Below are 57,671 nucleotides of genomic sequence, written 5' to 3' on the forward strand. Positions count from 1 at the left end.
CTCGGCGAGTGGGGCGAAGGGGCCGCGCCGAGGCAGGGGCGGCTCCGCAGTGTCGGCAAGGATGACGGAACGCCTAAAGAGGTGCTCCCCGGGAGGGGCGGCTCAGCTGCCTGCCGGGCGAGAGCCAGGGGCCTGGCTGGCGTGCTGCTCGCGAATGTGCTCGTGGTGGCGAATTACTTCCTCCACAATGAACGCCAGGAACTTCTCGGCAAAGACGGGGTCGAGGCCCGCCTGCTCGGCCAGGGCCCGCAGCCGCGTGACCTGTTCGGCCTCCCGCGTGGGGTCGGAGGGGGGCAGACCGTGGCGGGCCTTTAGGTGCCCGACGTGCTGGGTGCAGCGGAAACGCTCAGCGAGAATGTGCACCAGGGCGGCGTCTATATTGTCGATGGTGGCGCGGGCAGCAGTCAGCTCGGCGGGCAGGTCAGGCAGGCTCACGCGCTCTTAACCCTTTTGACGTGCCGCACCAGGATCGGGTCTTCGCCCTGCTCGACCACGGCGCGGGTGACCAGCACCTGCTTGACGTCGGTGTGGCTTGGCACATCGAACATGGCAGGGGCGAGGGCCTTTTCCATTATGCTGGCCAGCCCGCGAGCCCCGGTGCCGCGGGCGGCGGCCTGCTCGGCTATCGCCCGGATGGCGTCGCGGTCGAACTTCAAATCTACCCCGTCGATTTCGAACATGTACTGGTACTGCTTGACGAGGGCGTTCTTCGGTTCGGTCAGCACCCGTACCAGGGCCGCCACATCCAGTTCCGAGACGGTGGCCAAAACGGGCAACCGCCCAATGAACTCCGGAATCAATCCAAATTTGTGGAGATCCTCGGTGGTGACCTGCGCAAAGAGGTCACCCATCTCGCTCTTGCTCTTCAAATCCGAACCAAATCCGGTGGAGCGGTGACCCAAGCGATGCTTAACAATCTCGTCTAGGCCCGCGAAAGCCCCCGCCGCAATAAACAGAATGTCGGAGGTGTCGATCTCCGTAAACTCCTGATGCGGGTGTTTGCGGCCCGCCGTGGGCGGAACCGAGGCCACCGTCCCCTCGATGATCTTCAAAAGTGCCTGCTGCACCCCCTCACCCGAGACGTCCCGGGTGATGGAGGGGTTGTCGGACTTCCGGGAGATCTTGTCGATCTCATCGATGTAGATGATGCCCCGCTGGGCCTTGGCGACATCGCCGTCGGCGGCGTTAATGAGCTTGAGCAGGATGTTCTCGACGTCTTCTCCCACGTACCCAGCCTCCGTGAGGGCGGTGGCGTCGACGATGACGAAGGGTACATCCAGCAGGCGCGCCAGCGACCGCGCCAGGTGGGTCTTGCCGGTGCCGGTCGGGCCGAGGAGCAGCACGTTGGACTTGCCAATCTCGACGGTCTCGGCGTCCTTGCCGAGCGCCTCCTTCACCTTGACCCGCTTGTAGTGGTTGTAGACCGCGATCGACAGGGCCCGCTTGGCTGATTCTTGGCCGATGACGTGCTGCTGCAGAAAATCAAAGATCTCCTGCGGCTTCGGCAGCGCCCGCTCCTCCTTTTGCGCCTTGGCCGAGAGTTCCTCCTCCATGATCTCGTTGCACAGTTCGATGCACTCGTCACAGATGTATACGCTCGGCCCCGCGATCAGCTTGATGACCTGCTTCTGGCTCTTGGAACAAAAAGAGCACTTGAGCAGGTCGACACTTTCAGGAGAAGGACACACAGGTGAGCCTTTCAAAGGAAGCAAAATCCAACTCAGTCACCTTAACCCGCGCGGCGAGAAAAATGGAGCGCTAGTGGGGCGCGCCTTGCCAAAGCAGCAACGCACCCCGCTCGGCCTCAGCCCTCCGCCGGGCCGGTGGTGACACCGGCGTACAGCTGCTCGATCTCGCTGGCGAACTGCTGGTGCACCAGGTGGCGGCGGACCTTCATCGACGGCGTCAGCAGGCCGTTGGCCTCAGTGAAGTCCGTGTCCAGCACTTGGATCTTGCGGATCGATTCGGCCCGCGAGACCGCTTGGTTGGTGCGCTCCACCGCCCGCTCAAGGGCGGCCAACACCTGCGGATGGTTGGCGGCCGCCGCCACCCCCATCTCGGGCAGGCCGTGGTTCTTCAACCAGCCGGGCAGCATCTCCCGGTCCAGGGTCACCAGTGCCGCGACGAACGGGCGATTGTCGCCCACCACCACGACTTGCGAGACCAGCGGGTGCCCCCGCAGGCGGTCCTCCAGCACCGTGGGGGCCACATTCTTCCCGCCAGCGGTGACGATCAGTTCCTTGGCGCGGCCCGTGATCCGGATGTAACCGTCGGCGTCCAGCGTGCCGATGTCGCCGGTGCGGAACCAGCCGTCGTCGAACGCGGCGGCGGTGGCCTCCGGGTCATTGTGATAGCGCGCAAAAACGGTGGGGCCCTTCAACTGGATTTCCCCCTCGGGGGAGATGCGCACCGCCGCCGAGGGAATCACCGGGCCAACCGTGCCAACCTTGTTGAGCGTTGGCGTGTTGACCGAGATGGGGGCCGTCGTCTCGGTTAGACCGTAGCCCTCCAGGATCTGCAAGCCCATGCCGCGATAAAAGTGGCCCAAACGCTCCCCGAGCGGGCCGCCGCCCGAGATTGCGTACTTGGCGCGCGGGCCCAGCAGCCGGGTGATCTTCTTCAACACCAAGACGGTGGCCAGCTTGTATTGCGCCCGCAGGGCCGCGCTCGGCCCACTCGGCTTGTCCAGCGCCCGCGAATAGGCGATGGCGGTCTTGGCCGCCCACCGGAACAGCTTCAGCTTCACCCCCGAGCCAGCCTTGGCGTCGGCGGAGTTGTAGATCTTCTCAAAGACGCGGGGCACGGCCAGCACATAGGACGGGCCGAAGCCCGCGAGGTCGTCCAGCAGGGTGGCCGGGCCGGGAGTGTGCCCCAACACACCCGGCCCCAGCAACGCCAGCACCTCCAAGAGCCGGGCGTAGACGTGGGCGAGCGGCAGGAACAACAGCAGACGCGAATCGCGGTGGTTGATGACGTCCGCCAGCCACGGCAACCCGTTTAGGCACAGCCAGGCAAAGTTTCCGTGCGTCAACTCCACGCCCTTGGGGCGCCCCGTGGTGCCCGAGGTGTGGATGATAGTCATCAGGCTGTCGGTGGTCAGGGCGGCGGTGCGCGCCGCCAAGTCCTCGTCCGTGACGGCCTGCCCGCGCTTGGTTACCGCCTCAATGGCGCCCTGCTGTAGCTCGAAGACCTCCCTGACCTGCGGGTTGTTGGCCCGCGCGAGTTCCACCACCGCTGCCGTATTGGCGTCCTCGACAAACACCAACCGGACCTGGGCGTTGGACAAGATCCACTCGACCTGTTCTGCGGAGGACGTCTCGTAGATCGGCACCACCACCAGGCCCGCATACCAGCAGGCCACATCGATGAGGGTCCAGTCGTAAGAGGTGTGCGCCATGATCGCCACCCGCTCGCCGGGACCTGCCCCGGCGGCCAGCAGGCCCTTGGCTAGCGCACGGGCCTGCCGCTGGTATTCCGAGGCGCGCACTTTCTGCCAGCCTCCCACCGTGGTTTTGCGTTCCACGATTACCCCATGCGGGTCGCGGGCGACGCGCGCGTCGAGCAGGTGCGGCAGTGTCTGGTCGGCACTGACCTCAACGAGGGCGGGGGAGGAGTGTTCCTGCAGGGTAGTCATGGGGCAATTGTGGCAGGCCCTGCGGACGTGTGGCCTCCGGGCCAGCCACGACCCCAACCGGCAGCGTTTGGAGGGTCGATACAAAGGCGCGGGGGCGAGTCAGCCGCGCTGCCCCGCCCCCGCCGTCGTTAGCCAACTAGCCTTTGGCCGGTGGCTCGTCCAGCTCGCTGTCGGTGACCGCGGCCCGCTCCAGTTCCGCCTGCTCGACGACAGTCAGCTCCCCGCGCACCTTCCCGGCGTCCCGCACGTCCGGCAGTGCCGCCTGCAACACGGCGGCGCTCCCCGTCGGCACGGCCAGCGTCACGTGCGCGAAGGACGTGCGTTGCGAGACCTTCGCCTCCGACTTGACTTTGCGCAGCGCGGCCAGGGCCGCGCCCGCCACCGTCAACAGTTCCGGGTCGCCCGCCAGGTCCAGTCCTTCGGCCTGCGGCCAGGCGGCCCGGTGCACCGAACCGGTGCGGTACCAGGACCACACTTCCTCCGTGGCGTAGGGCAGGAACGGTGCCAGCAGGCGCAGGATCGTGTCCACCGTCAGCGCCAGCGTCGTGCGCGCCGACTGGGCCAGGGCCGGGGAGTAGTCCCCGTCCTTGTTGTAGGCCCGCTCCTTGACCAGTTCCACGTAGTCGTCGCAGAACGTCCAGAAGAACGTCTCGGTGACCTCCAGGGCGCGCGTGTGGTCGTAGGTGGTAAACGCCGCCGTGGCCTGCTCCACCACCCGGGCCAGGCCCGCCAACACCGCCCGATCCAGCGGTTCGGACACGTGCCGGGGGTCCAGATCCAGGCCCGCCTCCCCGCCCATCGTGAGCGCGAACTTGGAAGCGTTGAGCAACTTGATGGCCAGGCGGCGCCCGATCTTCATCTGCCCTTCGTCGAACGCGGCGTCGGTGCCCAAGCGTGCCGAGGCTGCCCAGTAGCGCACCGCGTCGGAGCCATACTGCTCCAGCAACGCCATCGGGGTGACGACGTTGCCCTTGGACTTGCTCATCTTCTTGCGGTCCGGGTCCAGGATCCAGCCCGAGATGGCGGCGTTGCGCCACGGCGAGCAGTCGAACTCCAGGTGGGAGCGCACCATGGTGGAAAACAGCCAGGTGCGGATGATGTCTTGGCCCTGCGGCCGCACGTCCATCGGGAAGGTGCGGGCGAACAGGTCCGGGTCCGTGAGCCAGCCGCAGGCAATCTGCGGGGTGAGGGACGACGTCGCCCACGTGTCCATGATGTCGACCTCGCCCACGAAGCCTCCGGGCTCCCCGCGCTGGTCCGCGCGGTAGCCGGGCGGCACATCAAGCGACGGATCGACCGGCAGCGCGTCGGGAAGCGGGGTCAGCACCTGCTCGTAGTTGACCTCGCCGTCCGGCCCGACCTGGTACCACACCGGGATCGGCACCCCGAAGAACCGCTGGCGGGAAATCAGCCAGTCGGAGTTCAAGCCGCCCACCCAGTTTTCGTAACGCACCCGCATGAAGTCCGGGTGGAAAGCCAGCTCGTGGGCCCGCGCCAGCAGCTCCTGGCGCAGCTGCGGTCCGCCCGCCTGGCGGGTGAATTCGCGCCCTCCGTTGCGGATGTACCACTGGCGGGAGGTGACGATCTCCAGTGGCTTGTCACCCTTTTCGAAGAAGTTAGTATTCCGCACGGTCGCCACCGGCTCGCCCAGCATCTCACCACTGGCCCGCGCGGCCTCGACCACCTTCTTGCGGGCCGTAAAGGTGGTGGCGCCGGTGATGTCCGCCACCAGCTGGCGGCCCCGCTCGGAGGTGACCCACTCCTGCTCACCAGTGATGCGGCCGTCGTGCCCGATGATGGAACGGATGGGCAGGTCCAACTCGCGCCACCACTGCACGTCGGTGAGGTCCCCGAACGTGCAGCACATGGCAATACCGGCCCCCTTGTCCTGCTCGGCGGCCGGGTGGGCGAGCACCGGCACCTCGACGTCGAACAAGGGTGAGGTGACCGTGGTGCCGAACAGGTGCTGGTAGCGCTCGTCGTCCGGGTGCGCGATGAGGGCGACGCAGGCCCCCAGTAGCTCCGGGCGGGTCGTCTCGATGACGACATCGCGTTCGGCGGCCCCCGGTGCCATCCCCGTCCGGTGGAAGGTCAGCTTGTGGTAGTGCCCCGGGTACTCCCGGGCCTCCAACTCGGCCTGCGCCACGGCCGTGCGGAAGGTGACATCCCACAGGCCCGGGGCCTGAGCCTGGTAGGCCTCGCCGCGCGCCAGGTTCGCCAAGAATGCCGCCTGGGCCACCCGCTGCGCCTTCGGGCCGATCGTCTGGTAGTGCTGCTCCCAGTCCACCGACAGGCCCAAGAACCGCCACAGCGCCTCGAACTGTTTCTCGTCCTCCTCCGTCAGGCGTTCGCACAGCTCAATGAAGTTACGGCGCGAGATCGGCTGCTGGTCCGCCGCCTTGATCGACTTGCCGTCACCACCTTCGTGCGGAGGCACGAAGCCCTCCACATACGGCAGGGAAGGATCGCACCGGACCCCGAAGTAGTTTTGCACCCGGCGCTCGGTGGGCAGACCGTTGTCGTCCCAACCCATCGGGTAAAACACGGACTTGCCCTGCATGCGCTGGAAACGAGCCAGCACGTCCGTGTGGGTGTAGGAGAACACGTGACCCACGTGCAGCGAGCCTGAGACCGTCGGCGGGGGAGTGTCAATGGAAAACACGTCCGCGCGCTCCGCCGTCCGGTCGAAGGCGTAGACACGGTCCGTTTCCCACCGTTCCATCCAGCGGGCTTCCAACCCGTCGGTGCTCACCTTGGCGGGCGCCGACGGAGCGGGCAAAGAGGTCTCAGGGTTAGTCATGGCAGCGATTGTCCCACGAAACCCGGGCCCTGCCCTGTCCGCCTGCCGGGCGAGGGCGGCGTGACAAACGCAACGTGGGGCGGCACCCGGCGCCACCCCCACGTTGCGTGCCACCAGCTACTTGGTCAGTTGGCCGGTCTTAGCGTCGACGTAGTACACCTCGGCATCGTCGATGACGTCGATCTTCCACACCAGGGTGCCGTTGACCATCGCCAGATCGACGTCGTCAACCTGGCTGACACCGGAGGCACGCAGCGCATCGGCCAGCGTGACGGCGGCGGCCCGGAATTGACCGTCCTCGTGCTGGTCGAGCAGCTCGCTGTCATCCTCCGTGTGGGCCACGGTGCCGTTCAGGTCGACGTGCACGTCCTTGGTGGCCTTGTCCTGGTTGACGAGTGAGACCTCCCAGCGGCCGTCGTCGTAATCCAGCTCGTAGGCTTGGAAGCCACCGTGCGCCGTCTCCGCTGCCGTCAAGGCAGCCAGTGCGCTATCCAGCGGGCCGGAGTTACCGCTCGGTGCGGCGGACTGCGGGGCGGCCGACGTGGCCGCCGGGGCAGGGGCCTGGCTGGGGGCCGCGCTTTGCTCCGCCGGGGCAGAGGACTGCGGGGCGGGGGCGGTGGCCGCCTGTGAGGCCGGAGCGTTGTCCAACGGGGTCTCTAGTGCCGTGGGGGCACCACCGTCTGCCTGCTGGCTGCAGGCAGCAAACAACAGGGGCAGAGCAGCGGCCATGGCCAGCAGTTTGACAGTCTTCTTCATGCCCCCACCCTGGCAGGCCTACATTTGAAGAGCATTAAAAAGGTCTTAGCGATTACTCGACGAGCTGCCCGCTCTTGGCGTCCACGTGCACCGCGGTCGCCTCGTCCGCCGCGATGCGCCACACCTGCTGGTTGCGATACACCGTCAAGGAGGCCTCCACCAGGCTCTCGCCCCCCGCCGTGCGCAAAGCGTCGGCCAACGAGATGGGGGTATCGGCGAAGGTGGCGGCCGCGTGCGGGGGTGGCGGCAGCAACTCGGAGGCGATAATCTGCCCGGCCGCGTCCGTGCGGTACTCGCGGGCCGCGCCGTCAGCGTCGAGCAACTCCACCCGCCAGAAGGCCGTGGTGTGCTCCAGCGCCAACGCGATCGACCCGCCGTTGGCAGCCAGCACCCGCTCCAGCACCACCAACGCCTCGCTGGTGGGGCCCGGGGTGGGGGAGGCGGAAGGAGCGGCCGAGACGCCCGGGCCACCCCCAGTCTCGCCAGACAGAGCCAAGCTCGCCGACGGCGCCGCACTACTGCAGGCTGCCAGCAGTACGGCAGTGGACAGGGCGGCAAGGCAGAGAGACAAACGCTTCATGGCCGCAGACGCTAAAACGTGTCAGTGCGCCGGAGTGAGGCCCAAAGTCACGGTTTCGCTGGCGGCTAAGCAACCTATTAATTGGCCAAGAAAACCCTATGTGCTATTTGGCATTTAGCTCGGCATCTCGGGTCATGACCGCGCGGGCGGCGGCCAGAATTGCCGCCCGGAAACCGTGCGCGTCCAGGGCGGCCATGCCGGCCACGGTCGTCCCGCCCGGTGAGCACACCTGGTCCACCAGGGTGGCCGGGGAGCGGCCCGCGGCGTCGGCCTCGGCCAACACCAGCTGCGCCGCCCCCGCCAGGGCCTGCGCGGCAAAGACCACGGCCTGGTCCTTGGGTATTCCGGCAATCACTCCCGCCCGGGCCAGGGCATCCACGAACTCGAAGGCGAACGCCGGGGAAGACCCCGCCAACGCAGTGAAGGCCGCGAAGTGGGCCTCCGGGACCTGGGCGGTGCGGCCAACAGCCGCGAACAAGTCCTCCGCGGCCGCCACCTGCGCGGCGCTCGCATGCTGCCCCCCGGCCACCGCCGTCATGGCCTCGCCAAGCGTGGCCGCCAGGTTCGGCATCACCCGCACCACCGCCACACCCGGCCCCGCTGCCTCCTCCAACTGCGCCAGCGGCGTACCCGCCGCAATAGAGACCACCACCGGAGGACGCTCTGCCCACTGCGCCGCCAAGGAAGAGAGCACCGGCAAAATCACGTGCGGTTTGACCGCCAACACCAGCAGGTCACAGGCCCGCGCCACCGCGGCCGCGCTGGCCAGCGCCTGCGCCCCCACCGCGGCCGCCAGGCCCGCGGTCTTGGCTGGGGCGGTGTCGAACAGGAAAATATCGCCCGGCGCGTACCGCCCCGACTGCACGGCCCCGCGCACAATCGCCGTCGCCATCACCCCGGTACCCACAAAACCTATCCGCATACCCTCACCGTAGCGCCCCCGCCGGGGCAGGCGCTATACTCCGCCCAGGCGTTGATCCGGCCATCACCGGGGAGCTTCCGGAAGAACAGGCCCGCGGCCCCAGTAGAACCGGACGGGTGGGCCCGTAATCGCCCTCGATGAAGCGGCCCTCCGGGGCAAGCGAGGTGGTACCGCGGCTGGCAACAGTCGTCCTCGCAGCCGAACCAAGCAGCATCGAGGAGCAGCAATGACCCAAGGTCACTATCCCCTCCACCGCGCCGAGCCCGTCGTCAGCTCGCCGTCCTTCCCCGCCCTGGAGAAGGAAGTGCTGGCGTACTGGGAAAAAGACAAGACCTTCGAGGCCTCGGTCGAGCAGCGGCCCGCCGGGCCGGACGGCAGCAACGAGTTCGTCTTCTACGACGGCCCGCCCTTCGCCAACGGCCTACCCCACTACGGGCACCTGCTGACCGGCTACGCCAAAGACCTCGTCGCCCGGTTCCGCACCCAACGCGGCCAGCGGGTAGAGCGGCGCTTCGGGTGGGACACCCACGGCCTGCCCGCAGAACTGGAAGCCGAGCGAATCCTCGGCATCGAAGACAAGTCCCAGATCGACGGCGAGGGCGGCATCGGCATCGCCGCCTTCAACGACGCCTGCCGCTCCTCCGTGCTGCGGTACACCGACGAGTGGGAACGGTACGTCACCCGACAGGCCCGGTGGGTCGACTTCCCGGGCGGCTACCGCACCCTGGACCTGCCCTACATGGAATCGGTCATCTGGGCCTTTAAACAGCTCTACGACAAGGGCCTGGCTTACGAAGGCCACCGGGTGCTGCCCTACTGCTGGAACGACCAGACGCCGCTGTCCAATCACGAACTGAAGATGGACGACGACGTCTACCAGGACCGGCAAGACAACACCGTCACCGTGGGCTTGCGCCTGGAGAGCGGCGAACTGGCGCTCATCTGGACCACCACGCCGTGGACCTTGCCCTCCAACTCGGCGATCGCAGTGGGGCCGGAGATCGACTACGTCGTGGTGGTACCGCGCGCCGGGGCGCTCGCGGGCGAGCGGGTGCTGCTCGCCGAGGCCCTCGTGGGCGCCTACCAGCGGGAGCTGGGCGAGGACCCTGAGGTGGTCAAGCGGTTGACCGGGGCGCAGCTGGCCGGGCGGCGCTACGCCCCGATCTTCGACTACTTCGACACGCCGCAGGCGCGGGCGGCGGGCGCCGCCCCCGGGCCGGAGGCCTTCCAGATCATCACCGCCGACTTCGTCACCACCGAGGATGGGACCGGTCTGGTGCACCTGGCCCCCGCCTTCGGGGAAGACGACATGCAGGCCTGTTTCGGGGCCGACATCGGCACCGTCATCCCGGTGGACGATGCCGGGAAGTTCACCACCGAGGTGAGCGATTACGCCGGGCAGCACATCTTCGCCGCCAACAAGCACATCATCCGCGACCTGCGCGACGGCACCGGGCCGTTGGCGCGGCGCGCGGCAGGCGAGCGGGCGGTGCTGGTGCGGCAGGCGTCGTACGTCCACGCCTACCCGCACTGCTGGCGCTGCCGCCAGCCACTGATCTACCGGGCGGTCGGCTCGTGGTTCGTGGCCGTGACCAAGATCCGCGACCGCATGGTGGAGCTGAACCAGGAGATCAGTTGGGTGCCGAGCCACCTGCGCGACGGGCAGTTCGGCAAATGGCTGGAAAACGCCCGCGACTGGTCGATCTCCCGCAACCGATTCTGGGGGGCGCCCATCCCCGTGTGGGTGAGCGATAACCCGGACTATCCCCGGGTCGATGTCTACGGTTCGCTCGCCGAGCTGGAGGCGGACTTCGGAGTGGAGGTGCATGACCTGCACCGGCCGTTCATCGACACCTTGACGCGGCCCAACCCGGACGACCCGACCGGCCAGTCTACGATGCGCCGCATCCCGGACGTGTTGGACTGCTGGTTCGAGTCGGGCTCCATGCCGTTCGCGCAAGTGCACTACCCGTTCGAGAACCGCGACTGGTTCGAGGACCACTACCCGGGCGACTTCATCACGGAGTACATCGGGCAGACCCGCGGCTGGTTCTACACGCTGCACGTGCTGGCCACCGCCCTGTTTGACCGGCCCGCGTTTTGCACCTCCGTCTCGCACGGCATCGTGCTGGGCGACGACGGCCGCAAGATGAGTAAGTCGCTGCGTAACTACCCGGACGTGAACGAGGTTTTCGACCGCGACGGGGCTGACGCGATGCGCTGGTTCCTGATGTCGTCCAACATTCTGCGGGGCGGCAACCTGGTGGTGACGGCCGACGCGATCCGCGACGCGGTGCGGCGGGTGCTGTTGCCGCTGTGGAACACCTGGTACTTCTACTCGCTGTACGCCGGAACCGTCAATGGCGGGGCGGGCTACGTCTCGCCGGGCGTGCAGGAGGTCGAGGGACACCTGGTGGCCGCCGACGGTAGCGCCCTGCCGCGCGCCGACCGGTACGTGCTGGCCCGCACCCGGGACCTGGCGGACACGGTGGGGGCCCAGCTGGAGGCCTACGACATCATGGGCGCCACCCAGACTGTCGAGGCCTACCTGGACGTGCTGACGAACTGGTACGTGCGCACCTCCCGGCAACGCTTCTGGGACGAGGACCTGGCGGCGTTCGACACGCTGCGTACCTGCCTAGAGGTGCTGGTGAAGGTCATGGCGAGCCTGGCGCCGCTGGTCAGCGAGGAGATCTACCGAGGCCTGACCGGGGAGCGGTCGGTGCACCTGACGGACTGGCCGGTGCTGTCTTCCGCCTATGCCGACGACGCCCTCGTGGTGGCAATGGATGAGGTGCGAGATGTTGTCTCGGCGGCCCTGGCGTTGCGGAAGGCCGAGCAGGTGCGGGTGCGCCAGCCGCTGCGGCTGCTGGACGTTATCAGCCCGCACCCGGAGCGGCTGGCCCCGTTCACCGAGCTGATCGCCAGCGAGGTTAACGTCCGCCAGGTGCGGGTGCGGGACGTGGAAGGCTCCGGCATGGCCGTGGTACAGAACCTAACGGTCAATCCGCGGGAGCTCGATCCTGCCAAGCGGAAGCTCACCTCGCAGCTGTTCGCCGCCGTGCGCGCGGGGGAGTGGGAGCTGGTGGAGAGCGAAAGCGGGCCACTGGTGCGTTTCGGAGGCGTGCACGACGGTGGGGCCGCCATCACTCTGGCGCCCGGTGAGTACACGCTCACCACCGCGATCGATGCCCCCGAGGGGCAGGCCGCCACGGCGCTCGGCTCCGGGGCGTTCGTGCTGTTGGACACCTCCCTGGACGACGACCTGCGCGCCGAAGGCGCCGCCCGGGACCTCGTGCGGGCCATCCAGGACGCACGCAAGGCCGCCGACCTGCACGTGGCCGACCGCATTCGGCTTGAGCTGACGGTACCCGCCGACGTCTACGCGGCGGCGCAGCGCCACCAGGACATGCTCGCCAGCGAGTGCCTGGCCACCGAAGTGGAGATCACCGAGGGCGAGGACCTGGAAGTCAAGGTCGCGAAGCTGTAGGTGCGGAGGTGTGGGCGGGGCCGGGGGATTGTTCCCCGGCCCCGCCTCCTTGCATTCCGTAGCGCGGCTGCGGCCCCGTCGCCGCTCTGCGACGGGGCAGGTGTGGGCGTAGCTGGTCAGGAGAGGACGGGGACGTTGGGAGAGGGGGATTGTGTCCACTTGGCGGCGAGGATGGCGGCGCGTAGCTGTGGGGGGGATGGGGGTGGAGCGGGGAGAAATGATGGAGAACTCTCATAGGCCGTCAGAGCGCAGGACAAGGTAGCGTTCGCATCGTTGGCCCGTGGTTTGGTCGCCCACTTCGAAGTAGTAAGCGCGGGTGTCAGCATTGTCGATGCTTATGGTCTGCAGGTCGGTTAGTGTTACCCGTCCGCCTTTTTCGTCTCGTTTTCTGTAGTAATCCTCTACGAATTTTAAGGCCTGTTCCGACGTTAGGTCCTGTAGGTTAAAGAAGAATCTGGTCTGGCTGGGAAAGCCGATGTAGAGGGTGGCGCTGTCGCGTGGGCTGGCGTCGGTTTTTCGTACGGTGGCTACGTGCCAGTTTGAGTCGTCTTCGTCCCATTCAATGTGCCATCCAGCGGGTGGTGTCAGCTCAAGTTTGTCGCGGACGACCATCTTGCCGTCCGTGAGCACGCGGGGGAGGCTGAGACCGCAGGAGCCTGGGTCTTGGTGGGGCCGTCGCCGGTGCAGCCAGATGCCCCGAGGAGCGCGGTTAGTGCGAGGATGGCCAGGCGGCGCTTTAGTTTCATGGAATTGCTCCTAGGGCGCTGCGGATGTGCGAGTTGTCAGTTGCTAGTCGGAGACGCGGTACGGAATGGGGATGTTTGGTTCCGGGGCCTCGTTCCATGTGGCACTAAGCACCGCCTGGCGCAGCTCGGGCGGTATAGCCTCACCCTCAGGGGCATATATCGATAGCTCCCACACCCCATCGGAGCGCAGAATAAAATAACGTTCGCTTGTGAAGTAAGTTGAGGTTGACGAGTATGCGCGTGTCGGGTTGTTGTCGATTCGTAATGGGTTTCCATCTGCAGTGTTTTCGTTAAGCCTGATATTATCCTCTGCGTTTTCGATTCTGACCGCGAAATCAAGAGTTTTCGTCAGGTCGTGAGTCAGTGGCGAGCGATAGATTTCCTTCTGGCTCAAGAAGGTTACATCCAGCCAGCCTTTCTTCAGCTGGGGGTCGTCTTTTCTGGTTATCCTTACTGTTTCTTGAGGGTCGAAGAGAGTGGTTTTCTTTTTTTCCCAGCCTGGTGGAATGGCGATGTTTATATCGTCGCGTACTATCAGGCCCGCGGCCTCCGTGACGCGGAGGTCGGCCGCGCCGGGGGTGGGGGAGGTGCCGGGCACTATGTTCAACGGCTCTGCGGTGCATGCCGTGGTAACCAGGCAAGTGGCGATCAGGGTGATGGTGAGGAATTTGCGCTTCATGCTGGCTTTTGTTATGGATGGTCTAAGGGTGGCAGTCTGTAGCTGGTAGGACAAGGTTTGTTTTCGTATTTATAGTACGAGTTCTTCTTTGGGGCCAAAGTATGATACATTGGGTTCGGTCACCTCGGCCCACGTGGAATTGAACACGGCCTCATGGATTTCTGGGGCGATAGGTTCATCGATAGGCGAGTATAGGGAGAATAGCCAAATTCCGTCACTTCGGTATATGCAGTAATTCTCAAGGGTGTGGGTCAAATCGTTTCCCGATAGCGTGTAGTGGTGTCCGATTGCGGGATCGCCGTTTATTTCAGTAATGTCCAGTCTTTTGACGGGTATCCCTGGCGGTGGACCGGCTGCTTTAAGGGCCATTTCTAACAGTTCCGATGGTGGGACGACTGCTTGCTGCCTATACTTTGGGAGTTGGCTGAGAAAGTCAACTGTTAGAAAACCGTCGCCAAAGTTGTTTTTTCCTCTCCTGTGTGCCTTAGCGACTCTTCTGTTATCGGGATTGTTGACGTATTCAATTTCCCAGCCGGGTGGAAAGTTAAGATGTAGCTCGTCGCGGATGACCATGCCGTCGCGTGCGAGGAAGCGGGTGGGGACGGGGCTGGGCGCTATATTCAACGGCTCCGCGGCACAGGCCGTGGCAACCAGGCAAGTGGCGAAGGTAAAGGAGAGTAGAGTTTTGTTATTGGCCATGGGTTTTCCCGTTTACCTGCTCGTTCGCTTCGGTGGAGGCGACCTGATTTAGTAGGTGACCGTCGAAAAGCTCAACTAATGCGGGGCTGAGAGTGGTGTTTTCGAGAAGGAATTTCTGGAATACTGCCTTTTGTTCAGCGGTTTGCTGAATAAAAGGTATTAGTTTGCCGGTAGCAGGGTCTATCAATGTATCTTCGGGGGTGACGACATCGCCGTTATTGTTGATGAATACCTCTTCTTCGGCTGCCCGGCTTAGGAAGGCTAGGGTGAGGTCTTGCAGGCTGTCTTTGCCGGCCACTGGTAGTAACTTGGAGGCCTCGGTCATGGCGTCGGTGCTGGGTGGGGCGGCCAGGTAGCTGGAGGTGAACTGTTTGAGAAAAGGGATGGCGGCAGAAGCGAGCGGGTTTCCCGAGGTTAGTGGAGTGAGGCTGGCGATCTTGCCGTGTAACTTGCGGATTTTTAAATCCTGGCCGAAGTCTTCAACCGCATCGTTATAGACATTGGTTGCCGGGGCGCGGTAGATGGTTTCGTGTAGGCGCTGCCACTTGCTAATGGCGGTTTGCAGGTTGGTCGGTTGTTGCTGGTCAGTGGGCAGATCGAAAGCCGCTTCCATATCCCGGCGAAAACCGGTGATGGTGGCGTTTTGTAGCACCTCTAGTGGAGCGGGCGGATCGGTGGGGTCGGCAGTCACCGGTACCCGCGCCAGATCACTGAGGAAACCGCCGTGCACTACCAGGCGTGCAGCCTGATTGGGATGGAGCAGCGGGAGGGAATGCTGTCCCTCCTGCATCCTGGTGGGCAGTACATACTGGCCCTCTTCAGGATAGTGATCGGACATCAACGAGTACGCCAAGCCTTCCACCTGCGGGGCGGTGATGTGGGCGGCCCAGTGGCGGAGGGCTTGGTTTTGGTCGCCGAAGTTGTGTTTGGTGAGGTAGGCGGTTGCGTTGTGTTCGCTCAGGCCGGTGGAGTTGTCCATGCCGTCCATGTAGCCGACGAGGAATTCCCCGGCGACTTGGGCGCGGGTTTTGTCTACTTCTTCCCAGGCGGCGGCCTGGGCAGGGTTCATGCCCTCGGGTGGGGGCAGGGGTGCGGTGGCTTGGGCCAGCAGGCGACCAAAAGCGTCGCCGCCATCGCGAAAACCCATGGTCAGACCACTGTTGAGTTGTTCGACGCGGTGGCCGGTCAGGTAGCGGGTGGTGCTGATGTCGTGGCCGGTTTTGGGGTCGGTCAGGGGTGAGTCGGACAGGAGGAAGTCGCGCAGGGCCGCGCGGCGGTGGTATTCGTGCTGCACGCTGGGGTCGGCCTGGCCCAGGGCGGCATCGGCGTCCTGGTCGATGACGGCCTGTAGCGTGCTGTGCGGCCCGTCGGAGGCCAGGAAAAGGGCATGCAGCGGGTCATGCAGTCGAGGATCGGCAGACGAAATTAGTGGAACTAGCGTGTTGGAGAGCCCAATTTCGTGCTGAATGTTATTTCGCTCCCGGTGTTCCCACTCAATGAGGGCACTGGCGGTGGATTGTTGTCCGTCGCTCGGGCTGTAGAACTCTGGTCCGAGGGCCAGTTCGGGATTGTTGGTTGCCGCGTGGCCGACTAGTTGGGTAAAGATCTGGAAGTTAGTTATGCCCGTAAAAGCAGGGACAGGGCTGGTGTGGGTCTGCGCCCCGGTATCGCGTAGTCGGTCTAGGAAGTGGTCGGTGAGTTGGGCGGGGGTGTTGCCGTCTCGGTCATGTAAAGCACTGGAGGCCAGGTCGAAGAGGGACTGGGTTTGGGCATCGGTGAGGTTTTGCCCGCCGGTGGCCAGCACGAAGGTGGTGCCCAACAAGTCCAGCATTTCTTCTTTGCTGCGGCCCCAGCCGCCGGTGTGGCCCTCCACGGTGAGGTCTTCTTCGGCCAGGTCCAACGCGAAGCCAGCTAACTGCTGGGGCGTGATATACCGGGTCAGGGCGGTCACCACAAACGGGTCACGCAAACTCGCCCCATAGGTATCAAAAAACTCATTCAAATCCGTGTTGCTGTGGTGGCGACTACGCAGGAAGTCAGCAATCAGCGGGGCCTGCGCGTCGGCCTGCTCCCAACGGGCCTGGGCCGCCACCAGGGGAAAATCAGTGGCCGGGAACAAGTGCTGGGCCAGGGCCGCTCGCCCCCGCCCGGTCACACTGGCCGGGGCAATGGCCTCACACGCCCCGCCTATCTGCCCCGCGGCCTGACCGATAGCCTCATCCAGGCCCTCAAGCAGCCGCTCATACCGCCCAACAATGGCCTGCAACTGCCCATCACGCTGCTCCTCTAGCCGCCCGGCCTCTACCGCGGCCTCCATCACGGCCTGCGTGGGATTAGCGCTCAGCACTACCCGCTGGGCCACCTCGGTGTGCACCTGGTCAATCAAGCCCGCGTAATGCGTGACCACCTCCCGATACTCTTCCCACAAGTCCGGAATATCGGTGTCAACCGCCTGCTCATAAGCCGCCGCCACCGAATCAATAACCCCCGCCAAAGGCCCGATCTGGGCCGCCACCTCCCGCACCCGGACCCCCCCAACGCGGTAATCTGCCCCGTATACGCATCAGCTGCCTGCCCCACCCACCCCGGCACCCCACCACCCACATGCCCCCACACCTGCGTAGCCTGCAAACGCCCACGCAACCGATCCACATCCGCCACCAACTCCGCCAACGCCCCCCGCGGATCCTCCGGCAAAGGCATCAACACTACCGGGTCAGCCACCATCGCCCGCCCCTTCCCTTTACGGCCGCAGCCCGCCACAGCACGGGCCAAACACCGCCAGCCTAACAACCCCCACCCACCCCGGTCCCCAAAATGTAAACCGGATTTGCTAACCAAGTGGGCAGAGCGGGCTCGCGGGCGTCGCCAGCCTGGTGGTCGCTAGCCGATCCAGCCTTGGGTGCGCGCGATGTCTGCGGCCACGTGCCGGTTGGGGGCGCCCAGCTTGGTGGCGGCAGCCGACAGGTAGTTGCGCACGGTGCCGGGGGAGAGGTGGGCGCGGGCCGCGATCTCCTCGATGGGCGCGCCGTCAGCGGCCAGCTCTAGCACGTCGGCCTCCCGGGGAGTCAGCGGCGAGTCCCCGGCGGCGATGGCTTCGGCGGACAGGGCGGGATCGACGTACCGCTGCCCGCTGTGCAGGGTGCGGATGACGTCGCCGAGCACCCGCGCCGAGGTGGTCTTCGGTACGAAACCCCGCGCCCCGGCCTGCAGGGCGCGCTTCAAATGCCCGGGCCGGGCGTGCGAGGTGAGGATGAGACAACGGGTGGTCGGCACCCGCCGGGTGACGGTCTCGACGACCTCGACCCCGTCGGCGCCCGGCATCTGCAGATCCAGCAGCGCCACATCCGGCTGATGCTTCTCGATCGCGGCGATGGCTTCGGTGCCGTTGGCTGCCACGGCCACCACCTCTAGGTCCGCCTGCAGCCCCAACACCTCCGACAGGGCGTCACGCAGTAGCGTCTCGTCGTCCGCCACCAGGATCCGGATCATGGCGCCTCCACTCGTCGCACCTCAGCGGTCAACTGAAACTCGTGACCGGTGTGTTCCCACGTGACCTTACCGCCCAACCCCTGCAGGCGGGAGGCCAGGCTCGTCAGCCCCGAGCCGCGCGTGGTGCCGGGCGTGGGGGCGGCGGGCGCGTCGTTGGTCAGGGTCAACCGCACCACTTCCCCCACCTCGACGACGAACTTGGCCCAGCTAGCGTCGGAGTGCCGCACCAGATTCGTCGCCCCCTCCCGCACCGTAAGCGCCAACGGCTCGACGGCCCAGACGGGCACGGCAGCGGGGTCGCCAATGAGCCGAGCCTCCACCCCCGCAGACGCCAGCAGCGCCCGCGCGCCCGCCAGTTCAGTGCCTAGGTCGGGGCGACGATACTCAGCCAGCACGGCCCGCACCTCGCGCAGCGCGTTGTCGGCCACCGTCTTCACGGCCTGGGCCTCGGCGGCCGCCCGCGGCGCGCCCTCCAGGTCCGCTAACTCCGCCACCAGGTCGCTCTTGACGGCCACCGCCGTCAGGGTGCGGCCAAAGACATCGTGCAAGTCGCGGGCGATGCGCAACCGCTCCTCGGCCACCGCCAGCTGGGTGCGCACCGCATCCAGCTGCTCCTGCTCGACCACGGTGTCTAGCACCGACAGCGTCCACCTGTACGAACCGACCAGAATTAAACTGGCGACCGTGGCCGAGATGGTGGTCGGGACAATCACCGCCAGCGGGGAGGGCAGCGGGGAAATGTCTTGGGTGGTGGCGAAAACGGTCATCACTACGCTGGCGGAGACCGGGACGAAGACCGACAACAGGTTGCTTTGCCAGGTGCGCAAGCCCGGCAGCAGCGGCATCACCAGCAGCAGTCCCGCCCCGATGGCAACGAAGCCGGACACCTGCGGGCTCAGGCCCGCCGTCGGGATACTGCCCAGCGCCGCCAATGCGGAGGCCACCAGCGCGGTGATGAGGGGCAGACGGTAGCGGTGGGCCGAGCCGTGGCGCAGAGACAGGTGCCAGACCACGGCCCCCAGGGCACACAACACGAAGTACGCCGCCACCACTGTGATCAGGCTGGGACTCCAGCGCTCTGCGTCCGCGGCGGCCGCCAGCACTCCCAGCGGTGCGACCGCGAAGGACAGGTCTCCCGACAGCGCGGTGTAGCGGCGAAAGCGCACCGAGCCGGACAAACGTTGTGCCATACCAAGATTCTCCCCACAAAAAGCGGGCGGGGCCGACGGGCCCCACCCGCGAGTCGTCACCGGCGCGGCAAGAACCGCATGTAGCGCGGAGCGAGGTACCACACGAGGGCCGCCCAGAGCGCCAAACAAGCCACGTCCTGCCCGATGACCGAGAACGACTCCAGGAACGTCAGGGGCGCGCCGGTGGCCGGGTGCGTGCCCAGGGCCGCCGACAGCATGTCGTTGGTGGCGTGCAGCGGCGTCCAGGCCGCGACCCGCTGCACCGCCGCCGGGAACAGGTGAATCGGCAGCCCCATGCCCGACAGGAAGAAGCTCACCAGCAGGATCGGGGTGGAGGTGTATTGCGCCGAGTCCGTGGTGGCCGAGAACGCTGAGGTCAGCACCGCCAGGCCCGCGAAGACGACGGCCGCCCCGGCCAGCGCCAGCAACAGCAGCAGCGGGTTGCACAGCGGGAACCGGCCGTCAAGCACGGTGGCGATACCCAACCCGAGGGCCACCTGCAGCAAGACCACCACCATGCTGGGAATGGAGGCCGCGAACAGGGTCTCCCACTTGGTGGCCTCCCCGGTGTCCATCCGGTGGAAGACCCCGTCCTCGCGCCGGGTGACGTAGATGACGGTTAGGTTGTAGTAGACCGCGAAAACGAAGCCCCACGTGATCAGCATCTTCACCAGCAGCGTCGCGAACGAGACCGGGGAATCAGGCGTCTTGACCATCGGCGCGTAGGCCAGCGCCATGAGCGGGGCCATCAGCAGCCCGGTAATCATCACCGTGCGGTTGCGCAGAAACAGGCTCACTTCCGCCCGGGCGATGGACATGATGCGCTTGAACGGGCGCGAGGCGGCGCGCGGGGCCGGGACGTTTACGGTGGCGGTAGTCATTTTCTTTCTCCTTTACTTCAGCGACGACGCGGGGGACTAGCGGGCGGGCGCGCTCTGGCGGCGCGCCGGGTTGGCGGACGACGGTGGGGCGGCGGGGGAGGCGTCGTGCTCCGCGATGTTGGCCGACAGCTGCAAGAACGCCTGCTCCAGGGAGGCGGCCCGCGCGTCGAGCTGATCCAGGTGCAGCCCTTGCGCGTCCGCGGCGGCCAGTAGCGCCCGCAGTGTGGTGTGCAGGTCGACACTGCGCAACTTGGTGTGTCCGCGCTCGTGCACGATGTGGCCGGTGCGGGCCGGTAGGGCCGCCAGCACGTCGTCCGGCAGGGCGGTGTCCGCGAACTGGATGGTGGCCGGTTGACTGGCCACGATCTGCGACACCGTGCCCTCCGTGCGGATCTTGCCGCCCGCCATGATGAGCACCCGGTCGGCCAGCTCCTCGGCTTCCTCCAGGTAGTGCGTTGTCAACAGGATCGTCGCCCCGCGAGACAGCATGCCCCGGATCAGCTCCCACGTGCGGCGGCGCGAGGCCGGGTCCAGGCCCGTGGTTGGCTCGTCGAGGAACAACAGCTCGGGCCGCCCCAGGGTGGCCAACGCCAGATCGAGGCGGCGCTTCTCCCCACCGGACAGGCTCTTGATGCGCACGTGCGTGCGGTGGCTCAACTCCGTCAGCTCCAGGGCTTCGGCGACCGGTCGCGGCTGGGACAGCGTGCCCGCCCACATGCGCAGCGTCTCCCCGACCGTCAGCTCCTGGGCAAAGCCCGCCTCCTGCAGCATGATGCCGGAGCGGGGCCGGATGGCCTGCCGGTCCCGGATCGGGTCCTGGCCGAAGAGCTTGACCTGCCCCGCCGCGGCGGGCGCCGATCCTTGCAGCACCTCCACCAGGGACGTTTTGCCCGCCCCGTTGGTGCCGAGCAGGGCTACCAGCTCGCCCTTCGCCACCTGCAGCGAGACCCCGTCGACGGCCACGAACGCGGCCGCGCCCTTGCCGTAGACCCGGGAGACGTTTTCTGCCTCGATCGTGTACATCGTTTCTTCCTTCCCTCGGAGCAACTAACTGCCTCCAGTCTCCGGTGGGCGGCGAGGTGGCAACAGTGTCAAGGCGCATGAGCTTTTGTGGCAGGTGCCTGGGCGGGCCATGACATATGTCAGGGGCGGGTGGCAACAGCCACCCGCCCCCGGCACACCGAGACGGAACTACAGCACGGCCCGCACGCCGTCGAACACGGCCTGGTTCAGGGCACCCTGCCCGCCGGTCAGCCAGACGTTGGCAATGTCGCGGGCGGCCAGGAAGTCGGCGACACCGGGCGGCAGCGCCCCGGGTGGGGACAGCAGTACGACGCCGTCGGTGTGCGCGGCCAGCGCGCCCCCGGCCAGGGCGTCCGGGAACGAGACGCCCGAAGCCAAGACCACCGTCTGCGGGCTCTGCGGCTGGTGCAGCGCCGCCTGCAGCGCGGTGGCGTACCGGTTGGGACCGGCCAGCGGCGTTACCTGCACCTCGGCGTCGCCCGTGGACTGCGCGGCGCGCACCGCGCTACCGCCGATAGCGATGAAGTTCGGCGAGTACGACTTGGCGGCCGCCAGCGTCTGCGGGTCCAACTTGGGGCCGCTGGTCAGCAGGAGCACACCGTCGTGCTTGGTGGCGACGGGGCCGCCTGCTAGGGCGTCGGCGAAGTTCAGGCCGTCGACCAGGACGACGGTGCGCACCTGTTTGCCGTTTTCTGTTAGCACCTGGCGGGTGGTGTCGGCTACGGCGCGGGCGGTGGCGAAGCGGTTGGGGCCGGCCAGGCGTTCGACTTGGAAGCCGCGTTGGCGGAGTTCTGTCAGGATGTTGTCGCTGATGGCGGAGGTGCCGCCAACGGCGTAGATCTTGGTCACGCCGCGTTGTTTGGCCAGGTCCAGGCTGGCGCGGGTGGGGGCGGGCAGGGACTTGGCGGCGGTGAGCAGCACGGGGCTGCGTAGCGGGCCTGCTAGGGCGGTGGCGGCCAGGGCGTCGGCGAACTGCTCGCCGGAGGCCAGTACCAGGTTCGGGCCCCAGGTGGCGCGGCTGGCGTAGACGGCGTGCGATGTGGCGTAGCGGTTGGGGCCCGCCAGGCGGTCGGTGAGGCGCGCCGTGGTCTTCTGGGGCAGGAGCAGGGTGAGCGGGTCGAGCTCCACCCCGGTCGGGTAACGGTCATCGAAGGCCTTGTTGCCTTCCGCGCTCAGCCGCACCGTGGCGAACTGCACGCGCGTGTGAGTGCCCTGGTGCTGCACCATCGGCTCGCTGAGCGTCGCGATCGAGAAGCGCCGCAGCGGCGGCTTGGTGTCCGAATCGATCGGTTTGGAGGCGACCAGGGCCGTCAGCTGCCAGCCCGCGTCCGTGCGGATCACCTCCGGGTCGGCGATCGTCAGATCCAGCACCCCGTTGTGTCCAGTGAAGTCAACGCGCCCCTTGAACTGGGCGCCCGTGAACGGTTCCGTCTGCGGAGCCTTTCCGGCGGCCAGGGGGAAGGAGAACTCTCCGGTGGCGCCCTCGCTCAGCTGCCACGAGCCGTGCGCGATGGTCTTGATGTAGCGGCGGAAGGACGCCTTGACCCCCCAGTCGAGCCGGACCGAGGCGGCGGCCGCCTCCTGGGTGCCGTCCACTGGCGTCGACGTGGCCGCCGCGTCCTCCTCCAATTCACCGACCGGTTCGGTGGACTCCGGGGCTGACTCGGTGGTCTCCGGGGCCGACTCGGTGGTCTGCGGGGCTGACTCGGTGGTCTGCGGGCCGGGCGCGGCGGGGTCGGCTAGGGGCGGAATGCCCGGGGCCTGGCCGTCCGGCAGGGGCGCGGGGTCGGCCGGAGCGGGTGCCGGGGTGGCGTCCTGGTCCGGGCCGGGGAGGGCGTCGGTGGGCGCGCTGGGAGCCGCCGGAGTTTCGGTCGACGGCGTGTCATCGGTCGGCGGGGCCGCACTCGGTGCCGGGGCGGGCGCGGGATCGGCGGGCGCGGCGAGCGCGGCGGGCGCGAGCACCGCCGAGCTGAGGCTGAGGGCCGCGGCCACCAGCAGGGCGGCGCGGCGGCGACGGCCAGGAGAGCTGGTCATCTGCATCCTTTCGTCGGGTGGCACACCAGCCACCGGTTCAAGTAAGGGCAGCCTAACTAAAGAGGGGAGTGGGGCGGGGGAGGCGGAGCGTGACCACCGCCACGGGCCGGGCGTCGGCCGGCAACGCGCGGGAAATATGGCGCACTCAACCTGGTTATGCGACGTCTACCAGGCGTGGGCTGCCAACGCGCGGGAAATATGGCGTCCGGTGGCGGGGCGGTGGGGTAGCGTGACGGCAAGGAGGGGCCATGTTGGTGTCGATCACGGTTTTCACCGACCCGGTGTGCACCTGGTGCTGGGGGAGCGAGCCCATGCTGCGGGCGGTGGCCGAACGCTACGGGGCGCAGGTGGAAATCCGCCAGGTCATGGGCGGGCTGGTGCCGGACATCCGTAGCTTCCGTGACGACGCCAACGGGATCGGGGGAGACCCCGAGCAAGCCAACCTAGACGTCGCTGCGCACTACGCCGCCGCGGCGGGCCGCCACCAGATGCCCGTCACGCCCACCGGGCTGCGCCTATTCGACGCCGAGCACGTCTCCACACACCCCCAAGGCATCGCCTATCACGCCGCCCGCCAGCAGGGCGACGAGCTCGCCGAGCGGTTCCTGCGGCGGATGCGGGAAGCAGGCGCGGCGGAGGCCCGGCAGACCAACCGCCCCGAGGTGCTGGTGGAGTTGGCCGCCGAGGCGGGCCTGGACGTCGGCCGGTTCCTGGCGGCCCTGGAGGACGGCACGGCCGCCGACGCCTTCGCCACCGACCTGCGCCTGGTCGCCGAGACCGGGGTACGGGGCTTCCCCGCGTTCCTGTTCACGGTGCCGGGCAAGCACCCGGTGCTGCTGCCCGCGTGGCAGCCGTACGGCACGTTCCGGCAGGTAATCGGCTTCCTCACCGGCCAGCGGGCCGTGGAGGCGCAGCTGGAACCGACGGTGGAGCGGGTGGCCGAGTTCGTGCGGCGGTGGCGGTCCGTGGCTGACGTGGAGGTGCAGACCGCGTTCGAGCTGAGCGACGACGCCTGGTCCACCCTGGCCCCGCAAGTGCTCGCCGACCCGCGCATCGTCGAAATGCCCGCCGAGAGCGGGCGGTTCCTGCGTTGGCAGGAGCCGAGCGGGGCGTGCGCGGTAGCGGGCAGCGGGGTGTGTGGGGTGTGAGAGCGGTGGGGTGTGCAGTGGACGGCGGGGTGTGCGAGCTGTGGGGCGTGCGGCGGGCGGTGGGGCGTGAGACCGGCGGGCTGGCCGGAGGCTGGGGGCGGCGATGGCTGACTGCCTAGGGTCCGTGGTGCCTGAGCGCGCGGGGACTGTGAGCGTGGGGGAGGGCGCGCCGTGGCCGGGACTGGGGCCCGGCGGACTGGGTGAGCTGACGCTGTGGACGATGCAGCCGCCCGAGATCTGGGCGCAGCTGCGGGCCGGGCGGACCGTGCGGGCGGAGGTTGACCGGTGCCACGCGGCCGCCGGGCCGGAAGGGCTCGATGCGCGCCGGGTGGCCGCCTACGACTGGATCGCCGCCCAACTGGCGCGGCGTGACCCGCGGCCGGAGGGGGTGCGCTGGCCGCTGTGGGCGTGGTGGTGCATCGGCGAGGACGGGCCGGTGCGGCCCGACCTGCGGCGTTACCGCCAGAACGGGCCGGGCGTCATGCTGGAGCTGCGCGTGGCGGCCCGCCGCGTACTGCTGACCGACTTCGACGGCTGGCACAACGTGCTCAACGACGAGTTCAGCGGACGGGGACTTACGTGGTACTGGGCGGAGAAAGAAGCCGCCGCAGGCGACGTGGCGCGGTTGAGGTGGTTGGAACACCGCAAGCGGCACTCGTGGCGCCGCTGCCTAGCCGTCCATCCGGCACGGCCGACCCAGGCGGTGCTGTGGGAGATTCAGCCGGAGGATGTGAAACGGGGCTGGAATTTTCAGGGTTTTGTGCAGGAATGACGGTTATTTAACGGCCGCGCAGAAGAGCTAAAGTGTGTTGCGTCACGTGCTGTTTGGGTGAATCTGCTCAAGTTCTTAGCGGTTGAAGCCGGGTGCTGCGTTTCCCAGGTGAGGTTTGGAATTGCAGGCGCTAAAAGTGTCAGTAGCCACTGAGACCTTTCCTGTTGTCCGCCAACACGGGTGGATTGACTGAACGGAAGGAGTTTCCCATGGAGATTGAGATTGTAGGTGTTCGCTTCGAACAGTGGACGCGGTCGGAAGAAGCGATCACGCATTGAACAACCCGGTGAGCCTGCCGCTCTGTTGACGAGGTTGAAATGCCGAAAGGATCTTGCACAGGGGGCGCTGCGGCTTATATATTTGGTACACTTGGCTGGCATTGTCTGGTTTTACGAAAGGGGGTGAAGCATGGCTAAAAACAGCAAACAAACATCTGCAGCGGTAGCGAAGAAAGCGTCCGCTGTACTGCGTGATGGCAGATCGTCTGCGCGTACTAAGGCGGTGGCTGGCTCCGCTCTAGCGCAGGCCAAGCCGTCCAAGCGCGGAAAATAGCTAGCAGCTATCTTCCAATCCTGACGTTTGTCAAGCTAGCCAACCCGGCATGGTAAGTGTTACTTCCGCAGATTCATGTAAATTCTGCTGATGGTGATACATTGCCGCCGTAAGGCTTGTTGACTTAATGTCTACTGGGTTGCTCTGCCCGCTATTCTAGATGGGCAGAGCAGCTCAACACTGAAGGTCATTCAGGGAGCTTGTTTGAGTTTTGGTGTGTTGCGATAGAGTGACAGCTCGTTTCTTAGGACAATTTGTGAACCGTCCTGGGTTTGGTTCGGGTGGTCGGCCTGAAAGGATTGACCTATGCCGAAGCGTTTCTCCCCAGTGTTCAAGTCGCGTGCTGTTCGTCTTGTCAGCGACTGTCTGGCATCGGAACAGACAGTCTCCCTTACCAGTGTTCTACGCGAGGTGGCCGTCAATCTCGGGGTGCGGTATGAGAAAATGCGCCGCTGGTATCGCGATCCCAGATTGAGACAGGATCTTGAACAAGCACTGCTAGAAGCCGAGGTGGCCCGCCTGCGGCGGGAAAAGCTCAGCTCCGCCAGGCTGGCGAGATCCTGAAGGCAGCCTCGACTTTTTCGCCAAAGAACTCGACTCTCGGTACCCGAAATGATCGCTTTCATCGACGCCCACCGTGCTAGGTTCGGCGTTGAACGCATCTGCAAAGTTCTATCCGAACACCGCCAAGGCGGCCTCATCACTTGCCCAGGGGTATCACAAGGCCAAGAACCGTGCGCCCTCTCGGCGCTGCTTGCGAGATGCCGCTTTGATCCCCGTCATTGAGCACATCCACCGAGAGAACTACTCGGTGTACGGAGTGCGCAAGATGTGGCATGCCCTCAAACGCGAAGGCTAGGACGTGGGACGCAATCAAGTAGCCAGGCTGATGAGACTTGCAGGGCTCAGGGGCGTTGTGCGTGGACGCAAGGCAGTAACAACCAGGAGCGCTCCTGGGACCGATACACGCCCAGATCTGGTTGAACGCCACTTCGCGCACAGTGCCCCTAACCAGTTGTGGGTTGCGGACATCACTTACGTTCGCACCCGCAGCGGGTTCGTTTACACTGCCTTCGTAACAGATGCCTTCAGCCGCAAAATCGCTGGCTGGGCAGTGAGTAACACACTTAATGCCCAGGCTCTGCCCCTGCAGGCCCTGGAACAAGCTATCGCCACCGCCAAGGCAACTCTAAAGGGATTGGTCCACCATAGCGATCACGGCAGCCAGTACGTATGTGTCGCCTACCACGAACGCCTGGTCGAAGCAGAAATTGATGCCTCTGTCGGCACTGTGGGAGATTCCTACGACAACGCACTGGCCGAGACCGTCAACGGCTTGTACAAGAGCGAATTGATCTACTCCCAGCACTGGGCGGGACTAACCGAAGTTGAATGGGTGAACTGGTGGAACAACACCCGCCTGCACAGCGAACTGGGTTACACCACACCCCAAGAAACCGAAGACCGCTACTACCAACACCACACCCACCAAATGAACATCGCCTAGGAACCAAACCCGGGACAGTTCACTTGGGCATCGGCAGGATTGACGCCAATCATCAGGAGCTGTGGTAGGCTAGTCGAATGAGTGAAATCAGCCCTTTTCTGGTTCAAGCATCCGTTGCTGGACTCTTCGGTGAATATGATCATGAGATAAGTATTGATCCCCAGTATGGATACGTAATTATTTATGGTCCGAACGGCGTTGGAAAAACAAAATTTCTGGAAATAATACACTATGCAAGTAAGTTGAGTGGGGATAAACTAATGACGTTGCCGTTCAGGGGCGCATTTCTTCGCTATTCGGACGGCAGTGAACTTGCGGTTGAACGCGTCTTCGGGTCCGCAGATAACACCAAGGAAATAAGGTGTCGTGCAATTGTATTTACTTTGAGTCTTCCCGGAGGCAGGTCAGTTGAATGGAGATGCGGTCGAAATCTGGAAATAGATAGTGGTCGAGGTCCTGGCAGGCTGCTTGGCCGCGGATATGGCCCTATATATGCGGAAGATGGATGGGAGGATTTAGACGGCGACTTGATGTGTTTAGTGGACTCAGGTTTCTCCGACGTGATCTCAGGGGGACAGCGGGACCATCGGCGCGCACCAAAAGAAATGCGAGACTTCTTAGAGGCTGTCCCAAGTTACTTGATTGAAACGCAGAGGCTGAGGGCGAATGGAAGTATAAGAAGGCATCCGCGTCGTCCAAAGTCTGTGTCAGAGCGGTCGCGAATACGCGAACAATCAGAGCACATTCGGAGTCTTCTTCGTAAGGCGCAAACAGAGCACTCCCGGATTACTCAGGGTCTAGACCGAACCTTTCCAGATCGAGTTCTAAACAAGGCACGTAGTGAATCTGTCATTGATTCAGATCAGATCAGGGATCGCTATAGTAAGCAAAATGCCCTTCGGGAGCGGTTAAGTAGGGTGGTATCTGTAAAACTACAAGAAGAATTACCTCTGCCGGAAGAAGAGTTGGAGCCGTGGGCTCTCGCCTTGTTGAGTCTCTATCTTGATGATGCCGAGGAAAAACTGAAGCCTTTCGGGGACCTCCTGGAGAAGATTGAGCTCTTAGAAAAAATAGTCAACAAGCGTTTGATGAACAAAACTCTTACGGTGACTGCCGAGGAAGGCTTGACTGTTAGGCACTCCACCTCATCCCTCTCCATTGATCTTGATTCTCTATCTTCGGGTGAACAGCATGAAATTATTCTTCTTATCGACCTGCTGTTTAATGTGCCGCCCGGTGCAGTGGTTCTCATAGATGAGCCAGAAATTTCCCTGCATGTGGCATGGCAAATTGCTTTTTTGCCGGATGTGATTAGCATCGCAGATTTGGTGGGGTTTCGATTTATTGTGGCGACACACTCACCTCAAATAATTCATGACAAGTGGGAGCACGCATGCTCTCTAGGGCGAGGGAACACGGGGTGCTCTGGCTCATGAAAGATCACTTGGATGAACACACACTCTTCAACACAGTTGCAATGCAATGTAAAGCCACAGGGAAGATGGCTTTAGTTGTTGAAGGTAAGACTGACTATCTTTTGCTTTATAGGCCGTTCGGGGGCCATATATTGTTGAAGCACGCAACGGGCGGTAAGACGCAGGTTTTGCAGGCAGCTAAGTTGGCTTTGGATCGGAACTTTGACTCTATCCGGTTTCTTGTGGACAGGGACTACGATAACTATCGAGAAGCTAAATCTTATGGGTCAAATGTGCTTGTTAGTGTTTCTCACGACTGTGTTATCGATGTTGTTGCAAGGGCCCGAGATGATCTTCATCATGTCATCTGTGTTAGGGTGGCTAGGGTGTCGCCAAGATTCTCAGACGAGTCGTGCGTCCCCGAGGATATAGCTCGTGAGGCATATGATTTATGTGCACGATTTTCTGCGACTAGAATAGTTGCAGCAAGGCGTTCTTTGGACCTGAGGCTAAGTGAATTTAAATTTGGCGGCCTTAAGAAATGCCAGCTCTCGCCGGAAGAAATTGCCAACCAGGCACTTGTGCGCAGCAGGTATCAGGGCGATGATCGGGAAAGGATAGTTCAAGAATCTTTGAAAGAATATGAAAGGATTAGAATATCCCCCCTTTTGGAAATAGGAGATCATGACTTTTTTGACGCCCTTGCTTATGTGCTTAACGAAAGATGTAGGGTGAAGGTCAAGGGTGATGATCTTCAATATGATGTGTTGGGCGCGATTTCCTCCAAGGCTGTATTTGAGACGCAATGGTGCAAGGAGATTATGGCGTGGTTGAAGCGTTCTGGGTTTGGTTCCGATCTGTTGTTGAGAGGATTCGATCATAACGAGGAAGTATCCAGAAACGTTTCGTGCTCGGGCGGTACGGATGGTGCGTGAGCGCATCGAGCAGGAGGAAGGAGTCAGTCAGTATCGGGCGGTGTGTGACATCGCGCCGAAGTTGGGTGTGTCGTGGAGGACGTTGCAGCGGTGGGTCAAGCAGGCTGACATCTATGCCGGTGTCCAGCCAGGGGTGACCTCGGATGCTGCTGGCGAGATCAAGCGGTTGCGGCGGGAGAACGCCGAGTTGTGGCGGGTGACCGAGATCCTGAAGACCGCGTCGGCGTTTTTCGCCGCGGAGCCAAACCGCCCCTAGACGCGATGATCACCTACATCAACACCTATCGCGATCAGTTCGAAGTCGAGCCCATTTGCACCACGTTGCAGGACACTGAGGACGGGTCCATCACCTCTCGTGCGGGTACCGGGCCGCGAAACGTCGTGCTCCCAGCGCTAGGACGCTGCATGACGGGGTCCTCATCGCCGAGCTGAAACAGATCCATGCAGCCAACTACGGCGTCTACGGGGTACGGAAGATGCGGGTATGCGATGCGTCGGGCCGACTGGCAGATCGGCAGGGACCAGGTCGCCCGGTTGATGCGCAGGGACTGCGTTACCGCGTCAAAGCCCCACCTCAACCGGGAATCGGTCGCACGGCTGACCTGCTCTTCACCCGTGTTCGCGTCGCCGTCTTCATCGATGGCTGCTTCTGGCACCGTTGTCCGGCGCTCTTCACGATGCCAGCCACCAACACGGACTTCTGGGACGCGAAGATCGGCCACAACCGGCAACGGGACGCGGATACGACTGCCGCACTGGGGGATAGAGGCCGGGTTGTGCTGCGCTTCTGGAAGCGCGAGAAGCCCCTGTCGGTGGCCTATCGTATCGTCGAAGCAGTACGGGATGGGGCCCATCCGCAGACCGCCGAGTGACCTGAGTAACCGGGACCAGACCGGTCGGGCAGAGGCAGATTCAGCGATCCGCCACGGCGTGGGTCAGCCTTCCTCGCCCTCGCGTACCGGTAAAGTGGGAACAGGTGACATGATGGCTTGGTGAGCTGTGCACCATGACGACGTTGTTCGTGTTCTCCTGGAGGTGGACATCTAAGCGGGAAAGGAGCGCTGGAGCTTGGCAGCATACGCAGTGAAGCTGGAGCGTTCAGCACCGCTCGTCCTCCCCAGGCACGCAGATGCTCCGGACGACGACAGCTTCGATGAGTGGTGTCGGCTGGAGAGATCGTCTGGTCGCCCCCTCGCCGTCGACCTTTTCTCGGGAGCTGGCGGCCTCGGTGCTGGTGTCGAAGCGGCAGGCTGGACCGTCGTCGCCGCGGTCGATCACGATACGGCGGCGCTGGAGACGCATCGGGCCAACTTCCGAGGTCAAGCGCTCGACGTCGACATGGCTGACTCTGCCCAGGTGAATGCGCTCATCGAGCGACTCCGCCCGCTTGGCATCGACCTCGTCGCCGGAGGCCCGCCCTGCCAGCCGTTCAGCCGCGCCGGACGTGCGAAGATTCGCAGTCTCATCAACGACGGCGTTCGTGATGAGGTCGACTCACGCAAGGAGCTGTGGCGATCCTTCATCGACGTTGTCCTGGCACTGAAACCACGTGCAGTTCTGATGGAGAACGTGCCCGATATGGCCATTGGCGATGATCTCGCCGTTGTCAGGGCGATCGCGGACATTCTCGAAGGCGCCGGATACGTCGTTGACTACCGACTGCTTGATGCATGGCGCCACGGCGTACCACAGCACCGCAAGCGATTCATCCTCCAAGCACGCAACGATGGGGCTTTGCCGGATTGGCCTGCACCGATGGAGTACCGCCCCACTGTCCGTGATGCGATCGAAGACCTTCCTTCACTCGACGACACCACCGGTGCGCGCGAGTTGCCCTACACGGGCCAACCATCCAGTGCACTGGCCAAGACCCTTCATGGCGACGACGCTGACATCATCTACGACCACATGACGCGTCCGGTGCGGGACGATGACCGCGAAGCGTTCGAGATCATGACGTCTTCGACCCTGTACTCGGACCTACCTGAGCACCTGCGCCGATACCGCTCCGACACCTTCAACGACAAGTACAAGCGCCTCGACTGGGACGATCTCAGCAGGACGATTACCGCTCACATCGCCAAAGACGGGTACTGGTACATCCACCCGGAGGAACACCGCACACTCACCGTCCGCGAGGCGGCACGTATTCAGACCTTCCCAGACAGCTTCCGCTTCGCAGGGACCCGCAGCGACGCCTTCCGGCAGATCGGCAACGCAGTCCCACCAGCACTGGGGCGGACCGTCGCAGAGGCGATCCTGCCCCTCGCGGAGCCACGTCAGGAGCAGCCCAGACTTCCCGATATGCGCCGGAGGCTGTCGCTGTGGGCCGACGAGCATAGAAAGACTGCATGGTGGCTCTACCCTGGGGCAGATATGACTGTCGCTGCTGCCGCGGTCGCTGCTCTGCTTGACATGCATCGACTTCCCGTCGCAACCGCCACGTCACTCATGGAGCCACTCCGAGGCGTTCCGAACCTTTCCATCGAGTCGCTCCAGCACATCGACGTGCACACGCTCAGCAAGACTCGCAAGGACGCCGTAAGACGGCTTCGAGGCATCGTCCGCGAGAGCCCGTCGGGCGACTGGACACCGCGCGTTGCAGCCATGTTTGGCGACGCGCAGCACCGCGTGTTCTCGCTGCTACGTGGCGGCAACGAGCTTCTTGTCAACGAACACGTCCGCAAAGTCGTGACTCTCTTGATGGAGCTACCCGAAGGGCACACCGGGCTGCGCACTGACATCAAGGTGGCTCTCGCCCAGTTGGTCTCCAGCGGCGACGAAGCTGCATTGCGGATGTGCGCAATCCGTTCTATCGCTGTTTCAGAGGCGCGAGCCCGAATCCTCGGCCCCGCCACTCCCCACCCAGCAGAGTCCAAGGGAGAGCGAGTTTCATGAGCGCCGATGCCCAGCAGCCCGTCAGCTATGAGCCCTCGGGCAGTGGCGCTCTCCGCCCCAAGGCTCGGCTGCTCCGGACACTCGGCAGCGACCTGATCAGCAGCGACAAGGTTGCCCTGATCGAACTGGTCAAGAACTCCTACGACGCCGACGCCAGCGTTGTTCTGATCTGCTTCCATGGTCCGCTGGAGGAAGGGAAGGGTCGCATCGAGGTGTGGGATGACGGCCACGGGATGGACGTCGCCACGCTACAGCGCTCATGGCTCGACATCGCGACCGACACCAAGAGACGACGCCCTCGCAGCGACGGAGGTCGGCGAGTGCTTGGCGAGAAGGGCATCGGTCGACTCGCCGCAGCCCGGCTCGGTCACGAGATGATGCTCGTCACGCGGATGACCAATGCCGAAGAGGTCAAACTCCTGATCGACTGGACGGACTTCGATCGTGAGGACGCGTACCTCGATCAGATCGAGGTCGCCTGGGAAGTCGGAGCACCCGACGTCTTCTCTGACTCCGGCGCAGCCGTTGACACCTTCTCTGCAGCCGAGAACGAGACCTGGCATCACGGCCGGGGGACCGTGGTCCAGATTGACCGCCTTTCTCGTGCGTGGGATCGTGACGACCTTCTCGAGCTACGCACGGCACTGACGCGGTTGATACGGCCCCGTCCTGGCGCAGGCTCAATTCTCGCGATCGCAGAAGATGCCGAGCCTGACTTCCAGGTGATCCTGGAACTGGTCGATGTCGAGGAGGGTCTAGAAGACCTCGCTGGCCCTATCGAGCCATCGTCTGAACTCCAGACCCCTCATTACTGCCTCACCGGCTCCGTGGATGCACAGGGGTCCGCGACGCTTCGCTACATACAGCAGTACCCTCCACTGGAGGAGGATATCGGCGTCAAGCAGTTGTGGACCGATGAGAAGCGCTCCCCGCAGGCAGGACCCTTCGACTTCGAGATCAATGTATGGGACCGAGACAAGACAGCCATCCAAAGGACCCTCCAGGAGACCGGTGCAGAGAGCGCAGCTCCCAGCGCGAAGGATTTGAAGGGGTTCCGCGACACGCTCAGCGAGGTTGCCGGAGTCAGCATCTATCGAGATGGCTTTCGAGTCCTGCCATTCGGTGAAAGCGGCGATGACTGGCTAGGCCTTGACCTGCGACGCGTCCAGACACCGACCCGTCGGGTGTCGAACAACCAGATCATCGGTCACGTCTTCATTGGCGCGGACACTAACGAGGGGCTCAAGGACCAGTCGAACCGCGAGGGCATACTCGCTGGTACCGCGTACTCGGATCTCCAGACGCTAGTGAAAGCCGCGCTCGTTGAGCTTGAGACGCGGCGTTATGCCGCACGCCACCCCAAGAAAGAGCCTAGAGAGAGCAAGGGAGGCCTATTCGAGCGCTTCGACCTTGGGGAGATTCGCACCGCCTTGGTCCAGAGCTACCCCGGAGACAAGCTCCTCATCGAACTCATCGACGACAAGAACCGCGACATCCAAGAAGGAGTAACCAATGTTCAGAACGTCCTGTCGCGATACTCCCGACTGGCCACTCTCGGGGCACTCATCGATCGCGTCCTCCACGACGGTCGAACCGTCGTGACACGACTCAAGAACATTGCGCGGTTCGGTGCCCGTGACCTTGAGAAGACAAAACTTACTGACAGTGAGAAGATCACAATCGCCGCGAAAGCCATGTTGGACACGACGGCTCAGGCTGATTTGCTCTCCTCTCTCTTCAAACAGATCGAACCCTTCGGCGGCCGCAAACGCGGACGCCCCAAGGAAATCAGCACCAGCGACGTCATCGACAAAGCAATCTCAATCCTCCAACAGGAAGCCGAAGACCGCGGCGTCGAACTGGTCAGAGAGGGTGACCCAGTCGCCGTGAAACTCGACGAAGCTGAACTCTTGACGGTCCTCATCAATCTCATCCAGAACGCCATCTACTGGACATCAACTCAGTCAAAGGGTACCGAGCGGAAGGTGATCGCTGCCGCCCGGCTTAACGACGACTCCTCATTGAGCGTCGTTGTAAGTGACACTGGACCTGGAGTGGCGGAGGGCGTTCGCGCGCACATCTTCGATCCCTACTTCTCCAGTAAACCGGAAGGCGTTGGACTCGGTCTGAGCATCGTAGGCAACCTCGTCGAGGACATTTACGAAGGCCAGCTTATTCTTGTTGACGAAGGTCCGCTTGACGGGGCGACCTTCGAGGCTACCTTCAGGAGGAGGGTCCAATGAAGGAGAAAGTACGTGTCCTCATCATCGAGGACAAGGCTGACCTCGCCGCAGACGCGAAGCGCGAAATTGAAGACGCTTTCGAGGAGAGCAATGAGATCGAAGTCGATGTCTCGATAGAGACAGATTTTGACAGCGGATTCGCGCGCGTCCGCGAGCGTGAAAGCGACGTGGTCGTGTTGGACGTCCGTCGCGACGCCTGTGAGTCTGTGACAGAGGACGACACTGCCGGGCAGGCCGTCTATCGTGACATCAAGGAAGCCTGTTTCGCGCCGGTCGTGTTCTGGACGGCTCTACCCGAAAAGGTAAATCATGAGCAGATGAGCCCTTTGGTCACCGTAGTGACCAAAGAGGAGATGGTCAAGCTTCCGGATGCTATTAAAGCAGCCGTCGCGAGCAGAGCACTGACCACGATCAGAGATATCGAACAGCATGCCACGGACGTGCTACGCAAGCACATGTGGACGGAACTTGCCCCGAACTGGGCGGAGTACACCAGAGACACTGACTCGGCGGGCATCACCCAAGTGCTACTTAGCAGGCTCGCTCGAATCCTTGACGAGGATCGCGACCAGAAGTTCACGACTCACCCGAGCCATCGCTACGTGTATCCGCCTGCATCAGACCGCCGATCACCCGGTGACGTACTTTGCGCAACAGACCAGACCTGGTGGGTAGTTCTCACACCTGCATGTGACTTTGAGCAAACCAAAGTGGATTACGTTCTTCTCGCCAAGGCCAGCCCGCTGGCGGAGCATCCTAAGTATCAGAGGTGGAAGAGCGCTAACCCTGGAACTAACAACGAGAAGAACAGTTGGAAGAGCCTAGACCAGGATGTCCTCAGGGCGACTCACGGAAGGTTCCACTTCCTCCCTGCGTTCCGCGAGATCCCAGACTTGGTGATCGATTTAGAGAAAGTGAGGGCTGTGGAGGTTGACGCGCTGGACGACTTCGCCTGGGTTGCATCACTCGTCAGTCCGTTTGCTGAGGCATTGCTGGTGCAGCACAGCCACCTCCGTGGACGCGTCGGAGTGCCCGACCTCGATTCTGAACGTGTCAAGCAGCGCCTACTTGGTGACTGAACCGTCCTGGGTTTGGTTCCATTCCAGTTGAAGGAGGATTGGAATGTGCCCTAAGAAGTACACCCCTGAGTTGTGTGAGCGCGTGGTTCGGATGGTTCTGGAATGTTGAGCAGCTCAGGCAGGTCCGCGTTCACACTCGGTACGGGTCATTGCCCCGTAGGTTGGCGTGGGCGAGGAGTCCTTGCGGTTGTGGTGTAACCGATACGGCCACGAGGTAGAACCAGCGCCTGCGGGCCAGCGCCTGCAGGAGCAGGACAAGCGTCTCAAGCGGGAACTTGCCGAAGCCCGCCGGGCCAATGAGATCCTCAAGGCTGCGTCGGCTTTCTCGCCAGGGAACTCGACTGCCCCACGACGAGATGATCCGGTTCATCGACGAACACCGTGACCGTTTCGGGATCGAGCCAATCTGCCGCACACTCAGTGAGACGGAGTGGGGGGCATCACCTGTCGCGGTGACCGAGCCGCCAAAACCCGCCCAGCTTCGGCACGGGCTGTGCGAGATGAGGTCCTGCTACCTGAGATCAAGCGGATTCACCAGGAGAACTACAGTGTCTGCGGGGTAGGCAAGATGCATCACGCCATGCTGCGTGTCGGCTGGCAGATCGGTCGTGACCAGGTCGCCCGCCTGATGAGGAACATCGGCCTCCAGGGCGCAGGCCGCGACCGCAAACCATGCACCACAGGCCTTACCGGGCAACTGGATACCCGCCTGGACCTGATCGAACGCCGGTTGGCCGCCAAGCGCCCGCATTAACTGTGGGTTGCTGACATCACCTACGTACGTGTGCTGACGGGATTGTGTTACGTCGCGTTCATCACCGGCGTCTATACCCGCCGCATCGTGGGCTGGGCCGTCCGGGCAAGTCTGCACACCACAGGACTACTGCTGCTGACTCTCGAGCAGGCCCTGCAGTACACGGGCGCCAGCCACGTCTGTGAAGGCTTGGTCCACCACATAGCGCCTCGGCGCGGCAGGCCCGGGGTGTCCGGCTCGTAAATGCGAGCTGGGCCCTTCCGGAACCAGGGCTCTCTTCCGTGGAGGCCGACGGAATTAGGCCACGCGAGCCGGGCCCCTCCGGCATCGTGCCTACGGCGCGATCCGGCGCACCAACTGCGCGGGCAGCGGATACGGCCGCTCCAGCGGCAGCAGCCGCTTGGCCTGCGCGGCCCGGCCGCCTTGCGCCAGCTCCGCTATCTTGCGTGCCCGGTCCGTCAGGTCCGTGATCTCCAGCACCCAGTCGTCGACGAACGTGCGGATCAGGTGGCGGCTAATGCCGACCTGGATGCTGTAGTGATTCAACGCCGCGCCCCGCAGCGACCGCTCAGGATCCCACTGCACATGGACTTCGGCCGTCGCCAACACGTCCGGGTGCCCGTCGGTCAGCACCGCCCGCGCCAGCGCCTCCTCCCAGCCGCTCCGCGAGATGCGCACCGCCAAGATCCGCTCCTGCCCCGCTTTGCGCGCCCAGTTGCTGCGATGCATCAGCCACAGGAAGGACGGCTTGATCCACGTCATCCGCTGAAAGCTGAAAGGCGCGACGAACCGGCCCGCCCGCACGGCCGCGTCGGCGATGGCGGGGGAGTAGGCCTGGTAGACGACGATGCTCTCCCGATCAAAGTCCGCCCGCACCTCGTACAGCTCGCCCATCGCCGTCCCTTCCATCGTCGCCGAAACTCCGGCAGTCTAGGGCCCGGCACCCCCTCACCCATACCCACAGTCACATCGGAGGCCGAGATGAACAGCAGCCCTCGCCCCCGCCGCCTTCTGGCCAGCAGCGCCTGCGCGCTGGCGGCCATCATCTGCCTCGTTCCCCTCGGTCTCGCGCTGCGCACCGGTACCGGCCACCTCGGCCAGGGCCTCTTCGCCGCGGCCGCCACCATTCTGGCTGCCGAGCTTGCGGCCGCCGCCTGGCTGCTGCGCCCCCGCGCGTCCCGTGCGGCCGACGCGACCCGTCCGTCCCACCCGGACTCGCCGCCGTCGACCCCGGCGCGCGCCCAGTGGCGGCCCCTGACCGTGCTCATCCTGCTGGCTGCTGTCGCCTTCCTCCTTCTCGGTGCCTACGCCGCCTGGCGCCTGCCCGAGCTGCGCGCCTCGGCCGCCGCGGCGGGCAGCCGGGCGGCGCGCGGCGTGCCGTTCTTCCTCGGCCTACCCTTCGTTCTCGCCCTGGCGCACGCCGCCGTCAGCTGGCGCGCCTGCCGCCGCCCGCCCGGGTAAACACCAGAGCCCGTGCCCGTACGCGGGCGGGTGCCGGGATGGCAACCTGCGGATTAGAAGACCGCAGGTTGGTGGCCCCGTGCCCAGGCGGCAGAGAGCGAGGCCACGGTGGGCGACCCCGCCGAGCCCGATGCGGCCCGCGCCTACCGCGCCAGTAAACTGGGCGCGGACACTGACAGAGAGGGCGCACGTGACCAACCAACACCCGGGGGCCGCATTCGGTCTGCCCGACCCGCACGCACACCACCCGCTGGCCCGCACCCCGGGCGGCTGGGAGGAACCCGCCCCCGCGCCGGAGCGGTTCGACGAGATGGCCGAGTACTTCGCGGCCGCCGCCGCGGGCCCGGACACCGACGCCGCCGACGCGGCGGCCGACCCCGACGGCGCTGCCGACCCGCAGGCCGAGTTGACGGCGGCCCTGCAGAACCTGGCGGCCGCCCGCCTGGCCGACCCCGAGCTGCTGGCCGCCCTGCTGGCCGATGCGGACCTGGACGAGTACGAGGACGACTTCCCCTCCGCCACCGAGCCCGAGGTGGACGAACAGTTCGCGGCCGCCGAGGCCCGCGCCCGGCAGGCGGGCCTGACGCCGCGCGAGGCCCGCGCGCACGCCGTCGCTCTGGCGGCCGCCGCCCGCGAGTCCGAGTTGGAGGCCGAGGTCGACGCCATCTACCAGGCGATCCTGCGCCGCGCCCCCGAGCACGACGTGCAGCCGTCGCTGCAGCGCGTCCAACGCGCCTGCGAGCTGCTGGGCGACCCGCAGCTGGCCTACCACACGGTCCACGTCACCGGCACCAACGGCAAGACCTCCACCGCCCGCATGATCTCCTCCCTGCTGCGGGAGCGGGGCGTCAGCGTCGGTACCTTCACCTCCCCGCACCTGCACACGGTGCGCGAACGCATGCGCATCGGCCTGGAGCCCCTCAGCCGGGAAGCGTTCCTGGAGGCGTGGGAGTCGGTCGGCCCCATCGTCGAGCTCGTTGACGCCGAATCGGTGGCCGCCGGGGGCCCGGCGATGAGCTTCTTCGAGGTCTTTACCGTGCTCGGCTTTACGGCGTTCGCCAACGCCGGGGTGGAGGCCGCCGTCATCGAGGTCGGCATGGGCGGGCGCTGGGACGCCACCAACGTGGTGCAGTCCGCCGTCCAGGTCATCACCCCGATCTCCCGCGACCACACGCAGTGGCTCGGCACCACCCTGGCCGACATCGCCCGCGAAAAGGCCGGGATTCTACGGCCGGGCGGCACCGTCGTCGTCGGCCCGCAGCCCGAAGAAGCCGCCGCCGTCCTGGCTGTGGCCGCCGCCGAGCTCGATGTGACCGTGCGCCAGTACGGCCCCGACTTCCACTACGCCGACCGTGAGCTGGCCGTCGGCGGGCAAATGTGCACCCTGGTCACGCCCGCCGCCCGCTACGAGGACGTCTACCTGCCGCTGCACGGCGAACACCAGGCCCTCAACGCCGCCACCGCCCTGGTCGCCACCGAGGCCCTCTTCGGGGGCGGGGCGCTGCCGCCCCTGCTGGTCGAGCACGGGTTCGCGGCCGCCTCCTCGCCCGGTCGCCTGGAGGTGGTGCGCTCCAGCCCGACCGTCATCGTCGACGGCGCCCACAACCCCGCCGGGGTGGCCGCGCTGCGGGCCGCCCTGGAGGAGGCCTTCGGCTTCAGCAAACTCGTCGGGGTGTTTGCCGCGATGGCGGACAAGGACGTCGAGCCGATGCTGGCCGAGCTGGAGCCGCTGCTGGAGTCCATCGTCGTCACCTCGCTGTCATCGGGGCGGGCCATGGATGTCGACGAGCTCGGCGAGGTTGCGGCCGACGTCTTCGGCCCCGACCGCGTCACCGTGCACTGCGCCCTGCCCGAGGCCCTGGACGCCGCCGTCACCCTGGCCGAGGCGGGAGACGACCCAGCCGCCTCCACCGGGGTGCTGGTCACCGGGTCGCTGCTGCTGGTGGCCGAGGCACGCTCCCTGTTCGGAAAAGCCACCGCGTGATGGCCAGCGCATTATGATGCCCAAAATCAGCCTGAGGGCCTTTGGGCCCAGACTTTAGGGGAGAAGATATGCCTGGCACCGAGACCCAGCCCGTCGAACACTCGCTCGTCCTCATCAAGCCCGACGCCTACGCCCGCGGCCTGACCGGCGAGATCCTGCGCCGCATCGAGCTCAAGGGCTACAAACTGACCGCCCTGCGCATCGTCGAGGCCAGCCGGGAGGACCTAGAGCGCCACTACGTCGAGCACAAGGACCGCTTCTACTTTGCGGGCCTGGTGGACTACATGACGGAGGGGCCGCTGGTGGCCGTCGTCGCCGAGGGACACCGGGTCATCGAAGGCATCCGCACGATGATGGGCGCCACCAACCCGACCCTGGCCGCTCCCGGCACCATTCGGGGCGACTTCGGGCGCGACTGGGGCACCGGCCAGATGCGGAACGTGGTGCACGCCTCGGACTCCCCGGAGTCGGCCGACCGCGAGATCGCCATCTGGTTCCCTGACCACGACTGAGGCAACCCCACCTAGATGCACCTTCGCACGCTGACGCTGCGCGGATTCAAATCCTTTGCATCCGCCACCACGTTGACCCTGGAACCGGGCATCACCTGCGTGGTGGGACCCAACGGGTCCGGCAAATCCAACGTGGTCGACGCGCTGGCGTGGGTGATGGGGGAGCAGGGCGCCAAGACCCTGCGGGGCGGGTCGATGGCCGACGTCATCTTCGCCGGCACGTCGGGCCGCTCCCCGCTGGGGCGGGCCGAAGTCGAGTTGACCATCGACAACTCCGACGGCGCCCTGCCCATCGACTATTCCGAGGTGACGATCGCCCGCACCCTGTTTCGGGGCGGGGCCTCGGAGTATCGCCTCAACGGTGCACCCTGCCGCCTGCTGGATATTCAGGAGCTGCTGAGCGACACCGGCATGGGGCGGCAGATGCACGTCATCGTCGGGCAGGGGCAGCTGGATGCGGTGCTGCGGGCCAGCCCGGAGGAACGGCGCGCCTTCATTGAGGAAGCCGCCGGGGTGCTCAAGCACCGGCGCCGCAAGGAGCGGGCGCTGCGGAAGCTGGATTCGATGGCGAGCAACATGGCGCGCGTGCGGGACCTGACCGGTGAGATCCGCCGCCAGCTCGGACCGTTGGCGCGCCAGGCGCGGGCGGCTCGCTTGGCGGCCACCGTGCAGGCCCGGGTGCGGGACGCCAAGTCGCGGCTGCTGGCCGACGACCTCGTGCAGCTCGGGGCGCTCGTGGAGTCCGTGACGGGCGAGTTGGAGCAGTTGCGGGGCCGCCGCGCCGAGCTGGAAGAGCTACGCGGAGGCGTCAAGGGACAGCTGACGCAGGCCGAGGCCGCCGCCCACGCCTCCGCCCCGGCGCTGCGGGCCGCCGACGAGCTGGTGGCCACGCTGGCGCAGCAGCGCGAACGGCTGGTGGGGTTGGGGCAGCTGGCGGGGGAGCGCGCCCGTACCCTGGCCGCCCCGGTGGGGGCCGCGCCGGGCACCGACCCGGAGGAGCTGGAGGCGCGCGCCGCCCAGGCCGCGCAGGAGGAGGCCGCCCTGGCGGCGGAGTTGGACGCGGCCCGCGCCGCCCTGACGCAAGCCGAACAGGCCCGGGCGGCGGCCAGCGACGCCGACGCCGCGGCCCGCCACGCCCAGGCCGAAGCGGCGCGCCAGCGTGCCGACCACCGCGAACACTTGGCCCGTCTGACCGGGGCGGCGGGTGCCGCCGCCTCCCGCCTGGAGGCCGCCGAGGGGGAGCACGCCCGCCTGACGGGCGCGGTGAGTGAGGCCGCCGCCCGCCTGGCGGCCGCCCAGGCCGAGATAGCAGCCGCCGGGGATGGCGCCCTCGCCGCCGATTCTTCCTTCGCCGCCGCGCGCGAGCAGGCCTTGACCGTGCTGGCGGACGCGGAGGCCACCGCCCGCCAGGCCGCCAGCGCGGTGGCCGCGACGCGGGCCGACAAGGCCCGTTGGGACTCGCGCCGCGACGCGCTCGCCCTGACCCTGGACCCCCAGGACTCCACCGGTACGGTGGCCGCCGCCTCCGCTGCCTACCGGGGGCGCTTCGCCGAGTTCGTGGCCATCGCGGCCGGGTGGGAGGACGCGGTCGCCGGAGCGCTCGGGGCGGTGGCCGACGCCGCCGTGCTTACCTCCCTGACGGCGGCCGTCGACGCGGTGCGTGCGGCCCAGGCCGACGACGCCGCGGCCCGGCTGGTGGTCGCCGAGCCGGAGACTGGCGGGGACCCAGACACGGCCGCGGATGCGGCGGGCGGAGCCCGGACAGCGGGCGGTACGGACGGGGGCACGGAGGCGGCCGGGCCGGAAGGCGCGCAGGGCCGCGGGACCGGCGGGACGTGGGGTGGCGCAGTGGCCGGGCCGGACGGCGCGTCGGCCGAGGGAGCGGCAAATGCGGGAGCCCAAGCGGGGCCGACCGAACTGCCAGCGCTGCCCGCCGGGGTGAGTCCCAACGAGGCCTGCTGGGCGCTGGCCGCCGTGCGGCCCGCCCCGGCGGTGGCGGGCCTGGTCGGCGAACTGCTGGCCGACACCCTGCTGGTGGCAGACCTCGCCACGGCCCGCGACCTGGTGGCCGCCGGGCAGGTGCGGCGCGCAGTAACGCGGCGCGGGGACGTCGTCGGCGTCCGCTTCGTGCACGGGCAAGGTGCCCAGGCGGGCTCCTCCGCCCTGGCCCGCCAGGCCGCCTACACCGAGGCCGGGCGGGAGGCAGAGCTTGCCGCCACCCGCGCGAGCGAGGCACTGGCCGCGCAGACCGCCGCCAACCAGGCCCTGGAGGCGGCCCGCGCCGCCGCCGAGGAGGCCCTGCGGGCGCTGCGGGCCCACGATGCTGCCCTGGCCGCCCAGGCGGAGGCCGCCGCCAAGCGCGGGGCGGCCGCCAAATCCGCGCAGGCTGAGCAGGAACGTGCGGAGGCCGCCGCGGCGCGCTCGGCGGCCCAGTTGACCTCCCTGCGCCAGGCCGCGACCGCCGCCCGGGAGCTGCTTGCCGAGGCCGAGGCCCACCCGCCGGTGACCGACGACGCCACCGACGCCCACCGGGAGCACACCCGCGCGGCCCTGGCCGCCGCCCACCAGGCCGAAACCGAGGCCCGCCTAGCGCTCCGCACCCTGGAGGAACGCGTCGGGCACTCCAGCGGGCGCGCCGACGCCCTGCGGGCCGCCGCCCGCAAGGAACGCGCCGCCCGGGAGGAAACCCGGCGGCGCGAACAGCTGCGCCTGGCCCGGCTGTCGGTGGCCCAGGACGTCGCCGAGCAGGCGGGCCTGGCGGCCGCGGCGGCAGAAACCTCGCTGCAGCTGGCGCAGGCCCGCCGGGCCGAAGTGGAGGCCGCCACCGCAGGCACCGGCGCCGAAATCGAACGCCTGCGCCGCGACCTGGAGGCCGTCAACGAGGAACTGGCCGCGGTGACCGACGCCGTGCACCGGGACGAGATCGTGCTGGCGGAGCATGCGCTGCGGCACGAGCAGCTGGTGGGTCGCGCCCACGACGAGCTGTCCGTCACCCCCGAGGTGCTGATCGAGGAGTACGGCCCGCATACCCTGGTGCCGCTGCTGGCGGACGAGGGGGCGGAGGAACAAAAGGGCCAGCCCTACGTGCGCAGCGAAGTGGAGGCCATGCTGACCAAGGCCGAGAAGCAGCTGGCGCGCCTGGGCACCGTCAACCCGCTAGCCCTGGAGGAGCACGCCGCGCTGGAGGAACGGCACACCTTCCTCACCGAGCAGCTAGCGGACCTGGAGCGTTCCCAGGCCGATCTAATGCGCATCATTAGTGAGGTCGATGCCACTGTCCAAACGATCTTCGCCGAGGCCTTCGCCGATACTGCTGCCGCCTTCGATCAGGTCTTTCCCCGCCTCTTCCCGGGCGGTAAGGGCAAACTCTTTCTCACCGATCCGGACGATATCTTGACCACCGGCGTCGAGATAGAGGCCCGCCCGGCGGGCAAGCGCGTCGGGCGCTTGTCGCTGCTGTCCGGCGGGGAGCGCTCCCTGGCGGCCGTGGCTCTCTTAGTGTCGATCTTCATGGCCCGCCCCAGCCCTTTCTACGTCATGGATGAGGTCGAGGCCGCCTTGGACGACGCCAACCTGGGGCGCCTTTTGGACATCTTTGGCCAGCTGCGGGAACGCAGTCAGCTCATCGTCGTCACCCACCAAAAACGGACGATGGAGATCGCGGACGCCCTGTACGGGGTGACCATGAAAGAGGGCGTCACCCAGGTCGTTTCCCAACGCCTGGCGGCCCGGCCCGCCCCGGCCGCGCCCGGCGAATAAAGCCCCTAAGCGGCCCCAGATAATTCCCAGTTTTTGCATTTCGGCGCGGATATATCGAACTCGGGTCGCTAAAGATGCGATTATGTATTCATGCCACACTGGTTATGGATCCTGCTTGTGTTGGTCGTGCTCGGCGTTGTCGGTCTGCTTGTTTGGCGAGGCCGCCGGGTGGAAGACACCACCGCCGGACACGTCCCCAGCGGGCTGCTGGACTCTCCGCAGCCCGAAGAATCTGCCGTCCCTGCGGCCCCCGCGGCCCCGGCAGTAGTCGAGGAAGAGGCCACCGAGTCGCAGCTCGGTGATGACTTCGGCGACGATCTGCCGCCCGTGCCCATCACCGGGTCCATCGACACCGAGTCGGTGCGCGAGCGCCTTGCCACGGCGTTGACCGCGTCGGAGGAAACCGACCACAGCGACCATTTCGCTCCCGGGCGGCGGTCCAGTGGGCGCGTCGGCGTGCACGCCGCCGGGCGGGCAGCTGACAGCGAGCCAGAAGAGGAACCGGAAGTCACCTCGCTCAGCGAGCTGCTCGATGCGAATGTGGAATACGGTTCCGGTTACCTGGGCGGGGAGTCCCTGGAGGTGCGGGCATTGGCGGCACGCGAGGCCTTCGCCCGGCGCAAGGCCGAGCGGGCCGGACTGGCCGCGGCCCGCGAGGAGGCAGCGCTGCGGGCCGCCGAGCAGGAGGGTTCCTCAGCGGCCGCGCGTCTCGCCGAGCGCTACCAGGCCGCCAAGCAGCGCGCGGAGGAAGCCGCCGGGAAGGCGCGGGAGGCCACTCAACGCATGCTGCACGCGCGCTCCAAGCTGGATGGGGTGCCCGCCGACGCCGCCCAACCCACGTTCGAGACGGAGGACGCTTCCGACGCCCCGCCCGCCTGGGTGGACAGCGAATCGGCCGCGCGGCTAGCTGAAAGGGGCAAGGAGCTCGCGGAGAAGGGGCGGGAACTGGCGGCCCGGAGTTGGGGGGCCACACGCCGCATCAGCGGCAAGGTCGGGGAACTGGCCACCGAAACGGTCGGCATGGTCCGGCCCCGGGGGCGGGACGGCGATGACGCCCTGCGGGAGAGCGCGGGGGCAGCGAAGAACTCCCAGCAGCCCGCCAGCATCGATCCGCCCCGCACGCGACGGGAGATGAAGGCCCGCGGGGAGGGCCCCTTCACCCCACCGATCGGGGTGGCCGTGCCCGAGTTCTCGGGCCTGCCACTGCCGGTGGTGCCCGCGGTGCCGCTCACCCCGGCCCAGGCGCGGGCCGCCGAGGCGCTGCTGCAAGCCAGCGACAACAACCTCCCGGCCACCACGCGGCGGGAGATGAAGGCCCGCGGGGAGGGCCCCTTCACCCCGCCGGTGGGAATGCCGGTGACCGTGCTCGAACAGGGGGCCGCCGACGCCCCCAGCTCGGCTCAGCTCTTGCCCGTCCGGTTGACGGCGGGCCAGCTGGCCCGGGCCGCGCGGGCCGCGTGGGAGGCGGGCGATGTCGAGCCGCCGCTGCGTGCGGACGGCCGCAACGGCGGGCGCAAGCGGGCGCTGTTGGTGCGGCACTTGCGGCGCCAGGCCCTCACCCAGGAACTCTTGACCTGGTAGGGGCAGACAAGCGAGTGGGGGTGCGGCTGGAGGGCCGCGCCGCTGGCCGGGCCCGCCGGGCGGCGCGGACCAGTGATGGCATGATGGAAACATGACGACTGAACTCTGGATTGGCCTCGGGATCCTCGTGGCGCTGGTGGCGGTGGCGCTGTTCTTCTTCGCCCGCAAACGTTCCACCCCACCGACCCGGCCCACCACCCCGACCTCGCCCACCCCGGCCGCGCCGTCGCGCCCCACGCCCGGCACCGAGCCCGCGGCGGGCCCGGAGCCCGGCTCCGCGCCGCTGGTGGAGCGGCCTGAGGCACTGCCCACCCGCATGCAGCGCCTGCGCGCCCGCCTGGCGGGGGCCGGGCCGCTCGGCACGGCCATCCTGTCGGTGCTCTCGCGCGGCAACCTGACGGAGCGCGACTGGGAAGAGATCGAGGAGGTGCTGCTGACGGCCGACGTCGGCCTGGAAGCCACCCAAGAGCTCATGGCCACGCTGCGCACCCGCGCCAAGGTCATCGGCACCCAGGATCCGCAGGTGGTGCGGGCGGCGCTGCGGGAGGAGCTGCTGCGGCTCGTCCAACCCGAGATGGATCGCTCCCTCAACCTGGAGCCCGTGGTGGACGAGACCGGGGCGCGCCACCCGGCCACGATCCTCGTCGTCGGCGTCAACGGCACCGGCAAGACCACGACCATCGGCAAGCTGGCGCGCGTCCTGGTGGCCGACGGTCGCAGCGTGCTGCTGGGGGCGGCCGACACCTTCCGGGCCGCCGCGGCCGAGCAGTTGACCACCTGGGCCGGGAGGGTCGGGGTGGACGTGGTGGCCGCCGACCGTGACGGCGCTGACCCCGCCTCCGTCGCCTTCGAAGCGGTCAAGCGGGGCCGCGAGCAGGGCGTGGACGTCGTCGTGGTGGACACCGCCGGCCGGTTGCAAAACAAGAGTGGGCTGATGGACGAGCTCGGCAAAGTCAAGCGGGTCATGGCCCGCCAGGCCCCGGTGCGGGAAGTGCTGCTGGTGTTGGACGCCACCACCGGGCAAAACGGCATGCGCCAGGCGCAGGTTTTCTCCGAGGTGGCGGAGGTGACCGGCATCGTGCTGACCAAGCTCGATGGCTCGGCCAAGGGCGGCATCGTGGTCTCGGTGCAACGGGAGCTGGGGGTGCCGGTGAAGTTTGTGGGCCTAGGGGAGGGCGCCGACGATCTGGCCCCCTTCGACCCGGAAGCGTTCGTCGACGCGCTTATCGGCTAAGAGTCCAGTTGGCGGGCAACGGTATCCTTACAGATGCCCCTGCCCCTACCTAGCGAGGTTCCTTTCAAGTGTTCGACAAGTTTTCTGACCGGCTGACAGAAACCTTCCGCACTCTGCGCGGCAAGGGCAGGCTCTCGGAGGCCGACGTTGACGCCACCGTGGCCGACATTCGGCGGGCCCTGCTGGACGCCGACGTCGCCCTGCCCGTGGTGCGTGACTTCACCGACAAGGTGCGTGAGCGGGCCTACGAGGCCACGCGCTCCAAGGCGCTCAAGCCCGGGCAGCAGGTCGTCAAGATCGTGCACGAGGAACTCGTGGAGATCCTCGGTGGCCAGTCCCGCGACCTCAACCTCGACGGCCGCCCGGCCATCATCATGCTGGCCGGTCTGCAGGGTGCCGGGAAGACGACCCTGGCGGGCAAGCTGGCCCACTGGCTGCGCGGTCAGGGTCGCAGCCCGCTGCTGATCGCCGCCGACCTGCAGCGCCCCAACGCCGTCACCCAGCTGCAGGTGGTTGGTGAACGCGCCGGGGTGGACGTGTGGGCCCCCGAGCCGGGCAACGGCGTCGGCGACCCCGTCGCCGTGGCCCGCTCCGGGCTGAACCAGGCGTGGGTCGGTGGCAACGACGTCGTCATCGTCGACACCGCCGGCCGCCTCGGCGTGGACGAAGAAATGATGGATCAGGCGCGCCGCATCCGCGACGCCGTCCAGCCGCAAGAAATCCTCTTCGTGCTCGACGCCATGATCGGGCAGGACGCCGTCAACACGGCCACCGCTTTCCGCGACGGTGTTGGCTTCACCGGGGTGGTGCTGACTAAGCTTGACGGCGACGCCCGCGGTGGGGCGGCCCTGTCCGTGCGGGGCGTGACCGGCGCCCCCGTCCTGTTCGCCTCCACCGGGGAGGGCCTGGAGGACTTCGAGCGCTTCCACGCTGACCGCATGGCCGGTCGCATTCTCGACATGGGGGATATCCTCACCCTCATCGAGCAGGCCGAGGCCAAGCTCGACCAGGAACAGGCCGCCGCCGACGCCGAGAAGCTGGCCCGCGGCGAATTCACTCTGGATGACTTCCTGCGGCAGCTGCAGCAGATCCGCAAGCTCGGCTCGATGAAGAAACTGCTCGGAATGCTGCCGGGCATGGGGCAGGCCCGCGAGGCGCTAGCCAACTTCGACGAGCGTGAAGTTGACCGGGTCGAGGCCATCGTGCGCTCCATGACACCCGCCGAGCGTGCCGACCTGTCGCTGCTCAACGGCTCGCGCCGCGCCCGCATCGCCCGCGGTTCGGGCACCACCGTGCAGGAAGTCAAGAGCCTGGCCGAGCGCTTCGAGCAGGCCAAGAAGATGATGCAGGCCATGGGGCAGCGCGGCGGCGGCCTGGACGGCATGGGCCCGATGCCCGGGATGGGCTCCATGCCCGGCATGGGTAAGAAGTCCAAGGGCCGCATGGCGCCGAGCAAAAAGAAGTCGGGCGGGTCGAAAAAGGGCCGCTCCGGCAACCCCGCCAAGCGCGCCCAGCAGGAGCGCGACGCGGCCGCGCGCCGGGAGCTGAGCGGCACCGCCCCCCAAGGGGCAGCCTTCGGGTTGGACGCCCCGACCGGCTTCGGCAGCGGGGACATTCCCGACGACCTCGCCCGCTACCTGGGCCGCTAGTGCGGCCGGGCGGCGTCCCGCACGTCGCACACCGGCTGGGTCCCGAAGTCGGGGCGGCGGGCTAGGGCCAGCAGGGCGGCAGCCGCGGCGGCCGCGCTGGTCAGGCCGCCGGTGGCGTGCAGCTGCGTGAAGCGCTCCCGGTCCGGGAAGTCGCTGGCGCGCAGCGTCTCCTGCATCGCGGTGTCCACCACGCCCGGCGCGATCGAACCCACCCGCACCCCCGGGAGTTGCTCGGCGGCCAGGGTGGCGGCGTGCGCATCGAGGGCGGCCTTCGTGGCGCAGTAGGTGGCCCATTCGGCGACGGGGCGGCGGCCCGCCCCCGAGGAGACGTGCACGATAGTCGCGGGGACACCGGGGCGGCGCGCGGACAGCACGGCGGTGGTGAGCACGAGCGCAGCGGTGACGTTGAGGTGGACGGCGGCGGTGACGTCGGCGGCCGCCAACGCGGGACTCGGGCCGACCGGGGTGACGGTGCCCGCGTTGTTAATCAGCAGGACTTCCGTGGCCTGCCCGACGAAATTGGCCAGCTGCCCGGTGGCCAGCCAGGCGGCCAGCGCCGCGCCGTCGGCCAGGTCTACTTGCACTGGGCCGGACCGGGACAGACCAAGCACCTGCCAGCCCTCGGCCGCCAACTGGGTGCACAAGGCCGCGCCCAAACCGCGACTGGCCCCGGTGACGAGGGCGGCCCGGCTCACCGGTTCTCACCCGCCGGGCCAGCAGCCAACCAGCAGCGGCTGCCCGCCAGCTGCCGGGCGGTAAAGCCCGCGGCGGCCAGCTCGGCGAGCACCGTCGGCGGCGGCGGATGCTCCACCTGGGTGCGCATGGTGGCGCGCTCGATCACCGTTTCGCCCGCGCAGGTTTCGTACGTCATCGTCCACTCCATAGTGTGCGGTCCGACGGGGGTGCCCGCGGCAGTGCCGCGATAGGTAAGCTCGCCCAGGCGGGCGCGCGCGAACTCGTAGGCGGGCACGGCAACTGGACTGTCCGGGGCCTGCAGGTCGAACAAGAACGGTCCAGCCAGCCGCGGCGCGAGCGCCCGGAACAGGGCAGGCCGCTGGTCTGGGTGCAGGTGCCCGAGCACGCCGAAGGCCAGCGCCCCGCTGAGTCGGGGTGGCAGGGGCGCGCTGGTGGCGTCCTCGGGGCGGATCGTCACGCGCGCGTGCAGGGCGGGCAAGCCCGCGAAACGGGCCAGGGCCAGGGCCCGCATCGCCGGGCTCGGCTCCAGACCCAACCCGTGCAGGTCCGGCACGGTCTGCAGGGCGTGGGCCAGCAGGTGACCAGAGCCGCAGCCGATATCCAGCAGGGGCCCGACCGTCGGGTCGATGACCGCCAGCAGCTGCGCCAGCGCCTCCTCCTGAGCGGGCCGGAAGGCGGCGGTGAGCAGGTCGTAGGTGGCGGCGGTGGCCGCGTAGTCGTCAACCATGTTTCCGACCCTAACTTGGTGACCACCCCGTAGGGTGAGGACATGCAACGGATAGGAATCACGGGCGCCAGCGGGCTCATAGGCACCGCGGTGCGGCAGGCCCTGCAGGCGCGCGGGGACGAGCCGGTGGCGTTGGGGTGCCGCCGCGACTGGCAGCCGGACGACCTCGCCACCCTGGACGCGGTAATTAACCTGGGGGGAGCCAGCCTCGGCGGGCGCCGCTGGAATGCCGCCTACAAGCGGCAGATCCGCGACTCGCGGGTGCTAAACACCGCCTCCCTAGCGGGGGCCATCGCGCGCAGCGACCGGCCGATCCGGCTGGTCAGCGCCTCGGCGGTCGGGTTTTATGGTGATCGGGGCGAGACCGTGCTGGGGGAAAGTGCGGCCGCGGGTGAGGGCTTCCTGGCCGACGTGTGTCGCGCCTGGGAGGCGGCGGCCGCCGACGCCGTCCCGACGGCGGCGCTGGTGCGCACCGGCATCGTGGTCAGTGGGCGGGGCGGGGCGCTGGCACGGTTGGCCCCGTTGGCCCGCTGGGGACTGGCAGGCCCGCTCGGATCCGGCAGGCAATTCTGGCCGTGGATCGCGCTGGCAGACCACGTGCGCGCCCTGCTGCACCTGCTAGATCGCCCCGAGTTGACCGGACCGTTCAACCTGGTCGCCCCGCAGCCGGTGCGGCAGCGCGACTTTGCGCGCGCGCTCGGGCGGGCCGTGCGACGGCCGACGGTGCTGCCGACTCCCGGCTGGGCGCTGCGGTTGGCCGCCGGTGAGTTCGGGGGTGAACTGTTGGCCAGCCAGCGAGCGGTGCCCACCGCCCTGGCAGGCAGCGGTTTTACCTTCGCCCACCCGGAGCTGGGGCCGGTGCTGGCCGCCTGCGTGCGGCGTCGGGCACGGGCAGCGGGGAAGGACTGACCGAGGGGGAGATGGCGGGCGGGCCACGTCTCCAGGGGCTTCGCGATGTACCGGTGCCGCTAGGACGATGACGGTGCGGTGGGCTCCGGGCCGGGGGCCGCCGCGTCCCGGCAGCGGGCGGTGCCCGTCTGGCTCCAGTTCACGCCAAAGCAGCCGCTGAGCGGGCAGTGCGAGTTAAGCACTGCCCGCTTTTGTGTCCCCACTTGACACCTCCTCGGTTCTGTGGTTAATTAGTCGAGTAATGAACCGAGGAGGTGAGGATGTTTGAAGAAACAACCCCGATCTACCTCCAGATAGCCGCCGAGCTAGAGCAAAAAATCCTCTCCGGCGCCCTGACGGAAGGTAGCCAAGTCATGTCCACCACCCAGTACTCCGCCCTGTACCGCATCAACCCAGCCACCGTCGCCAAGGGCTTCGCCCAGCTCCTAGACGCCGGGCTGCTGGAGAAACGACGCGGCATCGGCACCTTCGTGGCGCCCGGGGCCCGCGCGCGGCTCGCCGCCCGCGAGCGCGCCGACTTCGTCTCCCAACAACTGGCCCCCGTGCTGGCCCGCGCCGCCGACCTCGACATGTCCGCGGCAGACGTCATCGCCCTAGTCACCGAGCATTTCCCGAAGAAGGAATCATGAACGCCACCCACCTGCCACCCGCAGGCGCCCAAGTTGTCAACCTCAGTCACCGCTATGGCCGCAAATACCCGGCCCTGACCGACCTGACGTGCACGATCCCGGCGGGCAAGATCGTCGGCCTGTTCGGCTCCAACGGCGCAGGCAAATCCACCCTCCTGCACCTGCTGTCCGGCCTACTGCTGCCCCAAAGTGGCCGCATCATCGTCGGGGATGAAAGCCGACCCCACTACTTCTCCCGCCTGGCCGCCCTGACCGGCGGCAACAACGAGGCCGCAAACGGTTTCTCCCTCGCCGACAGTCTCGACTTGCACGCCGCCACCCGACGCACCTTCGACCGGGCACTCGCCGAGGACTTCCTTGCCTCCGTCGGCGTCAACCCCAAAAAAGACCCCGAAAAGCTCTCCCGCGGGCAGCGTTCCGCCGTCGCCGCCGCCATCGGCCTGGCCGCCCGCGCCCCGTTGACCCTGCTCGACGAAGTAACCCTCGGGATGGACGCCCCCACGCGGCAAAACTTCTACGACCTTCTGCTGGCCGACGTCGCCGCTCACCCGCGTACCGTCGTCCTCGCCACCCACCTGATCGACGAAACCGAACGCGTCATCGACGAGACCCTCATCATCGAAGGAGGCCGGGCGGTGGGCGGCGGCACCGCCGACGAACTGGTCGGCAGCATGTACGCAATCTCCGGGCCCGCTCCCGACGTCGCGGCCTACAGCCAGGCGGCCGACGTCGTCGCCCGCCGCAGCCTCGGCCCCTACGAACGAGTCATCATCCGCGGCCAGCGCCCCGCCACCATCCCTGCAGCCCTGACCACCGAAAGTCTCGGCTTCGCCGAATGCGTCATCGCCCTGACCGGCAAACTCCTGGAGAAGAACCAAAATGACTAAGCGCTCCAATCCCCTCTTTGTCCTCGCGCCTGGTGCCACCGCCACCGTGCTGGTATCAGGCATCGTCCTCGGCCTGGCCGCTCTGGTGCTCAGCAGTATCGGCTACGGGGTGCTGCGCGCCAACGACCTCGGCCTGACCCTAAACGGGCAACCCATCGACTCGTGGCCCACCTTCCTCGGGCAAATCGGTGGCTTCAGCCTGCGGCTGGTCAGCTCCACCGTTGTCATAGTCAGCGGCATCTACTCAATCGTCATGGCCGGCTCGTGGCTGCGGGTGTGGGTCTCGGCAGGCGGCACCCGCATGGAAGCCGCCCGCGCCTTCCTCGTGGCCATCGTCACGGCGACCCTGTCCGCGGTCGCTCTCGATCTGCTGGCCCACTTCCTCAGCCCGCTGACGGTGCGCGAAGGGCTCGGCGGCTCCGGGATCATCGGCTTCGCGTTCGAGGCCGAACGGGTCGGGGACAGCGTGGAGATCGCCACCCGCTACGGGCCCCTCGGCAACGTCATCTTCGCCACCGCGCTCGTCGTGCCCGGCGTGATGCTGCTCGGCGGCGTGATCGGTCTGCTCTACCAGCGCTTCCACCCGGCGCTGGCCACCATGCTGCTCTTTGGGAGTGCCAACCTGGCGCTGCTGGTCGGCTCCCTGCTCGTCCACAGTGGGGTGCTGCTCGAGGCGTTGGTGGCGGTGGGGGCGGCCCTGCTGCTGGCCTGCGGCCTGCTCCTCCTCAAGGACATCAATCTCGCCAAACGGCCCGCCTAGCGGGCGTGGGGCGGGGGTGCGGGCGGCCGGACGCTGGTTCCGGCCGCCCGCGCCTGGTGGGCGGGAGGCTGCGGGGTGATGCGCGGGACGCTGCGGGGTGATATGCGGGACGCGATTACTGTGAACCCGTGGGGTGCGATGGCTTTACCACAGGTCGGGTGGAGCACGGCGGCGGAGTGCATGAATGACCGTCATGCTTTTGCCGCACCATCATGCCCTTGATGCACCGTCATGCCTTTGTCGCACCATCATGCTCTTATGGCACCGCCATGTCCTTAAAACAGTGAAATAAGGGCATGATGGTGCGTTAAGCACATGGTGGTGCGTTAAGGACATGATGGTGACGCAGAAGTACGGGCATGACGGTGCGTTAAGGACATGGCGGTGCGCTACGCACATGGCGGTGCGCCAAGGACATGGCGGTGCGTTAAGCACATGATGGTGACGCAGAAGTACGGGCATGGCGGTGCGCCAAGGACATGGCGGTGCGCTACGCACATGGCGGTGCGCTAACGGCATGGTGGTCATGCACAGGCAAGAGGAGTGCAGGCTGGGCGCTCGCCCCGCTCCGGCGCTAAACGTGCGCCGTTCCACAACTTGCACGCGAGCCGGGGCTGGGCGAGCGCGCCACGATCTGGCAGAATATGGCGCTGTACCCGGCCCGCCTGGCCCCTCTCTCTAGGCGGAAGCCGCGTCCAGGATTCCGCTTGTGGCCGTAACCCACCGGAGACAAGCGTGCGTCCACCCCAATTTGATCAGGAGTGACCACCACAGTGGCAGTGAAGATTCGTCTCAAGCGAATGGGCAAGATCCGTTCGCCGTTCTACCGTGTCGTCGTCGTTGACAGCCGCAAGAAGCGCGACGGCCGCGTGATCGAAGAGATCGGCAAGTACGACCCCATGCAGGAGCCCTCGCTCATTCAGATCGTCTCTGAGCGGGCGCAGTACTGGCTGGGTGTCGGCGCGCAGCCGTCCGACCCAGTGCTGAACCTGTTGAAGATCACCGGTGACTGGCAGCAGTTCAAGGGCCTGCCGGGGGCCGAGGGCCGTTTGAAGGTCAAGGAAGGCGCCGAGGAGATCGCCGCCGCCCGCGCCGAGGCCATCAAGAAGGCCGACGAGGCCGCCGAGAAGGCCAAGGCCGCGCAGTCGGCCGCCAAGGCTGAGGCAGAGGCCGCGGCCGCTGCGGAAGCCGCCGCCGCGGAGTCCGCCGCCGACGAGGCCGCCGAGGCCGCCGAGGCCCCGGCTGAGGAAGCCTGACATGTTGGCTGACGCGCTCGACCACCTCGTGCGGGGCATCGTCGACAATCCCGACGACGTGCGGGTCACCTCCCGCTCGTTGCGGCGCGGCGAACTGCTCGAAGTGCGTGTAGCGCCAGCCGACCTGGGGCGGGTCATTGGCCGCTCTGGCCGCACCGCCCGCGCGCTGCGCACCGTCATCTCCGCCCTGTCCACTTCCGGACCGGTGCGGGTGGACGTGGTCGACACCGACCGGCGCTGAGCCGCACCGACAGTGCCCCGCCGCAACTATGCGGCGGGGCACTTTGCGTGCCGGGCCGACCGCGCCCCGCCGCCAATGGCCAGCGCCGAGGGCGTTCCGGCTGGCAGGGCCGATGGACTAGATTGACTAGTAGGGACAGGAAGGAAAACAGGGGGAGTAATGCTGTTGACGGTGGCGGTAATCGGGGCGGCGCACGGGCTGCGCGGCGAGGTCAGGCTTGATGTGCGCACGGATGATCCGCGTGGCCGCTTGACGGGCGGCGCGGTGTTCGCCACCGAGGACCCGCGCCACCCCACTTTGACCCTGCAGCGGGTACGCCGCGACGGGCCGCGCACTTTCGCCAGCTTCGCGGGCATCACCGACCGGACCGCCGCGGAGGGCCTGCGGGGCATCGCCCTGCTGATTGACCCGGCGGGCGAAGAACTGGAGGCTGACGAGTTCTACCCGCACGAGCTGCGCGGCCTGGCGGCCCTTGACCCGGAGGGAAGCAGCCTCGGCACCGTTAAGGATCTGCTGCCCGGGGCCGCCCAAGACATTTTGGTGATAGACACCGGCGCGGACGAGGTGCTGGTGCCATTCGTCGCCGAACTGGTGCCCGAGGTCGACCTAGCGGGCGGACGCGTCATCATTGACCCGCCGGGGGGATTGTTTCCGGACCGCGGGCAGGCCGTGTCGTGAGGATCGACATCGTCTCGATCTTTCCCGCCTACCTCGACGCCTTGCAGCTGTCACTCGTCGGCAAGGCCGCGGAGGCCGGATTGGTGGAGTTGCACGTCCACGATCTGCGCGATGTGACCACCGATAGGCACCGCACCGTCGATGACACCCCGGTGGGTGGGGGAGCGGGCATGGTCATGCGGCCCGACGTTTGGGGCCGCATGCTCGACCCGCTCCTCGGGCTGGGCCCGGCCGCTCCGGCCCCCGCGCCCGCCGCCCGCGCTAGCCTGCTCGGCCCGCTGGCGCCCGACGCCGGGCAAACAGCCGACGGCCCCCGTCACGTTAACCTCCCCGGGCGCCCACGCCGGATCCTGGCCATCCCCACCCCGGCGGGCACCCCCCTCACGCAAGCCACCGCCTTCGACCTGGCGGGCGCTGACCAGCTCGTCATCGCGTGCGGCCGCTACGAAGGTATCGACGCGCGGGTGGCCGACCACTACGCGGCCCGCGGGGTGGAGGTGCATGAGTTCTCCCTCGGCGACTTCGTCCTCAACGGCGGGGAGGTGGCCGCCCTGGCCCTGGTGGAGGCGGTGGTGCGGCTGGTGCCCGGCGTCGTCGGCAACCCCGAATCCCTCGTCGAGGAATCCCACGGCGCGGCCGGCCTGCTCGAATACCCGGTCTACACGCGTCCCTTGCAGTGGCACGATCAGCAGGTGCCGACCGTGCTGACGTCCGGCAATCACGCCGCGATTCGTCGCTGGCGGCGAGATCAAGCCTTGAGTCGCACCGCGGCTCGGCGCCCCGACATGCTCAGCCGCCTGCAGGCCGACCAGCTCGACCGGGCCGACCGCCTGCTCCTGGCACACCTCGGCTGGTACGCCCCCCAGGACGGACACCCCACCGAGCTAGAGGTGCGCCCGGCCCGCCCCCAGGAAGCCGACGCCTTGGCCACCCTGGCCGCCGTCACTTTCCCGGCGGCCTGCCCCCCCGAACTGCCGCAAGACGCCATAGCGCAACACATTGCCACCCACCTGACGACCGACATCTTTACCCGCCTCATCGCCGACCCGCAGGCCGACGTCCTCGTCGCCGCCACTCGGGCGGGGTTGGTGGGCTACAGCGTCTGCCTGCTGCTGCCGGGCGGGCAACCCCACTGGTTCGGGGAGGAGCTACCGCCTGCCCTGGCCCCGCTGGCGGGCCAAGACCTGGTGGAGATGTCCAAGTGTTATGTGCTGCCCGCCGCCCGCGGGACCGGGGTGGCGGCCCGCCTGATCGAAGCCAGCGTGCAGCGGGCACGCGAGCGGCATGCTAGCCACATGTGGCTCGGCACCAACAAAGCCAACCGCCACGCCCGCAAGGCCTACGAGCGCGCCGGATTCGAGTACGCGGGCCGACGCAACTTCGAGGTCGCTGGCCTGCCACAGTCCGACGTCGCCTACCTGCGGCGCCTCTAGCAGTGGCCGACACCACGCCCGGCGCAGGGCGCCGATATGGCAAACTATTGCCTTGGTTCACGGCCGCCGTGCTCTGCCCCTGGGGAGGCGGCAAAAGCGCCAGTGAACACCAGCCATATCCCGGCGCCTCGCGCCGCTGAACAGGCCGGGCGTGACCAGAGGCGCGCACGGAAGTGAGAAGCATGAGCATCGTTGACGAAATCGGCCAGCAGTCCCTGCGACAGGACATCCCGGTCTTCCGCGCCGGTGACACCCTGAAGGTGCACGTGAAGGTCGTCGAAGGTAACCGCAGCCGTATCCAGGTCTTCCAGGGCGTCGTCATCGCCCGCCGGGGCGCCGGGGTGGGCGAGACCTTCACCATCCGCAAGGTGAGCTTCGGGGTGGGCGTGGAGCGCACCTTCCCGGTGCACACCCCCTCGATCGACCACATTGAGGTCGTCACCCGCGGTGACGTGCGGCGCGCCAAGCTGTACTACCTGCGCTCGCTGCGCGGCAAGGCAGCCAAGATCAAGGAAAAGCGCACCAACGCTGGCTGACGCCAACACTGATACGCACCGGCCCGGTCTGCGGGCCGGTGCGTTGTCGTGCACGAATGTTGCGTAGGATGAACCCTGATGTCTGAAAAGCCCGACGAAGCTCCCGCCCACGCCGGCGTCTTCACCCCTGTGTCCGCGGGCCAGTCCCGAAAGGACAGGCGGTCGCTGGAACGGGCCAACAAGGCAGCCCGCACCAAGCAGCGGCAGCACAAGGCCGGCAGCGCCCTGGTGGCATACGCCCGTGAGGTAGCCATCGTGCTGACCGTGGCGGTCGTGATGGCGGTGGGGATGAAAACGTTCATCACCCAGGCCTTCCGCATTCCCACCGGGTCGATGATCTCCACCATCGAACCCGGAGACCGGGTCATGGCCCGGCGCTTTTCCTTGGGGGAACAGGACCTCCGACGCGGTGACATCGTCGTCTTCAAAGACACCGAGGATTGGCTGTCTTCGGCTGCCGTCCCCGCCCCCAACCGGTTCACCCGGTTCTTCCAATGGATCGGCCTGATG

At 66.7% G+C, this 57,671-nt stretch carries 48 protein-coding genes and 1 pseudogene (1 of these 49 only partly in view); 29 read left to right on the forward strand and 20 right to left on the reverse strand.

The window, feature by feature from the left end:
• Window positions 1–102: 102 nt before the first annotated feature.
• From BSZ40_RS04135 to proC, 7 genes are all read right to left on the reverse strand, one after another.
• Entirely contained in the window at window positions 103–435 is a 333-nt protein-coding gene (locus tag BSZ40_RS04135) for a chorismate mutase (protein WP_073823580.1), read from the reverse strand.
• Window positions 432–1,688: an ATP-dependent Clp protease ATP-binding subunit ClpX gene (gene clpX / locus BSZ40_RS04140; protein ID WP_073823582.1), complete on the reverse strand. Its 1,257-nt coding sequence runs from the start codon at window positions 1,686–1,688 to the stop codon at window positions 432–434. The genes BSZ40_RS04135 and clpX overlap by 4 nt, the downstream gene beginning before the upstream one ends.
• A 116-nt stretch (window positions 1,689–1,804) precedes the next feature.
• Window positions 1,805–3,634, reverse strand: coding sequence for an AMP-dependent synthetase/ligase (locus BSZ40_RS04145; protein WP_084542610.1), 1,830 nt, complete (start codon window positions 3,632–3,634; stop codon window positions 1,805–1,807).
• Between the two features lie 136 nt (window positions 3,635–3,770).
• Window positions 3,771–6,434, reverse strand: coding sequence for a valine--tRNA ligase (gene valS / locus BSZ40_RS04150; protein WP_073823584.1), 2,664 nt, complete (start codon window positions 6,432–6,434; stop codon window positions 3,771–3,773).
• A gap of 117 nt (window positions 6,435–6,551) precedes the next feature.
• Window positions 6,552–7,190: a PepSY domain-containing protein gene (locus tag BSZ40_RS04155; RefSeq protein WP_073823586.1), complete on the reverse strand. Its 639-nt coding sequence runs from the start codon at window positions 7,188–7,190 to the stop codon at window positions 6,552–6,554.
• A 52-nt stretch (window positions 7,191–7,242) separates the two neighbouring features.
• Window positions 7,243–7,770, reverse strand: coding sequence for a hypothetical protein (locus BSZ40_RS04160; RefSeq protein WP_143180874.1), 528 nt, complete (start codon window positions 7,768–7,770; stop codon window positions 7,243–7,245).
• 103 nt (window positions 7,771–7,873) lie between these two features.
• Entirely contained in the window at window positions 7,874–8,692 is an 819-nt protein-coding gene (proC, locus tag BSZ40_RS04165) for a pyrroline-5-carboxylate reductase (RefSeq protein ID WP_073823590.1), read from the reverse strand.
• Between the two features lie 226 nt (window positions 8,693–8,918).
• Here proC and ileS point away from each other — a divergent pair, with 226 nt between their 5' ends.
• Window positions 8,919–12,182: an isoleucine--tRNA ligase gene (gene ileS, locus BSZ40_RS04170; protein WP_073823592.1), complete on the forward strand. Its 3,264-nt coding sequence runs from the start codon at window positions 8,919–8,921 to the stop codon at window positions 12,180–12,182.
• 231 nt (window positions 12,183–12,413) lie between these two features.
• Here the strand turns inward: ileS and BSZ40_RS04175 are convergent, their stop codons facing one another.
• From BSZ40_RS04175 to BSZ40_RS04210, 9 genes are all read right to left on the reverse strand, one after another.
• Window positions 12,414–12,812 (reverse strand): hypothetical protein, encoded by a 399-nt coding sequence (locus BSZ40_RS04175; protein WP_073823594.1) that lies wholly within the window; start codon window positions 12,810–12,812, stop codon window positions 12,414–12,416.
• A gap of 159 nt (window positions 12,813–12,971) precedes the next feature.
• Window positions 12,972–13,607, reverse strand: coding sequence for a hypothetical protein (locus BSZ40_RS11500; protein ID WP_143180875.1), 636 nt, complete (start codon window positions 13,605–13,607; stop codon window positions 12,972–12,974).
• A 69-nt stretch (window positions 13,608–13,676) separates the two neighbouring features.
• Complete coding sequence (locus BSZ40_RS11505; RefSeq protein ID WP_143180876.1) at window positions 13,677–14,306, reverse strand: hypothetical protein; 630 nt, start codon at window positions 14,304–14,306, stop codon at window positions 13,677–13,679.
• Window positions 14,296–16,821, reverse strand: coding sequence for a hypothetical protein (locus tag BSZ40_RS04185; RefSeq protein WP_073823598.1), 2,526 nt, complete (start codon window positions 16,819–16,821; stop codon window positions 14,296–14,298). Before BSZ40_RS04185 ends, BSZ40_RS11505 begins: the two co-directional genes overlap by 11 nt.
• A gap of 368 nt (window positions 16,822–17,189) precedes the next feature.
• On the reverse strand, window positions 17,190–17,798 hold the full coding sequence (locus BSZ40_RS04190) for a response regulator transcription factor (protein ID WP_073823600.1): 609 nt from the start codon (window positions 17,796–17,798) through the stop codon (window positions 17,190–17,192).
• Entirely contained in the window at window positions 17,795–18,988 is a 1,194-nt protein-coding gene (locus tag BSZ40_RS04195; RefSeq protein ID WP_073823602.1) for a sensor histidine kinase, read from the reverse strand. The genes BSZ40_RS04190 and BSZ40_RS04195 overlap by 4 nt, the downstream gene beginning before the upstream one ends.
• A gap of 56 nt (window positions 18,989–19,044) precedes the next feature.
• Window positions 19,045–19,869, reverse strand: a complete 825-nt coding sequence (locus tag BSZ40_RS04200) for an ABC transporter permease (protein ID WP_073823604.1) — start codon at window positions 19,867–19,869, stop codon at window positions 19,045–19,047.
• Between the two features lie 36 nt (window positions 19,870–19,905).
• Window positions 19,906–20,892 (reverse strand): ABC transporter ATP-binding protein, encoded by a 987-nt coding sequence (locus BSZ40_RS04205; protein WP_073823606.1) that lies wholly within the window; start codon window positions 20,890–20,892, stop codon window positions 19,906–19,908.
• Between the two features lie 168 nt (window positions 20,893–21,060).
• The gene (locus tag BSZ40_RS04210) at window positions 21,061–22,926 is read right to left on the reverse strand and encodes a cell wall-binding repeat-containing protein (RefSeq protein ID WP_073823608.1); all 1,866 of its coding nucleotides are present in this window, start codon (window positions 22,924–22,926) and stop codon (window positions 21,061–21,063) included.
• 248 nt (window positions 22,927–23,174) lie between these two features.
• Between BSZ40_RS04210 and BSZ40_RS04215 the strand changes: the two genes are divergently transcribed.
• The 10 genes and pseudogenes from BSZ40_RS04215 to BSZ40_RS04255 all read left to right on the forward strand — a co-directional run bounded on the left by BSZ40_RS04215 (window position 23,175) and on the right by BSZ40_RS04255 (window position 35,475).
• Window positions 23,175–24,074 (forward strand): DsbA family protein, encoded by a 900-nt coding sequence (locus BSZ40_RS04215; protein ID WP_073823610.1) that lies wholly within the window; start codon window positions 23,175–23,177, stop codon window positions 24,072–24,074.
• Between the two features lie 103 nt (window positions 24,075–24,177).
• Window positions 24,178–24,846, forward strand: a complete 669-nt coding sequence (locus BSZ40_RS04220; protein ID WP_084542611.1) for a DUF3841 domain-containing protein — start codon at window positions 24,178–24,180, stop codon at window positions 24,844–24,846.
• Between the two features lie 858 nt (window positions 24,847–25,704).
• A pseudogene (locus BSZ40_RS11510) lies at window positions 25,705–26,905 on the forward strand (IS3 family transposase).
• A gap of 77 nt (window positions 26,906–26,982) precedes the next feature.
• Window positions 26,983–28,341: an AAA family ATPase gene (locus BSZ40_RS11260; protein WP_084542613.1), complete on the forward strand. Its 1,359-nt coding sequence runs from the start codon at window positions 26,983–26,985 to the stop codon at window positions 28,339–28,341.
• Window positions 28,299–29,255, forward strand: a complete 957-nt coding sequence (locus BSZ40_RS11515) for a hypothetical protein (RefSeq protein ID WP_143180877.1) — start codon at window positions 28,299–28,301, stop codon at window positions 29,253–29,255. Before BSZ40_RS11260 ends, BSZ40_RS11515 begins: the two co-directional genes overlap by 43 nt.
• A complete protein-coding gene (locus BSZ40_RS04235) occupies window positions 29,248–29,511 on the forward strand; it encodes a transposase (protein WP_245793830.1) in 264 nt (87 codons plus the stop codon). Before BSZ40_RS11515 ends, BSZ40_RS04235 begins: the two co-directional genes overlap by 8 nt.
• A 220-nt stretch (window positions 29,512–29,731) precedes the next feature.
• Window positions 29,732–30,127: a PDDEXK family nuclease gene (locus tag BSZ40_RS04240; RefSeq protein ID WP_073823616.1), complete on the forward strand. Its 396-nt coding sequence runs from the start codon at window positions 29,732–29,734 to the stop codon at window positions 30,125–30,127.
• 211 nt (window positions 30,128–30,338) lie between these two features.
• Complete coding sequence (locus BSZ40_RS04245) at window positions 30,339–32,153, forward strand: DNA cytosine methyltransferase (protein WP_073823618.1); 1,815 nt, start codon at window positions 30,339–30,341, stop codon at window positions 32,151–32,153.
• The gene (locus tag BSZ40_RS04250) at window positions 32,150–34,396 is read left to right on the forward strand and encodes a sensor histidine kinase (protein ID WP_073823620.1); all 2,247 of its coding nucleotides are present in this window, start codon (window positions 32,150–32,152) and stop codon (window positions 34,394–34,396) included. The genes BSZ40_RS04245 and BSZ40_RS04250 overlap by 4 nt, the downstream gene beginning before the upstream one ends.
• Window positions 34,393–35,475: a hypothetical protein gene (locus BSZ40_RS04255; protein ID WP_073823622.1), complete on the forward strand. Its 1,083-nt coding sequence runs from the start codon at window positions 34,393–34,395 to the stop codon at window positions 35,473–35,475. Before BSZ40_RS04250 ends, BSZ40_RS04255 begins: the two co-directional genes overlap by 4 nt.
• A gap of 130 nt (window positions 35,476–35,605) precedes the next feature.
• Here BSZ40_RS04255 and BSZ40_RS11520 read toward each other — a convergent pair whose 3' ends face one another.
• The gene (locus BSZ40_RS11520; RefSeq protein WP_143180878.1) at window positions 35,606–35,845 is read right to left on the reverse strand and encodes a hypothetical protein; all 240 of its coding nucleotides are present in this window, start codon (window positions 35,843–35,845) and stop codon (window positions 35,606–35,608) included.
• 123 nt (window positions 35,846–35,968) lie between these two features.
• Between BSZ40_RS11520 and BSZ40_RS04260 the strand changes: the two genes are divergently transcribed.
• Entirely contained in the window at window positions 35,969–36,229 is a 261-nt protein-coding gene (locus tag BSZ40_RS04260) for an IS3 family transposase (RefSeq protein WP_158020864.1), read from the forward strand.
• Window positions 36,230–36,562: 333 nt separating this feature from the next.
• Here the strand turns inward: BSZ40_RS04260 and BSZ40_RS04270 are convergent, their stop codons facing one another.
• Entirely contained in the window at window positions 36,563–37,123 is a 561-nt protein-coding gene (locus tag BSZ40_RS04270) for a DUF4291 domain-containing protein (protein WP_073823628.1), read from the reverse strand.
• 87 nt (window positions 37,124–37,210) lie between these two features.
• On the opposite strand from BSZ40_RS04270, the gene BSZ40_RS04275 reads away from it, so the two are divergent.
• The 7 genes from BSZ40_RS04275 to ffh all read left to right on the forward strand — a co-directional run bounded on the left by BSZ40_RS04275 (window position 37,211) and on the right by ffh (window position 48,409).
• Window positions 37,211–37,690 (forward strand): hypothetical protein, encoded by a 480-nt coding sequence (locus BSZ40_RS04275; protein WP_073823630.1) that lies wholly within the window; start codon window positions 37,211–37,213, stop codon window positions 37,688–37,690.
• A 190-nt stretch (window positions 37,691–37,880) separates the two neighbouring features.
• On the forward strand, window positions 37,881–39,674 hold the full coding sequence (locus BSZ40_RS04280; protein WP_245793833.1) for a bifunctional folylpolyglutamate synthase/dihydrofolate synthase: 1,794 nt from the start codon (window positions 37,881–37,883) through the stop codon (window positions 39,672–39,674).
• A 68-nt stretch (window positions 39,675–39,742) separates the two neighbouring features.
• Entirely contained in the window at window positions 39,743–40,186 is a 444-nt protein-coding gene (ndk, locus tag BSZ40_RS04285; RefSeq protein WP_073823632.1) for a nucleoside-diphosphate kinase, read from the forward strand.
• Between the two features lie 15 nt (window positions 40,187–40,201).
• Window positions 40,202–43,945, forward strand: a complete 3,744-nt coding sequence (locus BSZ40_RS04290) for a chromosome segregation SMC family protein (protein ID WP_073823634.1) — start codon at window positions 40,202–40,204, stop codon at window positions 43,943–43,945.
• Between the two features lie 90 nt (window positions 43,946–44,035).
• Complete coding sequence (locus tag BSZ40_RS04295; RefSeq protein ID WP_143180879.1) at window positions 44,036–45,526, forward strand: hypothetical protein; 1,491 nt, start codon at window positions 44,036–44,038, stop codon at window positions 45,524–45,526.
• Window positions 45,527–45,617: 91 nt separating this feature from the next.
• A complete protein-coding gene (ftsY, locus tag BSZ40_RS04300; protein WP_073823638.1) occupies window positions 45,618–46,760 on the forward strand; it encodes a signal recognition particle-docking protein FtsY in 1,143 nt (380 codons plus the stop codon).
• A gap of 68 nt (window positions 46,761–46,828) precedes the next feature.
• Window positions 46,829–48,409, forward strand: a complete 1,581-nt coding sequence (ffh, locus tag BSZ40_RS04305; RefSeq protein WP_073823640.1) for a signal recognition particle protein — start codon at window positions 46,829–46,831, stop codon at window positions 48,407–48,409.
• Here ffh and BSZ40_RS04310 read toward each other — a convergent pair.
• Together BSZ40_RS04310 and BSZ40_RS04315 are read right to left on the reverse strand one after the other, a co-directional pair.
• Window positions 48,406–49,104, reverse strand: a complete 699-nt coding sequence (locus tag BSZ40_RS04310) for an SDR family NAD(P)-dependent oxidoreductase (protein WP_073823642.1) — start codon at window positions 49,102–49,104, stop codon at window positions 48,406–48,408. The two genes, ffh and BSZ40_RS04310, sit on opposite strands and share 4 nt — an antisense overlap.
• The gene (locus BSZ40_RS04315) at window positions 49,101–49,832 is read right to left on the reverse strand and encodes an SAM-dependent methyltransferase (RefSeq protein WP_073823644.1); all 732 of its coding nucleotides are present in this window, start codon (window positions 49,830–49,832) and stop codon (window positions 49,101–49,103) included. Before BSZ40_RS04315 ends, BSZ40_RS04310 begins: the two co-directional genes overlap by 4 nt.
• A gap of 42 nt (window positions 49,833–49,874) precedes the next feature.
• Between BSZ40_RS04315 and BSZ40_RS04320 the strand changes: the two genes are divergently transcribed.
• From BSZ40_RS04320 to lepB, 10 genes are all read left to right on the forward strand, one after another.
• Entirely contained in the window at window positions 49,875–50,741 is an 867-nt protein-coding gene (locus BSZ40_RS04320; protein ID WP_073823646.1) for a TIGR01777 family oxidoreductase, read from the forward strand.
• 260 nt (window positions 50,742–51,001) lie between these two features.
• Window positions 51,002–51,370 carry a GntR family transcriptional regulator gene (locus BSZ40_RS04325; protein WP_073823648.1) on the forward strand — a complete coding sequence of 123 codons (369 nt, stop codon included), beginning with the start codon at window positions 51,002–51,004 and terminating at the stop codon, window positions 51,368–51,370.
• On the forward strand, window positions 51,367–52,257 hold the full coding sequence (locus BSZ40_RS04330; protein ID WP_073823649.1) for an ATP-binding cassette domain-containing protein: 891 nt from the start codon (window positions 51,367–51,369) through the stop codon (window positions 52,255–52,257). Before BSZ40_RS04325 ends, BSZ40_RS04330 begins: the two co-directional genes overlap by 4 nt.
• Window positions 52,250–53,017 carry a hypothetical protein gene (locus BSZ40_RS04335; RefSeq protein WP_073823650.1) on the forward strand — a complete coding sequence of 256 codons (768 nt, stop codon included), beginning with the start codon at window positions 52,250–52,252 and terminating at the stop codon, window positions 53,015–53,017. The genes BSZ40_RS04330 and BSZ40_RS04335 overlap by 8 nt, the downstream gene beginning before the upstream one ends.
• Window positions 53,018–53,790: 773 nt before the next feature.
• Complete coding sequence (gene rpsP, locus BSZ40_RS04340; protein WP_073823651.1) at window positions 53,791–54,273, forward strand: 30S ribosomal protein S16; 483 nt, start codon at window positions 53,791–53,793, stop codon at window positions 54,271–54,273.
• A gap of 1 nt (window position 54,274) precedes the next feature.
• On the forward strand, window positions 54,275–54,514 hold the full coding sequence (locus BSZ40_RS04345) for an RNA-binding protein (RefSeq protein ID WP_073823654.1): 240 nt from the start codon (window positions 54,275–54,277) through the stop codon (window positions 54,512–54,514).
• A gap of 159 nt (window positions 54,515–54,673) precedes the next feature.
• Window positions 54,674–55,192: a ribosome maturation factor RimM gene (rimM, locus tag BSZ40_RS04350; RefSeq protein ID WP_073823657.1), complete on the forward strand. Its 519-nt coding sequence runs from the start codon at window positions 54,674–54,676 to the stop codon at window positions 55,190–55,192.
• Window positions 55,189–56,625 carry a tRNA (guanosine(37)-N1)-methyltransferase TrmD gene (trmD, locus tag BSZ40_RS04355; RefSeq protein WP_073823659.1) on the forward strand — a complete coding sequence of 479 codons (1,437 nt, stop codon included), beginning with the start codon at window positions 55,189–55,191 and terminating at the stop codon, window positions 56,623–56,625. The genes rimM and trmD overlap by 4 nt, the downstream gene beginning before the upstream one ends.
• 182 nt (window positions 56,626–56,807) lie before the next feature.
• Complete coding sequence (gene rplS, locus BSZ40_RS04360; RefSeq protein ID WP_073823661.1) at window positions 56,808–57,161, forward strand: 50S ribosomal protein L19; 354 nt, start codon at window positions 56,808–56,810, stop codon at window positions 57,159–57,161.
• A gap of 78 nt (window positions 57,162–57,239) precedes the next feature.
• Window positions 57,240–57,671, forward strand: the 5' portion of a protein-coding gene (lepB, locus tag BSZ40_RS04365; protein WP_084542617.1) for a signal peptidase I. Its footprint extends 363 nt past the window's final position; 432 of the gene's 795 nt are visible here — the first part of the coding sequence; its start codon is at window positions 57,240–57,242; its stop codon lies beyond the right edge, outside the window.

It is taken from the genome of Buchananella hordeovulneris (assembly GCF_001907235.1).
In the GTDB taxonomy this organism is placed as follows: Bacteria; Actinomycetota; Actinomycetes; order Actinomycetales; family Actinomycetaceae; genus Buchananella; species Buchananella hordeovulneris.

Coding starts and splice junctions, on each gene's coding strand:
- rplS (WP_073823661.1), top strand. CDS start 56,808: ATGAGCATCGTTGACGAAATCGGCCAGCAGTCCCTGCGACAGGACATC.
- BSZ40_RS04295 (WP_143180879.1), top strand. CDS start 44,036: ATGCCACACTGGTTATGGATCCTGCTTGTGTTGGTCGTGCTCGGCGTT.
- BSZ40_RS04195 (WP_073823602.1), bottom strand. CDS start 18,988: ATGGCACAACGTTTGTCCGGCTCGGTGCGCTTTCGCCGCTACACCGCG.
- BSZ40_RS11505 (WP_143180876.1), bottom strand. CDS start 14,306: ATGGCCAATAACAAAACTCTACTCTCCTTTACCTTCGCCACTTGCCTG.
- BSZ40_RS04155 (WP_073823586.1), bottom strand. CDS start 7,190: ATGAAGAAGACTGTCAAACTGCTGGCCATGGCCGCTGCTCTGCCCCTG.
- BSZ40_RS04290 (WP_073823634.1), top strand. CDS start 40,202: ATGCACCTTCGCACGCTGACGCTGCGCGGATTCAAATCCTTTGCATCC.
- ileS (WP_073823592.1), top strand. CDS start 8,919: ATGACCCAAGGTCACTATCCCCTCCACCGCGCCGAGCCCGTCGTCAGC.
- BSZ40_RS11260 (WP_084542613.1), top strand. CDS start 26,983: ATGAGTGAAATCAGCCCTTTTCTGGTTCAAGCATCCGTTGCTGGACTC.
- BSZ40_RS04275 (WP_073823630.1), top strand. CDS start 37,211: ATGAACAGCAGCCCTCGCCCCCGCCGCCTTCTGGCCAGCAGCGCCTGC.
- BSZ40_RS04190 (WP_073823600.1), bottom strand. CDS start 17,798: ATGATCCGGATCCTGGTGGCGGACGACGAGACGCTACTGCGTGACGCC.
- BSZ40_RS04325 (WP_073823648.1), top strand. CDS start 51,002: ATGTTTGAAGAAACAACCCCGATCTACCTCCAGATAGCCGCCGAGCTA.
- valS (WP_073823584.1), bottom strand. CDS start 6,434: ATGACTAACCCTGAGACCTCTTTGCCCGCTCCGTCGGCGCCCGCCAAG.
- ndk (WP_073823632.1), top strand. CDS start 39,743: ATGCCTGGCACCGAGACCCAGCCCGTCGAACACTCGCTCGTCCTCATC.
- BSZ40_RS11520 (WP_143180878.1), bottom strand. CDS start 35,845: ATGAACCGGATCATCTCGTCGTGGGGCAGTCGAGTTCCCTGGCGAGAA.
- BSZ40_RS04320 (WP_073823646.1), top strand. CDS start 49,875: ATGCAACGGATAGGAATCACGGGCGCCAGCGGGCTCATAGGCACCGCG.
- BSZ40_RS04250 (WP_073823620.1), top strand. CDS start 32,150: ATGAGCGCCGATGCCCAGCAGCCCGTCAGCTATGAGCCCTCGGGCAGT.
- BSZ40_RS04330 (WP_073823649.1), top strand. CDS start 51,367: ATGAACGCCACCCACCTGCCACCCGCAGGCGCCCAAGTTGTCAACCTC.
- BSZ40_RS04270 (WP_073823628.1), bottom strand. CDS start 37,123: ATGGGCGAGCTGTACGAGGTGCGGGCGGACTTTGATCGGGAGAGCATC.
- BSZ40_RS04255 (WP_073823622.1), top strand. CDS start 34,393: ATGAAGGAGAAAGTACGTGTCCTCATCATCGAGGACAAGGCTGACCTC.
- rimM (WP_073823657.1), top strand. CDS start 54,674: ATGCTGTTGACGGTGGCGGTAATCGGGGCGGCGCACGGGCTGCGCGGC.
- BSZ40_RS04145 (WP_084542610.1), bottom strand. CDS start 3,634: ATGACTACCCTGCAGGAACACTCCTCCCCCGCCCTCGTTGAGGTCAGT.
- BSZ40_RS04160 (WP_143180874.1), bottom strand. CDS start 7,770: ATGAAGCGTTTGTCTCTCTGCCTTGCCGCCCTGTCCACTGCCGTACTG.
- proC (WP_073823590.1), bottom strand. CDS start 8,692: ATGCGGATAGGTTTTGTGGGTACCGGGGTGATGGCGACGGCGATTGTG.
- BSZ40_RS04215 (WP_073823610.1), top strand. CDS start 23,175: ATGTTGGTGTCGATCACGGTTTTCACCGACCCGGTGTGCACCTGGTGC.
- BSZ40_RS04240 (WP_073823616.1), top strand. CDS start 29,732: ATGCGGGTATGCGATGCGTCGGGCCGACTGGCAGATCGGCAGGGACCA.
- BSZ40_RS04335 (WP_073823650.1), top strand. CDS start 52,250: ATGACTAAGCGCTCCAATCCCCTCTTTGTCCTCGCGCCTGGTGCCACC.
- BSZ40_RS04205 (WP_073823606.1), bottom strand. CDS start 20,892: ATGTACACGATCGAGGCAGAAAACGTCTCCCGGGTCTACGGCAAGGGC.
- BSZ40_RS04200 (WP_073823604.1), bottom strand. CDS start 19,869: ATGACTACCGCCACCGTAAACGTCCCGGCCCCGCGCGCCGCCTCGCGC.
- BSZ40_RS04220 (WP_084542611.1), top strand. CDS start 24,178: ATGGCTGACTGCCTAGGGTCCGTGGTGCCTGAGCGCGCGGGGACTGTG.
- BSZ40_RS04210 (WP_073823608.1), bottom strand. CDS start 22,926: ATGACCAGCTCTCCTGGCCGTCGCCGCCGCGCCGCCCTGCTGGTGGCC.
- BSZ40_RS11515 (WP_143180877.1), top strand. CDS start 28,299: ATGCTCTCTAGGGCGAGGGAACACGGGGTGCTCTGGCTCATGAAAGAT.
- BSZ40_RS11500 (WP_143180875.1), bottom strand. CDS start 13,607: ATGAAGCGCAAATTCCTCACCATCACCCTGATCGCCACTTGCCTGGTT.
- BSZ40_RS04315 (WP_073823644.1), bottom strand. CDS start 49,832: ATGGTTGACGACTACGCGGCCACCGCCGCCACCTACGACCTGCTCACC.
- BSZ40_RS04345 (WP_073823654.1), top strand. CDS start 54,275: ATGTTGGCTGACGCGCTCGACCACCTCGTGCGGGGCATCGTCGACAAT.
- ftsY (WP_073823638.1), top strand. CDS start 45,618: ATGACGACTGAACTCTGGATTGGCCTCGGGATCCTCGTGGCGCTGGTG.